The sequence below is a fragment of the Dyella sp. genome (genome assembly GCF_036568765.1).
Classification (GTDB): domain Bacteria; phylum Pseudomonadota; class Gammaproteobacteria; order Xanthomonadales; family Rhodanobacteraceae; genus GSA-30.
The window spans coordinates 1-54,092 of sequence record NZ_DATCRY010000119.1 but is presented as its reverse complement, the minus strand read 5'-3'; the positions used below and the strand labels follow the sequence as shown (position 1 = coordinate 54,092).

Genomic DNA, 54,092 nt, shown 5'->3' with positions numbered 1-54,092 from the left:
GCGCTGGACGGTGTGGGTGCATGCGATGCGCGCGACACCCTGCCGGGCGTCAACAACGGCACGCGTCATGCGCAAGGCCGCTGCGGTTACGGTCCGCGCCTGCCATTGCTCGTCGTCTCGCCCTGGGCCAGACAGAACTTCGTCGACCATAACGTCTCCGACCAGAGCTCGATCACGCGCTTCATCGAGGATAACTGGCTGGGCAGTAAGCGCCTTGGCGGTGGCTCGTTCGATGCGGTGGCGGGTAAGATCGACACCATGTTCGATTTCCATCAGCCGTTCATTTTCGAGCGCAAGCTGATCCTGGACGAGCAGACCGGTCAGCCGCAGCGTCCGTGGTGGTGGCCTTTCCCGTTCAATGCGCCCGAAGCGTGGAATCATCGGCTGCACCAGAACGTCAAGCTGGGCTAATGCATGACTGCAAGCTGTAAAGGAACACGTTCGACAAGGATATCCGCATCTTGGATTTGACGCGGCGTCGTGTGCTGAAGATGACCGCGCTCGGCCTTGCGGCCGGCGCGGTCCCCGCACGCCTGTTGGCGCACGACATGAAGATACCGGCCGGCGAGATGGTTGGCAGTTCGCTGTGCAAGCACGCCGCCACCGTGCCGGAGAAATTGCCGCCGCTGCTCGATCCGGCGCGGCTCACACCTTTTGTCGATCCCCTGCCGATACCGCCGGTACTACGCGCCGCGCACGGTGAGACCCTGCGGGTTGCCATGCGCGAGACCGAGCAACGGCTGCATCGGGAGCTCAAGCCGACACGCGTGTGGACGTATGGTGGCTGTATGCCTGGGCCTACGTTGGAGATGCAAAGCGGCCAACTGCTACGCGTGGCGTTTCCCAACGAGTTGCCGGCCAGGCATTTCCTGCCGATCGATCGCCATATCCATGGCGCGGAAGCGGATCGGCCGGAAGTGCGCGCTATCGTGCATCTGCATGGCGGCCGTACACCTACCGCGAGCGATGGTTACCCGGACGATTGGTATGTGCCGGGCAAGTCGCGGGTGCACGATTATCCGAACAAGCAGGATGCCGCCACGCTCTGGTATCACGACCATGCGATGGGTATCAATCGTCTGAATATCTACGCAGGCATGTTCGGCCTCGCCCTGGTTCGCGACAAGCACGAGTTCGCTTTGAACCTGCCGCGGGGGGAGCAAGAGATTCCGTTGGTGCTCTGCGATCGGTTGATCACCGAAGACGCCCAGCTGTACTACCCGGTGTCCGGCCAACCCGATACGCCCTGGGTGCCAGAGGTCTTCGGTAACGTCATGCTGGTCAATGGCGCCTTGATGCCCCATCTGAATGTGCAGCCACGGCGCTATCGATTCCGTGTGCTCAATGCGGCCAATGGGCGTTTTTTCCGTTTGAGCTTGCGTGGACACAAGCCGTTCGTGCAGATCGGTAGCGATCAAGGTTTGTTGGCGGCGCCCGTCATTCAGACCAGCCTGTCGCTGGCACCGGGGGAGCGTGCCGATTTGGTGATCGATTTTGCCGGCATGGCAGGGCAAAGCATCGAGCTGATGAACGACGCTTTGCCGATCATGCAGTTTCGGGCCGGCAGTGCTGCGGCGCGCGATACCAGCCAGGTGCCGACGAAGCTGCGCGATGTGCCGCGTACGCCTGAGTCAACGGCGGTAACGACGCGAGTACTGACTCTGGACGAATATTCCGACTGCACAGCCGAGCCGATGCTGATGTTGCTCGATGGCAAGCGTTGGCACGAACCAGTTACGGAACGTCCCAAGTTGGGGTCGACCGAGATCTGGAGCCTGGTCAATCTCACCGAAGATACGCATCCGATCCATCTGCATCTCGTGCGCTTTCAGGTGCTCGATCGCCGTCCGTTCGATATCGACACCTGGATGGATTCCAGGACGCTTCGCTACAAGGGAGCGGGGCAAGTGCCGCCGGCGCACGAACTGGGTTGGAAGGACGTGGTGCAAGCCTATCCCGGAATGGTCACGCGCATTATCGTGACATTCGACGGCTATGTGGGACGGTATGCGTGGCATTGCCATCTGCTCGAGCACGAGGCGAACGAGATGATGCGGCCGTTCGAGGTGGTGGCGTAGTGTCTTGTCCACCAAGAAACGAGTGGGGGGGAGCGAGGGGATAGAGAGCGGCCTGGACGTGCCGCGCCTTCCGCTCTTCCTGCTCCTCACGCCTGTTCACGCGCTTCCGGGGGACAGGTTCCACCGCTTCAACACACGACTCTCCCGTTCATATCCCAATACGCTGATCGTCGCCGTATCCAGCAGCAGATGGGCCCCCATGGAGGCTTGTCCGGTCATCCAGCACCCAGCGAGCACGCGTAAAAAATGCCCGTGCGAAAACAGCACAATGCGTCCTGCATTCAAGGCGAGCAGGCGATCGATCAATGCGTTGGCACGCCTCTGGATCTGCGCAAGGGTCTCGCCATTAGGCGTCGGTGCATTCCAAACCGTCCAATCGGGCACGCTCTGCCGGATATCCGCCGTAGTGCGGCCTTCGTAGTCGCCATAATTCCATTCGTGCAAGTCGGGCTCGATACTTGCGTCATCGCCAAGACCCGCTTCGCGACAGGTAGCGATGGCGCGTCCCATGGGGCTGGTGAAGACGCGATCGAAGGTCTGCGCGGCCAACGCGGATGCGAGCGAGCGTGCCTGTTGGATGCCATGCTCCGTCAGCGACACGTCGGTGCTGCCGGTATGCCGACCGGACCGACTCCATTCGGTTTCGCCGTGGCGGATCAGCCAGATTTCCAATGTGTTCACATGCATTCCTAATGCGACTCGCTCATCAATGTCTTGGTCTGGTCGGCATTCAGCCGCAGCACCGGATACGCGCCGACATCCTGCGCGGTGTACCAGGGGGACCGTTGGAAGAAATAGAACAGCCGCGCGTTACCGTCTTTGGCGAATGCCGGGTCTTCCTTGAGTTTTTGTTCGAACGCAGCCTTCAGTGCCGGATCTTTCGCCATCATGTCGCGGGCAAGCTTTTCCAGCACACGTGGTTCTCCGTATTCTTTCGGCTCGAAGATCGCGTCGAGATAACCCCAGTGCAGCAGCGAATCCGGAGCCTGCGGCTCGAGCAACTCGATCGCCACGTTGGCGGCGCGCTGGTTCAAGGGCACGATCGCCGACCCGGCAGGCAGCTCGACCTCCCGTGTTGCGGGCGTCAACGCAAAGTCACGTAGCATCAGGTGGCCTTCGAAAGGCTTGCTGGCCCACTGCGGGCGATCGAGCTGATAACTTGCGGCGGCGATCTTCTGCGCATGGTCGAGACGCCGATACGCAATGCCGTGCGCATCGAGCCTGGCGAGCACGTCGGTCCATTGGGCAGGTATTGCATAGGCCGCCGGTGGCGCCACGGAGATATCCGGTAGCAGACCGTTGCGGTTCTCGATGCTATAGGTCTTGGGTTTGCTCGGGTCGTATTGAATCCACTGCGTATCGGAAATGTCGCTATGGGTAAGCGAGAAAGCATAGCCCTTGAGCGCATAGGGCTCCGGCTTGGGATCGGCTTTGAAGGTCAACGGCACGCTCGCGCCGGCATCGTCCGCGCGGGCGACTACCGCGGCATCGGCCTTGCGATTGACGGCCAGCAGCGCGGCAGGGTCGCGGCCGATATTTTCCAGCAATAGTTCGACCAGGTCGTACGTGCCGCGCACGCGCACCTCGTACGGCTTGAGCATATGCGTTTCGATCAGCAATGCCGGGCGGTTCTGCAACGCGACGTAACCGGTCGAGAACCGCGGGCCGGAACCGAAATTCTCAATGCCCTTGCGCGGGTCGCGGCCGTCCACGAACTCCAGGTAAATCGAGGCCAGGTGACCGCGCTTCTCGTATGCGGGTAACGCCTGATCGACGATCAGGTGCTTTTGCCAGGCCGCCACACCAGGATCGAGCTTGTGCGGATCCTCGGTGTACCAGGTCAGGTCGTATTGATAGTCGGCGCCGTCGGTAGTGTGTACGTCGACGAAGAAGTCAGGTAGCCAATGCTGCCAGAGCTTGAGCCAAGCCTGGATCTCGGGCGCATCGGCCTTGATGTAATCGCGATTGAGATTGAGGTATTGCGCCTGACCGCGAAAGCCCATGCTGTCCGGACCGTTCTGGTTGATGCGGTGGTACGGGCTGGCATTTTCGTGCCCGTCCACACTGAATACCGGGATATATATCAGCACCGCATGGTCCAGCAGATGGGGCAGCTTGCCGGCCACGGCAAAGTCGCGCAGCAGCATCAGGCCGGCATCCTTGCCTTCGATTTCGCCGGGATGGATGCCCGCCTGCACCAGCACGACCGGTTTGTTCGACGCTCGCGCCGCCTCCGGCGAGAACGTACCGTCAGCGCTGGCGATGACCGCTACCATCGGACGGCCCTGCGGACTGGTTCCATATTGCTCAAGCTTGAGTTTGCCGGGCGCGGCGGCAACCAGGCGATCGAGATAGGCCAGCGTATCGGCATAACTCGGTGTGGTGCGAAAATGCGCCGCTTCGGCGGGTGTGGTCCAGTCGGTCGCCTGGATCGTTGGCGCCAGGCTAAGCAGGGCAAGCAAGGCAAGCGGACACAGCTTCATTCACGGTTCTCGGTAGCGGATAGGGAGGGCGAAGCGGGCAGGGTATCGGGTGCGACGGCTCCGCCAGAAATGATGAAAGCCATGGCCTGGTCCATAGTCCAGTCGGTCGGCGTCAGTTCGTCGACCGGTACAAGCTCCAGATAGCCGCCGGTGGGGTTCGGTGTGGTTGGGATATAGACCGCGGCGATTTCGCGCCCGGTACCCTCTTCGATCATGACGCGCGTGACAAAGCCAAGCACTTTCATGCCATTGCGCGGAAAATCGACCAGTACCACTCGCTGGAGGCCCGAAGGCTTCTGCTGCAGTACTGCCATCAGCTTTTTGGTGCCGCCATAGATGGTTTGGACGAGCGGAATGCGTGCCAGCAGACCGTCGAAGGCCTGCAGGAGGCGTTGGCCGACCACACGCGTTGCCAGCCAGCCGAGCAGGTACATGGCCACGACGGTGATCAGCAAGGCCAGTACCGGCGTGACCCAGCTATCGTGCAAGGCCGCCGTTACGTCCTGGGAATGCGTCGAAGCCGCCCTGAGCAGGGCGGAGACCAGCGGTGTGCCGATACCGGCGAGCAGCCCGAAGACGAACTTGAAGACCGCCCAGGTCACCCAGAGCGGAATGAAGGTCAGCAGGCCGGTAATCAGGTAGCGTTTGATGCGCAGGTGCGTCATGGGGAAGTTTGCCGTACCGGGGAAGCCGCCATTGTAGGGGCTTGGCTGCCTGCCGGCGTCCTGTGATTTTTTTCCGTGAGCTGCGAATTATCGATGGTAAGAGGCAAACGATGAGGGCTCATGGCCAGGCGGATCGACCAGCACGAATTTGCGACAAGGTTGCGGGAGCACCGTGGCCTGATCGTCAAGGTCGCGGGCATCTACGCCTCTACGCTCGAGGACCGGCTCGATCTGGAGCAGGAGATCAGCGTGCAGATGTGGCGGGCGTTCGGTAGCTACGACGAGAGCAAGGCTAAGTTTTCCACCTGGCTTTACCGTATCGCCCTTAACGTGGCGATCTCGCAACGGCGCCGCCGGCGCGACGATGCTCGCGTCGAACCGCTGGAAGCGCATCATCTCGCCGACCTTGCCCAGGACGCCGATGGCGAGCCCGACGAGCGCCTGACGGCTTTGTATCGCTTCATCGCCGCGCTCGATGCGCTCAATCGGGCGTTGATCCTGCTTTATCTCGAAGATCGCAGCTATGCGGAGATCGCCGAGATTCTAGGCATCAGCGAAACCAATGTTGCGACCAAGATCAATCGCATCAAGCAGAAGCTGCGCGGGCAAATGACCGCAGCGGACATGTTGACGAGGGCATGAACATGGAACTGGATGACTTCAAGCAGGCCTGGCAGATGTTGGACCGTCGCCTGGAACAGCAGCACGCTTTCAATGTGCAGATTTACCGCGATAGTCGGTCCGATAAGATGCGGCGGGGATTGCGGCCGCTGGTTTGGGGGCAGGCGATCCAGCTGATTGTCGGCCTGGCCGGTGCGCTGTTTTTCGCGCCGATCTGGATAACGCACTGGCGCGAGCCGGCGATGCTGATCGCCGGGCTGACGATGCATCTGTATTGCATCGGCATGATCGTGCTCGGTGCGATGACGCTGGCGCAGATCGCACGCCTGGACTATGCCGCACCGGTGTTGCTGATCCAGCGGCAGTTGTCCCAATTGCGCAAGACCTACGCGATAGCCGGCGCATGCGTGGTCGGCTTGCCATGGTGGTTTCTGACAGCGCCGCTGCTTGTCGTGCTCACCCGTGGAACCATCCTGGTCTTTGCGCCGTCGGTCGTCTGGATACAATTAGCGGTCGGCGTGCTGGGCTTGCTGGCGACGGTGTGGTTCTATCGCTGGTCGCGCGATCCGGACCGTGCCGTGCTGGCGCGCAAGATCGATGAGAGCACGGTGGGCGGCAGCTTGCGTCACGCACAGGCCGCGCTCGACGAGATTGCCCGCTTCGAGCACGAATGAAACTAGCGGGCGCGAGGTTTCAGTCGGACATAGAGTTGCTTGCGTACCTTGGCGACTAGTTCACCGGCGGCGGTGCGAATCTCGGTCTCGAACCATTCCAGCACTTTTTCGCCGCCGGCTGCTGCCGCTCGCAGACGCTCGATAGCCGCATCGTCCATGGAGAAGTCGGCATACACGTGGCTTCGTCCCGGCGCGATAAATTCAATCTCGCCGGCTTTGTCCCAGACGTAGTAATCCGGGCCCAGCCGGTGCATCGCCAGCAGCATGAACATGGGGTCGGCCATGGCGAACAGGTTGCCGCCGAATTGCGAGCGGACGTAGTTGCGATTCCACGGGCGCAGCTTCAGCACCACTCGCGCTTGTCGCCAGTCGTCGCTAAGAGCGAGTACGCGGATGCTGTTGAAGAAATAGGGCGGCCACAGGTTCATCAGGTGGCGGAGGGTGGAGGCGCGCATGGTCGGTCGGCTGGAGGGGCAGGACCGGAGACTACCATACGCATGAGTATGTTTCATGCCGACTGGCCCGGCCTGCGGCTGAAGCCGCTCCTGGATCGGGAGCGGCTCAAGGCGCTGTTATCTAGAAGACAAGCGAAGCCATTCGCCGCCGATACCGCCCCACCAGATCCGTATCGTCCAGGGTGCTGAAAGCCGCGAGCAAGCGCTTCTTGGCTTGCCCATCGCGCCAGTCGCGAGCCTTTCCAAGGATGGTCAGGAATTGCTCCAGGCCCTCGGCGGCTTCTCCTTCCAACAACAGTCGCACGCCGAGCAGGTCACGCGCCTCCCAGTCGCCAGCGTCGGCTTCGACGCGTTGGCGCAACGCCGCCAATGTTGGGGCGCCATCGAGCGAGCGGGCCAGCTCGAGTTGATTACGCAGGCGTACCGCTCGTGCGTCGGTAGCCAGATTCGCGGGCAGGGCAATCAGTTCGGCCTCGGCTGCATCGGCTTGGCCATCGCGCATCAGCGCCAGCGCCAAGTCGAGTTTCAATTCGGGGCGGTCCGGTGAGGCGATGACCTCCGCGCGCAGACGCGCGACCGTGTCGGCAGCGGTTTCCGCCGGCGCTTCCTCGACATCGTTGGCTGCGCCGTCCAGAGGCTGGACGTGCCGCGAGAGGAATTCGCGCAACTGCCCTTCCGGCAGCGCACCAGCGAAGCCATCGGCGATTTGCCCATCCTTCACGAGCATGACCGTAGGAATGGAGCGGATGCCGAACATCGCAGCCAACTGCTGGTGCTTGTCCACATCCACCTTGCCAAGGCGGAATGCGCCGTTGTACTCGGCGGCGAGCTTTTCCAGCATCGGCCCCAATGTCTTGCAAGGGCCGCACCACTCGGCCCAGAAATCGATCAAGACCGGGACTTCCAGCGAGGCTTGCAGCACCTCCGATTCGAAATTCTCCTGGCCGACGTCGAAGACATGGGTGGGGGCGGTGGCGCTGGTCACTTCTGAGGCTCCTGTTCGATGCCGTAGACAATCTGGGCGGTACACAGCATATCAAGAGCCGGTGACCGGCCCGTCATCGGTTTGCCCGCCGGTCATCAATATTTGCGAGAATCTTGCGCCATGAGCGCACCCGATCCGGCCCTGGACGGCAAGGACACCTACAATCTGATGATTTGCGAGCACTGCGATACCGTTCATCGCAGACGCGAGCTTGCACGCGGCGAAACTGCGCGCTGCCGGCGCTGCGACGCGATCCTGGAGCGCCATCAGGCGATCGGTACGCGCGGGATGCTGGCCCTGGTACTGACCGCCATGGTCATCTTCGTGCAGGCCAATATCTGGCCGATCGTGACCTTGGGCCTGAATGGACAGATGATCAGCACTACGCTGTGGGGCACGATCATCATGATGTGGAACGATCATTCCCAGGTAGTCGCGGTACTGGCTGCCGCCACGCTGTTCTTCTTTCCCCTGGTCAAGATGCTCACGCTCGGCTGGGTCTTGTTCTTTGCCTATCGCGGCAAGCGTGCGCCGGGTTTCGTAGCCGCGATGACCGCATTGCACTATGTCGGGCCCTGGACCATGAGCGAAGTGTTCGTGCTCGGCGCATTGGTGGCCATTGTCAAGGCGCATGCGTATTTTGAAGTGGTCCCCGATCCGGGTATTTTCGCTTATGCAGGGTTGATGGTGATGATCACCGTCTTCGCCGGTGTGGACATGCGTCGCCTGTGGGACCTGACCGAGGCGGAGCCCGCATGAGCACTCTGCCGCGAGCGCACGAATTGGGGCTGATTGGCTGCCATGTCTGCGGTCTGGTCTGCCGCGATCGGCCCGACCTGGACGATGCGGCTTGTCCACGCTGCGGTGCGCCGCTGCATCGGCGCAAGCATGCCAGTTACATGCGTACATGGGCGTTGCTGATCACCGCTTTCATTTTCTATATCCCCGCCAACGTGTTGCCGATCATGCGCACGGCCAGCCTCGGCGACATCGATGACAATACGATTCTGAGCGGTGTGATCGAACTGTGGGTCAAGGGCTCGCCGGATCTGGCGATCATCGTTTTTACCGCCTCGATCGTGGTGCCCATGCTCAAGTTCCTGGCGATGAGCGTGCTGCTGATCAGCTCGCAACGGCAAACGGCCTGGGCGCAGCGCCAGCGTGCCAAGCTGTATCGGCTGGTGGAATTCATCGGCTACTGGTCGATGCTGGATGTTTTCGTCGTAGCGTTGCTGACCGCCCTGGTGCAGTTCGGCATCTTCAGCCTCGTCGAGCCTTTGCCGGGCGTCGTGTACTTCGGCCTGACCGTGGTGCTCACGATGCTTGCCTCGATGAGTTTCGATCCTCGTTTGATTTGGGACAGTAAGGAAGCCAATGACTGACCACACGAAGTCGCAAGGCGAGGGTGGGCTGCCAGAGCCGACGGTGCGCAAGCGTCGTCGCCTGAGCGCCTCGGCGATCTGGTTGCTGCCGATCCTGGCGGCCCTGGTCGGCTTGTCGCTGGTCATCAATGCCTGGGTCAAGGCCGGTCCGACCATTTCAATCAGCTTCCAGACCGCTTCGGGCCTGGAGGCCGGCAAGACGCCAGTGAAATACAAGAACGTGGTGATCGGCAAGGTCAGCACGATTCGCCTGAGCCAGGACCGCAGCCACGTCATTGTCAAGGTAGAGCTGGAAAAGAGCGCCGAAAACTTCGCCACCAAAGACACACGTTTCTGGGTAGTGCGTCCGCGCATCGGCCTGGGTGGCGTTTCAGGCATCGACACCTTGCTGTCGGGTGCATTCATCGGCGCGGATGTGGGCGAGTCGAAAGACAGGCAGGACGAGTTCACCGGCCTGGAAAACCCTCCGGCGATCACCCACGGCGCACCTGGAAAGAGTTTCACCTTGCATGCGGACGACCTGGGTTCGCTGGATATCGGTTCGCCGATCTATTTCCGCCGTATCCAGGTCGGGCGCGTGGCGTCCTACCAGCTCGATCGCGATGGCAAGGGCGTATCGCTGCAGATTTTCATCGACAGTCCGAACGACAGCTTCGTGACCAAATCCAGTCGCTTCTGGAATGCCAGTGGCGTGGACGTACAGTTAGGTGCGAACGGGCTCAAGCTCAATACGCAATCGCTGGCGACGGTACTGGCCGGCGGCGTAGCCTTCCAGGATCCTTCGGGGCCGCACGATGCCACGCCGGCGGCGGAAGATGCCCAGTTCCAGTTGTTCAACGATCAGGTCACCGCCATGGCACCGCCGGATGGCGAGCCGCGCTATATCCGCATGCGATTCGATCATTCGTTGCGCGGGCTGGCGATCGATGCGCCGGTCGAATTCCAGGGCATCAATATCGGCCGCGTCGTTTCGATCAACCTCGATTACGACGAAAAGACTCAGCGTTTCCCATTGGTGGTCGGCGCCGTGGTCTATCCGCAGCGCCTCGGTCGCGTGCACGATAAGCTGGTGGCGATCGCGCAGGCGCGTGGCGAAGATGCCGACCTGGCGCAAATGATGGGTCAGCTGGTCGCGCACGGTCTGCGCGCGCAGGCTCGCTCGGGTAACCTGCTTACCGGCCAGCTCTATATTGCCCTGGATTTCGTGCCGAACGCGCCGAAGGTGGAATTCGATGCCAACGCCAAGCCCTTGCAGATTCCGACGGCGCCGGGCAGCTTCGACAAACTGCAGGAGCAACTGGGCGTGATCGTGGACAAGGTGCAGAAGATTCCGTTCGACAGCATCGGCAAGCACCTGGATCAGACGCTGGCCGAACTGGATAGCACCTTGAAGCAGGTCAACGGCAAGACACTGCCGGCCTTCAACGACACGCTCAAGGGGGCGCAGCAGACGTTGGGCACGGCCAACAACGCTTTGTCCTCCGATTCGCCGTTGCAGCAGAACCTGGGCGATACCTTGCAGGAACTGCAGCGTGCCGCTCGCTCGCTGCGTGTGCTCACCGATTATCTGGGCGGCCATCCGGAGGCCCTGATCCGCGGCCGCAAGGCCGACTCCGCGCCGCCGCCGGCTGCGCCAGCCAAAGGAAGCAAGCCATGATTCGCCTCGGATACCGCATCTTGGCATTGGGTTCGGCCGTCGCGCTCGGCGCTTGTGCTTCGGCGCCGCTGCATTACTACACTTTGGTGCCGCCTGCGGGCGGTTACGCGCCCACGGCCACCCAAGCGGCGATCGCCTCGCAGCCGGCAGCCTTCAAGTTCGAGCTTCTGCCGGTCGGCGTTCCTGCCCAGGTCGACCAGCCGCAGCTGGTCGTCCGCAGCGGCGACCAGGGCATGCAGGTGCTCGAGGGCGAACGCTGGATCGCACCGATGGCCGACGAGGTGCGCGGCGCACTGTCCGCCGACCTGGCGCGCACGCTACACACCCAGGACGTGACCGGGCTGCCGGCAGGGGATACCCCGGTATTGCGGATCAAAGTGGATGTGCGCCGTTTCGATTCGGCACCCGGCAATTATGCCCTGATCGATGCGGCCTGGAGCCTGCGTACGCTTAAAAGTGGCCAGACGCTGTCCTGCACTACTGAGGTCACCGCCCAGGTGGGGGGCGGTTACGCGGCCCTGGTGCAGGGACACCAGCAATTGCTGGCCCAATTGGCCGACCGTATCGCTACTGCGGCCGGCCCGTTCGCAGCAGGGCAGGTCGCGGCCTGCCCTTGAGGCGCCGCTCTCCGGTGCCTTCCCGCGAGGCAACCACACCCTGGCGATGCCGCGCCAGACTTGGCTGCGGACGCCTGCTCGGCTAGTCTGCTACGTTCCCCGCGGCGCGCCGGCAGACCGCCTGCCGAGCCAAGCCGCGCAAGCAACTTCGGCGCCCAAGACACATGCAGGACATCCAGGAACAGAGTCAGGAAACCACCGCCGGCTACGACCCGCAGACGGTCGAGGCGACGGCCCAGCGCTATTGGGCCGATACGCATGCATTCGAGGTGAACGAGGCTTCGGATAAGCCGAAGTATTACTGCCTCTCGATGCTGCCGTACCCCTCCGGCGCATTGCACATGGGCCATGTGCGCAACTACACCATCGGCGACGTGATCAGCCGCTTCCAGCGCATGAATGGCCGCAATGTGTTGCAGCCGATGGGTTGGGACGCATTTGGCTTGCCGGCGGAAAACGCCGCGATCAAGAACAACACTGCGCCGGCCAAATGGACTTACCAGAACATCGAGCACATGCGCGGGCAATTGCAGCGCATGGGCTTTGCTTATGACTGGTCGCGCGAAGTCACCACCTGCAGGCCCGAGTATTACCGCTGGGAACAGCTGATGTTCACGCGGTTGATGAAAAAGGGCATCGCCTATCGCAAGAACGCGGTGGTGAACTGGGATCCGGTCGACCAGACCGTCCTGGCCAACGAGCAGGTGATCGACGGCCGTGGCTGGCGCTCCGGTGCACTGGTGGAAAAGCGTGAGATTCCACAGTGGTTTCTGAAGATCACCGCGTATGCGCAGGAATTGCTCGACGGGCTGGACACGCTCGATGGCTGGCCCGATGCGGTCAAGACCATGCAGCGTAACTGGCTGGGCCGTTCCGAAGGCCTGGAAATCCATTTCGCCGTGCAAGGCGAGGCCGAGCCGCTGACGGTTTTCACGACACGCCCTGACACGCTGATGGGCGTGACGTTTGTCTCCATTGCCGGCGAGCATCCGTTGGCGCAGCAGGCCGCCGCGAACAATCCGGCGTTGGCCGCGTTTCTGGCGGAACTCAAGCATGGCGGTGTATCCGAGGCCGAGCTGGAAACCCAGGAAAAACGCGGCATGGCCACCGGCCTGTTCGCGAACCATCCGGTCAGCGGCGAGCCGGTGCCGATCTGGGTGGCCAACTTCGTCCTGATGGGCTACGGCACCGGTGCGGTGATGGCCGTCCCCGGCCATGACGAGCGCGATTTCGAGTTCGCCAGCAAGTACGGCTTGCCGATCAAACAGGTGATCGCCTGCGAGGGCGAGACCTTCGATGCGGGCCGTTGGCAGGATTGGTACACGGACAAGACCCGCGCCGACATGCGCGTGGTCAATTCCGGTGCGATGGATGGAAAGAACTACCGCGAAGCGTTCGAGTTCCTCGCCGATACGCTAGGTGCGTCCGGGAAGGGCGAGCGCCGGGTGAACTGGCGCCTGCGCGACTGGGGCGTCAGCCGCCAGCGCTATTGGGGTTGCCCGATTCCGGTGATTTATTGCCCGAGCTGCGGCGCAGTGCCGGTGCCGGAAGATCAACTTCCCGTGGTGCTGCCTGAGGACGTCGCTTTCTCCGGGGTGGTCTCGCCGATCAAGGCCGATCCGGCGTGGCGCCGGACGACGTGTCCCGCGTGCGGCGGTGCGGCCGAGCGTGAAACCGACACCTTCGATACCTTCATGGAATCGAGCTGGTACGTCGCGCGTTACACCAGCCCTGGCGCGAAGGCGATGGTCGATGAGCGCGCCAATTACTGGATGCCGGCCGACCAGTACATCGGCGGTATCGAGCACGCCATCTTGCACCTGCTGTATTTCCGTTTCTACCACAAGCTGATGCGCGACGAGGGCATGGTCTCGAGCGACGAGCCGGTGAAGAACCTGCTTACGCAAGGCATGGTGATCGCCGAGACCTTCTATCGCGAAGAGGCCAACGGTGCCAAGCACTGGTACAACCCGGCCGACATCGATGTGCAGCGCGACGATCGCGGTCGCGTCACCGGAGCGGTGCTGCGCGCCGACGGCAAGCCGGTGGCGATCGGCGGCATCGAGAAGATGTCCAAATCGAAGAACAACGGCGTCGATCCGCAAGCGATGGTCGACAAGTTCGGCGCCGATACCGTACGCCTGTTTGCCATGTTCGCCTCGCCGCCGGAGTTGTCGCTGGAATGGAGCGAGGCCGGCGTCGAAGGTATGGCGCGATTCCTGCGCCGCTTCTGGCGCGAAGTGACCGCACATGCATCGGGTCCGGATCATGCGGATGTCGATCCGGCCGCACTCGATGCCGGGCAGAAAGCGCTACGCCGTCAGGTGCACGAGACCATCCAGAAAGTCGGCGACGATTTCGGCCGCCGCCATGCCTTCAACACCGCCATCGCGTCCTTGATGGAGCTGCTCAACGCGCTGGGCAAGTTCAGCGACGACAGCGAGCAGGGCCGGGCAGTGCGTCATGAAGCCCTGGAAACCATGGTGCTGTTGCTCAACCCGGTCGTGCCTCATGTCAGCCATGCCTTGTGGCAGGTGCTGGGGCATCCGGAAAGCCTGCTGGAAGACCGGCCTTGGCCCAAGGTCGACGCATCCGCCCTCGTTCGCGATTCGTTGACGCTGGCGGTTCAGGTCAACGGCAAATTGCGCGGTACCATCGAGGTGTCCGCCCAGGCCTCGAAGGACGAGGCCGAGGCTTTGGCCCGCGCGCATCCGCAGGTGGCCGCCTTCCTCGAAGGCCAAACCGTGCGCAAGGTGATCGTGGTGCCGGGCAAGATCGTCAACATCGTTGCAGGATGAAATTCATGAGCCGCATGTCCAAAGCCTTGTTGCTGCTGTCCCTGCTTGCACTGACGGCATGCGGATTTCATCTGCGTCGCGGTGCGAGCCTGCCGCCGAGCATGCAGCGCGTACATATCGTCGGTACCGGCGATCTGCAGCGCAGTCTCAGCCGTTCGCTGGCCGCGTCCGGTGTCACGGTCGAGGATCAATCGGGGACGGGCATTGCCGAACTCAATATCCCGGTGGCGGCCTTCACCACCGATACGCTGACCGTCGGCGGCGATGCGCGCGTGACGGAATACGCCGTGCATTACAACGTGCAGTTCAGCGTCAATGACATGAACGCTTTGCCGCTGCTGCCGCCGCAGACCATCAACATGTCGCGCGAGTTCAGCTACGACGCCTTCAACACGATCGGTAACGCTTCGCAGATCGATCAGATCGAGCGCAGTCTGATCGACGACATGGTGCAGGCGATCCTTTTCCGTCTGCAGGCGGCTGGCAAGCATCAAGAAGCGCCTGTCACGCCGGCTAGCGAAACGCACTGAATCGCTAGTCATGCCGCTCAATCCCGCGCAATGGCAGAAGTCGCTGACCGGAGACAGTTTGCGGCCGGTGTACTTGCTGGCCGGCGAGGAACTACTGGTACTCGAGGCCGCCGATGCTCTGCGTGCGCAGGCGCGCAAGCTCGGCTATGCCGAGCGCGAGGTGCTGGAGGTCGGCAGTCATTTCGATTGGAACGATCTGGCTCGCGCTGCTGCGGGGATGTCGCTGTTCGCCACCCGCCGTCTGCTCGACCTGCGTTTACCGACCGGTCGCCCGGGCACGGAGGGCGCCAAGGCTATCGGCGAATTCTGTGCCGCGCCGCCGCCGGACGTAACCCTTCTGATCACGGCGATCGATTGGAGCAACAAGCACGAAGGGGTCTGGACCAAGCACGTCGATGCCGCCGGCGCGCTGGTGGTGTTCAACGCGCCGCGGCCGAACGAGTGGAATGCATGGATCGGTGGACGCCTGGCCTCGCGTGGCTTGCAGGCGACCGCCGATGCGGTAGCGCTGCTAGCCGAGCGCGTGGAAGGTAATCTGCTGGCCGCCGCCCAGGAAATCGACAAACTCGCAGTACTCCACACGCAAGGCGGTCGCATCGATGCGGACGAAATGGAGCACCTGGTCGCCGATAGCGCACGCTACGATGCCTTCAAGCTCACCGATGCCGCTTTTGCCGGCGAGGGCGGTCGCGCTCTGCGCATCCTGGCTGGCCTGCATGCCGAAGGCGATGAGCTGATCGCATTGATGGGGTGGCTGGTCAATCAGTTGCAGTTGGCGCTACGCCTGGCCAATGCGCACGATTTCGCCGCGCAGGCGCGTGCAGAGCGTTTGTGGCCGGCACGTGAACAGCTGTTTCGCAAGGCGCTGCGCCGTGCACCGCGCGAGCACTGGCTGCAATGTCTGGCGCGCGCCGCGCGCATCGACCGCATGGCCAAAGGGCGTGAAGGTGGCGATCCCTGGTTAGAGGCCGAGCGCCTGATTGCTTCGATTGCCGAACCGCGCGCGGCGCACGCGATGGGCTGAAGATGAAACCCTTGGCCTTGTTCGGCGGCACGTTCGACCCGGTCCACCTGGGTCACCTGAGTGTGTCCTGGGAGGCGGCTGAATTGCTCGACGCCGAGGTGCGCTTGATGCCGGCCCACGTGCCGCCGCATCGTCATGCACCGACCGCGTCGGCAGCACAACGTGTGGCGATGTTGCAAGCCGCCCTGCAAGGCCAGCGCCGACTGACGCTGGATACACGCGAGCTGCGGCGCGAAGGTCCTTCCTACACCATCGACACCTTACGCGAACTGCGTGCCGAGCAAGGCGAGCGGCCGCTGGTACTGCTGCTGGGTGCCGATGCGTTCGCTGGCCTGCCGAGCTGGCATGGTTGGCGTGAGCTTTTCGATTATGCGCATATCGGCGTGCTGAATCGGCCGGGGATCGACGTGGCCTGGTCGGTGGAACTGGCGTTCGAGATCGCGCCGCGCCGTGTGGAGGATGTCCAAGTGCTGCACGATCTACCGGCAGGCAAAGTCGTTGAGCTGGAAGTGACGCCCTTGGAGATTTCGGCCACGCGCATCCGGGAGTTGCTTGCCGATGGACGCGATCCGCGTTATTTGCTGCCGGCAGGATTGTTCGACGACCCGGCGCTGTTGGCACCGTATCGGCAGTGAGGGGTGAGCCGCCCCACCTCCCATTTCTTCCCAGGAGTGAATGCAGAGAAGCGAGGAGTAAGAGGGAGATGGCTCTGGAAAGCCTGGCTGGTTCGGCGCTCTCACTCACTGCTTACTCCTCCTCACACGCCCCATAAGACCCAGCGAGGCTCGGGGTGAGAGGACTATTCAACTCACCTTGCGTGGCACAAACCGCAACGCCACCGAATTCATGCAATAGCGCAATCCGGTTGGCCGTGGGCCGTCATCGAATACATGCCCCAGATGGCTATCGCATCCGGCACAACTGATCGCTGTCCGCTCCCAGCCGAAGCTGTTATCGCGCCGCTCGATCACATTCTCCTTGGCGATCGGCTGCCAGAAGCTAGGCCATCCCGTTCCCGAATCGAACTGTGTGGCTGCGTCGTACAGCGCTGTATCGCAGCCTGGGCAGCGATACAGCCCAGGCACGGCCGGCTTTTCATGCGGACCGCTGAAAGCACGCTCGGTACCCTCTCGCCGCATCACATAGTAAGCATCGTCAGAAAGACGCTCATGCCACTGAGCATCCGTCAGAACCAGCTTCTGCACATGGCATGGCCCTAAGCGTCGACCGTCGTCGTCTGCAAAACATTGCAACAGGACATCTTTGCCGGCGGCAGGTTGGGGTGGCAACGCGGCGACAGGCTTCTTGTCCTGTGCAAACAGCTGCAGCGAAGCCAGGCCGCCGGCCACCAACGCGCCGCCACCGACCAGTGTGCCGAGAATGAAGCGGCGGCGGTCCGCACGAAACGATGTGTCACTCATGATGTACCTCTTGTTTGCTCAGCCGAAGGTAAAGGCGTAGGCCTTCACACCCGGATCGAGGAACTCGATCTCGAACAAGCGCTCGCCACTGCCGTTGGCTTGTCGGATCAACTGATACAGGCGCTGTTTGGTGACGGTGCCGTTGCCTTCGGCATCGATATCCGAACCGTGGTCCTGCATCGGGGCCTTGCCGTCGATACGTATACGGAAACGCACCGGCTTGCCTTTGTCGCCAGGGCCAAGCACCAGATGCAGATCACGGCCACGGAACCGGTAGACGATGCGACCGCCCGCCTTGTCGAGCTGCGCGTCTTCTTCATGAACAGTCCAGCGACCGTCCAGCGTCCACTGCCCGCCTTCCAATATCGCCGGCGCCGTATAAGTCCAGCTATCGTCGTGAGCGATGCGACCCGCGAAATTGGCGGTGCGCGCGTAACCGACATAGGTCTCGGGCGAACGGCTGTAGTCGCCTGAGCCGGCTGCCTCCGCGCCCTTCGCATTGGGTTGCACATGACCACCAGGAAGATTGGTATAGCCAGCCTCGGTCAGCAGTTGACGGATAACGTCCTCGCTCTGTTCGTACTCGCCTTCGCCGAAATGGTGATGCCGTATCTGCCCTTTCGCGTCGATAAAGTAATGCGCCGGCCAGTATTCGTTGCTGAAGGCTTTCCAGATCGCGTAGTCGTTATCCAGGGCAACCGGATAGGAGATATCGAACTTCTTGACTGCGTCGCTCACGTTGCTCGGAATCTTTTCGAAGGCGAACTCCGGTGAATGCACGCCGATCACCACCAGGCCGTGATCCTTGTATTTCTCCGCCCAGGCACGCACGTAGGGCAGCGCGCGAATACAGTTGATGCACGAATAAGTCCAGAAATCGACCAGTACCACCTTGCCGCGCAGCGAGGCCGCTGTCAGCGGAGCGCTGTTGAGCCATTGCGTGGCGCCATCGAGCGAAGGCATCGTGCCTTCCACCGGCAAAGGCTCGCCTGCTTTCGGTGCGGGTTGCGGTGCGGGTGCGGGGCGTACCCATTCGACCAGCCGCTGCTCGAGGCCACCGGTGCTGGCCAACGAAACACGTGTGAGCACGCCGGTATCCAGTCCCAAGGCAATTGCCGCGACGCCCGCCAGTACCAGTACACCCAGCGCGCGCCGCACCCATTCGCCGGCACCGAGCGAACGCTTCATCAGCGCGAAAACCTTGCCGCCGATCGCCAAGGCCAACGCCAGCGATGTCGCGGCACCCGCCGCGTAGGTCAGCAACAGTAGCGTGGTCTGCACGCTCGCGCCGTTCAGTGCCGCGCCAGTCAATAGCAGGCCGAGGATCGGGCCGGCACAAGGCGCCCAGAGCAGGCCAGTGGCGATACCGAGGCCCGCCGCCGAAAATACCGAGTCATGCTCGTCTGAGCGCTGCGACAGGCGATTACCCAAGGCGACGAAGGGACGTGTCAGCCATTCGGCGATATGCGAGGAGATCAGAGTCAGGCCGAGCACGGCCAGGACGACCATGGCTATCACTCGGCCATATTGGTTGGCATGGATCGCCCAGCCGCCGCCGATCGCGGCAAGCGTGGCCACGAGAGCAAACGTCAGTGCCATACCTATAAGCATCGGCAGGCCGCTGCGCATGAAAGGCCGATCGGCACGTGCAAACACGAACGGAAGTACCGGCAGGATGCACGGGCTGAGGATGGTCAGCGCACCGCCCAGGTAGGCGAGAAACAGGATAAGCATGGAGCATGTCCTTCGAACGATTCGATGGGTATTTCGGTGGCCGGCGAACGGCGGTTACTTCGATGCACGGTGTAACCCTCGACAAGCATGCGTCGAATAAGCCTGCGGAACACGACAAAGGTTAGCGATGGCCAGCTTGACGACTGCCGGCACAATAGGTCTATATATCGACTTTGCCCCTCGGGCGAGTTCCAGGACCCGTGTGTCTGCCGACACCCCCACCACCCAAGAGCAGGCTTCGCAGCGGCGCTCTGCGTGGATGGCGGCTGCCCAGGATGGCGATCGCCGCGCATACGAGCGCGTGCTCGCCGATTCGGTCGGCTTGATCCGTGCGGTGGCGCGCCGCCAGGGTGTGGCTGTCGATGCACTGGACGATGTCGTCCAGGAGACCTTGCTGACAGTTCATCGTGTGCGCCATACCTACGACCCGGCGCGTCCTTACGATGCCTGGCTGGCGGCGATCGCCACGCGCCGCGCGATCGATTACCTGCGCAGCCACGGGCGGCATGACGCGCGCGAGATTCATGACCCGCTGGCGGTCGAGTTGCATCCGGATGCCGACGATGCTGCCGGTGAGACCGAACGCGCCCAAGAGGCGGCGCGCCTGCGCCGCGCGGTCGCCGAGCTGCCGCCGGGACAGCGCGAGGCAATCGAGCAGCTGGGCTTGCAAGAACATTCCCTGGCCGAAGCGGCCGAGCGGACCGGCCGCAACACCGGTGCGCTGAAGGTCAATCTGCATCGCGCGCTCAAGACGCTGCGTCAACGTTTGCACGGAGGTTCCTGAACGCTCATGTCCGACCCGGCTTCCATCGACAGCCTGATCAAGTCGCTCGGTGCCCAGGCGGCGCCGGTACGGCGCTTGCTGTCTCCCGGTCGGCGCGCCGCCGGCTGGGCCGTGGTGGTGGCGGCGATTGCCGCGTATCTGCTGTGGCGCTATGGCCTGGGCGGCATGATGGAGCGCTGGGAGCGGGCGCCGGATGTCGCCTGCTCGGCGCTCGCCGCTTTCGCGACCTGCATTGCTGCCGGCTGGGCGGCTTTCGCGCTCGCCGTGCCGGGTAGCAGCCGGGCCTGGATGCTGGTGCCTTTGCCGAGCCTCCTGGTCTGGCTGGGCTCCAGTGGCTGGGGGTGCATGCGCTATTGGTTGACACCGGACTCCGCGCCACTGAGCGTGCCATCGGCCGACTGCCTGGTATTTATCGTGGCCTTGTCTGTTCCGCTCTCGATACTGCTCATTGTGTTGCTGCGACGTGCTTTTCCCCTTCATCCGGTGCGCGCGGCGGCCATGATCGGCTTGGCCAGCGCGTCGGCCTCGGCGGGCCTGCTGGGTATTTTTCATCCGATCGATGCATCGGCATCCGATCTGGCCATGCATGTCGTCGCCGTGCTGCTGGTAATCGGAGTCAACGCCGCCATGGGCGGTCGCCTGCTCCAGCCTCGTTAGATCCATCCAAAGTTAAATCCTTGCAAAGCAAGAACTTGCGGTCGTATTTAGCCTGAACGGCTAATGCGCGGGTGGGTTGCCAAGCGGTGCGTGCGGTTTACCCTGTGCCTCACTTCGAGCAGGTCAGGACAGGGGCACGGCCTGGCATCGACGTGTGCGGACCTACGGAAGGGCCGTACGTCATGGGGGCGGGATCCGCCGCACGTACTACTCACCGTTTCAGGAGACAGTAACCATGAAAGTTTCTCGCTACGCCGTGCTCGCCGCTTCAACCGCGCTTCTCCTCGGCCTGGCCGTTTCGCCTGTCATGGCCCAGAGCGCTTCCAGCTCAAGCGCGACGCAGAGCAGCGATGCCATGAAGAGCTCGGGCACCACCAAGCCTGCCAAGCACAAGAAGCATCACAAGGCCGCGTCCTCGTCCACCGCACCTGCATCCAGCTCGACGGCCAAGTAATCCTTCGCAATACAAGCTTTCTCTTTCAGAACCCCCTTGCCGTGAGGCGAGGGGGTTTTTCGTGCACGCTGCTGGCGCATGGCGCGCTGCGGCATGATTTAATGCCGCTATCCCATCCCCAGGGAAAGGATCTCTCGTGCGTACTCCGTTCGCTCAACGGCTCGGCATCGATCACCCCCTCATTCAGGCGCCGATGTCCGGTTCGACGACGCCGGAACTTGTCGCCGCGGTCAGCAATGCCGGCGGCCTTGGCTCATTGGGCGCCGGTTACCTCAGCCCTCAGGCCATCCTCGAGCAGGCTGCGCGTACTCGTGCGCTGACCGCGCAGCCTTACGCCATCAATCTGTTCGTGACGGCCGATGAATTCACCGCCGATGCGGGGCAGGTCACTCGTATCCGCGAACGACTCGACGCGCTGATGGTCAAGGAGGGGTTGGATGTGCGCACCAGCTTGCCGGAGCGCTGGGCGTTTCCGTTCAGCGAGCAACTGGCGGCCCTGCGCGAGGCCCGGCCGCCGGTGGCGAGCTTTGCCTTCGATCTGTTGACGCCTAAGCAGTTGAGCGCTCTCAAGCGCCTGGACATCTATGTGATCGGCACGGCCACGACTGTCGCCGAGGCCAAGGCCTGGGCAGACCTGGGCGCGGACGCGGTCAGCTTGCAGGCCGCCGAGGCAGGCGGGCACCGCGGCACCTTCATGCACGCTGCCGAGGACGCTCTGATCGGCCTGTTCGCATTGCTGCCGTTGGCGGCCCGTGCCGTCGATATTCCCCTGATCGCAGCGGGCAGCATCATGGACGGGCGCGCCATGCTCGCTGCCGAAATCCTCGGCGCCGCCGCCAGCCAACTCGGCACCGCTTTTCTGGCATGCCCGGAAAGCTCGGCGGCTGCCGCCTGGAAGCGCGACCTGCAAACCGTGCGGGAGGATCAGGTCACGACCATCCGCAGCTTCTCGGGCAAGGCGGCGCGAGGCCTGCGTAACCGCTACGTCCAGGCCATGCCGAACCGTCCCGAAGACTTGCCGCCGTACCCGGTGCTGAATGCACTCACGTCCCCCTTGCGCCGGGCCGCGGCGGCGGCAGGGCGTGGCGACCTGCTCTCGGAATGGTGCGGGCAGGCCGCCAGTCTGGTTCGACCGATGCCGGCGGCCGAGCTGGTCGCCGTGCTGATGCGTGAATACAGCCAGGCGCGTGCCGGCCTAGATCGAATGGCTTGACGTGGCTGTCAAACAGGGGCGTTATACTGCACCCGCGCTCATCCGGCGCGAAGCAAGCCATGAGGCCCTCACTCTTGAGTCCGATCGCACAACGCAAAACGGCTAACGCCACTCCTCTTCGCCAGCATGTCATCGACGCGCTGGAAGAACTGAAAGCCAAGGACATTCGTGAAATCGACGTCCGCGGCAAAACCTCTATCGCCGACCTGCTCGTGATCGCTTCCGGCACCTCGGCTCGCCACGTCAAATCCATTGCCGACGAAGTCGTCAAGTTCGCCAAGAAGGCGGGCGTGATGCCGCTCGGCGTGGAAGGCGAGCGTGAAGCCGAATGGGTCCTGGTGGATCTGGGCGATATCATCGTGCACGTCATGCTGCCGCGTATCCGCGAGTTCTACGGCCTGGAGCGCCTGTGGACCGTGGGCGACCGCGATGCCGACAACGAAGCCCTGAGCGCGGTTTGATCGCGCAGAGCTTCGCTTGCGCGTCGTCGCGACGACGGCGCAGACCTCCTGTTTTCCTGGTATCCGGCAGATGGTCATGCGCGCCCGTCTGATCGCCGTCGGTGAACGCATGCCTGCGTGGGTGGCGGAAGGTTTCGCCGAGTATCGCAAGCGGCTCTCCCATGATTTGCCGCTGGAATTGATCGAGCTCAAGCCCGGTGTGCGCGGTAAAGGCCGTGACGATACGCGAGCGGTCCACGACGAAGGCGTGGCCATTCTTGCCGCCTTGCCGCGTGACATCCATGTCGTCGCTCTCGACGGCCGCGGCAAGACGTGGTCCAGCGAGGAATTGGCGGCGCAATTAGCGAAATGGCGCATGTCAGGCCGCGACCTGGCCTTCCTGATCGGCGGACCGGATGGTCATGCGCCCGACGTCCTGGCGCGTGCCGACCAAAGCTGGTCGCTTGGGCCGCTGACCTTGCCTCACATGCTGGTACGGCTGGTATTGGCCGAGCAGCTTTATCGCGCCACCACCTTGTTGGCAGGGCATCCCTACCATCGCGCCTGAGCGTCTTCCTTTCGCGCTCGCGAACTGTTGATATGCGAGTGCATCCGTACCGCTTCCAGGGTCGCTCCATGTCATTACATGTCCGTCAGGCCGGTCTCGAGGATCTCGAAAGCATCGTTCCTTTGTTCGATGCGTATCGGCAGTTCTACGGCCAGCCGGCGGATTTGCCACGCGCCCGCGCGTTCCTGGCCGATCGGTTCGCCGGTGGCGAATCGATCGTGCTGATCGCGCTGGGAGGCGAACAATGCCTCGGATTTACCCAGCTTTATCCGATGTTCTCTTCGGTACGCACGGTGCGCACGTTCATACTCAACGATTTGTTTGTCGACGCCTCGGCCCGGCGCGGTGGCGTAGCCGCGGCTCTGTTGCGTGCGGCAGCCGACAGTGCGCGCGCTGCTGGCGCGGCCAGCCTTTCGCTGTCGACGGCTCACGACAACCTTGCGGCGCAGGCGCTGTACGAATCGGCCGGTTGGCGGCGCGACGAGCACTTTCGCGAATACACTCTGCGCCTGGATTGACGTCACACCGGATCGTTACATGCTCTATCTCGCCTCGCAGTCGCCGCGTCGCCGTCAGTTGCTGGAGCAGCTCGGCTTGCCCTTTCTCGTCGTTGACGTCGAGGTGCCCGAACAGCGTGAAGCCGGCGAGGATCCACGCGATTATGTCAGCCGTGTCGCAAACGCCAAGGCGCGCGCCGGTCACAAGGTGCTGAACATCGACGGGGCGATCGTGCTGGGTGCCGATACGGAAGTGGTCTTGGACGATGCCGTGTTCGGCAAACCTGCCGATGCCGACGATGCCAAGGCCATGCTGCGCCGGCTCTCCGGTCGCACGCACCAGGTCATTTCGGTGCTGTGGGCAGTGAGCGGGCAAGGAGAGTACTGCGAAACCTGCGTGTCACGCGTACGCTTCGGCGACTTATCCGTCGCGCAGATCGATGCGTATGTGGCTACCGGTGAGCCGTTCGGCAAGGCCGGCGCCTATGCGATCCAGGGACGCGGCGGGAGCCTGATCGAGCACCTTGAAGGCAGCTACTCCGGCGTGATGGGCTTGCCGTTGTTCGAGACCGCGCGCTTGTTGCGACGTTTCGCGTTGCCTGCCTGAATGTCATACGCCGTGCGCGGCGAAGAACACTCCCAACAGGGATACCAGGTTGTTCATACCGTGCGCGACCACGGCAGGCCATAGCGAGCCCGATCTCAAACGCAACCAGGCGAACGCCGCACCGAGCATGGCCAGGTTGGGCAGGCCATACCAGAGGTATTTCAGGTCGGGCAGATGGACCAGGGCGAACAGCGTGGCTGTGGCCGCGACTGCCCAGGCGACCGGCAGGCGTCGCAGCCACGCCGAGAGCAGCACGCCACGGAAAAGCACTTCCTCGACGAGCGGCGCGACGATAATGGCGAGCATAGCCAGTAGCGCTTTATAGGCCTGCGGCGCGCGAGCGCTCAGTAGTTTGATGTCCTGGGGCACCGGGTGGCCCTGGGCGAGAAAGTGGGTCAGATACCCGCCAAGTACCGGCAACACGACGCCAGCCGCTATGGCGTAGACATAAAATACGCCGCTCGACGGCGCGGACCAGCCGAAACCCGGCGGCTGCGCCAAAGGCCACAACGTCGGCCACCGCAAGCGGACCAACCACAACATCGTTGCCGCGGCGCCGCAAAGTGCGACCGCGACCAGGAGCGCGCCGATGTCCGGTCTGCCCAGCAGAATCTTGATAGCCGGCCCCAGGTTTGCGCGATCCGTACTGCCGCCTAGCAGGACAGCCAAACTGGCGGCCGAGGCAAAAAGCGTCGCGAACAATGCCTGCAGAAGGAAATACAGCACGATCATCCCCACGGCCGGCCAACCCCCAGGGGCAGTCGTTTCGCGTACTGGCCGTTGACCCTGCGTGCGGGTATCGAGCGCGATGTCCGTATCCATGGGCGGGTTCTGTACCTTCAAAATAGCGGGACGTGTTCGATCCTGCCTGCTGTCTGCCGCTTTGTCAGCAGTACCGGCGACAGGGTTCATCGTATAGTGTCCGCCGTCGATGCCGGACCCACCTTACGGAGGACCCAGGGCGCGCTGCGCCGGCTCATGTTTACTTTCGATTGGTTGGCCGACCCCACGGCCTGGGCAGGACTTCTCACCCTGGTGGTGCTGGAGATCGTGCTCGGCATCGACAATCTGGTCTTTATTGCGATTCTTGCCGACAAGCTGCATGCCTCGCAGCGCGATCGTGCTCGCGTGCTCGGTCTGTCCATGGCCTTGTTCATGCGCCTGGCGTTGCTGGGGGCGATGTCCTGGCTAGTCAGGCTGACGACCCCGATTTTTACGTGGAATGCGTTCTCGCTGTCCTGGCGTGACATCATTCTATTGCTCGGCGGCATTTTCCTGTTGTTCAAGGCCACGCTCGAGTTGCATGAGCGTCTGGAGGCATCCGACGAGCACGGCGAAAGCCAGCGTGCGCATGCGAAGTTCTGGCTGGTGGTCGTTCAGATCGTCGTGCTCGATGCGGTATTTTCGCTCGACTCGGTCATTACTGCGGTTGGCATGGTCGATCATCTGTCGGTCATGATGATCGCGGTAGTGATAGCGATGATCCTGATGCTCAGCGCGAGCAAGCCGTTGACCGCATTCGTCAACGCGCGGCCGACCGTGGTGATCCTGTGTCTTTCGTTCTTGTTGATGATCGGCTTCAGCCTGGTAGCGGAAGGCCTGGGATTCCATATCCCGAAGGGCTACCTGTACGCCGCGATCGGTTTCTCGATCATGATCGAGGCGTTCAACCAGACGATGCGACGCAATCGGCGGCGCAGCTTGTTCAGCAGTGCACGCAATTTGCGCGAGCGGACGTCGCAGGCGGTGCTTCGGCTGCTCGGGGGGCGCAGCGAGGACGATCACGAATCGCCCAAGGATCATGCAGCGTCACCGGAAACGCCCGCGCCGGTATTTGGCAAGGACGAGTTGGCGATGGTGCAGGGCGTGCTGGATCTGGCTCACCGTCCGGTGCGCTCGATCATGACGCCGCGCCCGGAGATTCGCTGGATCGATCCGCGCGAAAGCGCCGAGTCCTTGCGTGCCCAAGTGCTTGCCAGTAGCCATGACTGGTTGCCGATCGCCCATGACGACCTGGACGAACTCATTGGCGTAGCGTCCTCGCGCGACCTGCTTACCAGTCTGTTCGAGCGCGATAGCCTGGATACCGGCATTGTGCGCAAGCCGCTGACCGTGCTCGATTCGTTGAGCGTCCTGCGCTTGATCGACGCATTCCGTCGCTCGCCCCTGCAAGTCGCTCTGGTGGTGGACGAGTACGGCAGTGTGCTCGGACTGGTGACGCCGACCGACGTGCTGGAGGCGATAGCGGGTGAATTTCACGATGGCGACAGCGGCGATTCGGTAGCGGTCCAGGACGCGGAAGGTGCATGGCTGGTCGATGCCAGCCTGGAGCTGCGTCGTGTCGAGCACTTGCTTGGCGTGCGGCTAGCCAGTGACGACAGTTTCTCGACCCTGGCCGGCTATGTCTTGCGCCAGCTTGGCCGTTTACCGGCGACAGGCGACCGCTTTGAGAACGACGGCCTGCGTTTTGAAGTCATTGCGATGGACGGTGCGCGCATCGAGCGCTTGCGCCTGCATAAGGAGGGATGAGGAGAGAGGTGGTCGGAGAGGACCGAGGAAATCCAGATCCCCGCTTTCTCTTACCTCTCACTTCTCTCCACTATCTCCTTGCTTCGTCGTTTATCCGATCAGCATCGCTCGCACGATCCCGTAGCCTGACAGCACGACCAGCGCCGCCCAACCTATGAGTGCCAGCCCGAAGGAAGGCCCGCGCGCGGAGGGATCTTTCATGTAGGTCACGATGTACCACACCCGACCGAGCAGCCAGACCAGGCCGGCGATGCCAGCCCATATCGGAAAGCCGTAGTACGTCGCCAGCCAGAGCACCGGCAGGAACATCACGCTGGCTTCGAGTGTGTTCATCTGCACGCGCCAGGCGCGTTCGAAACCGGGATGTCCGCTGATCGCCGGTGCATGAACGCCGTAACGTGTGCGCGCCTTGCCGACTATCCAGAGGGTAGCGAACTGCAGCAGGACATTTAACAGAGTAACCAGGGCGGGAAGGTGCTGGAGCATGGAAGTCTCTTGGTTGGCTTTGCAGATCGGATGGAAAGGCTTGTAACGATTTTCGATGAATATCCCGTTCGATCTTTTCGACGCGCGAGCAGGCGCATGAAGGCACCACGGGAGTCCCCGTGCCTAATGGTAGCGTGACAGAGTGGACAAAGAGGCTGGGCCGAGGATGACTCCCGGCCCGGGTTCGAGGGGCACGTCCGGCTCAAGCCGCGCGGAACGCGAATCCAAAGTATCGATCCAGCGATAGCTCCGGATGGAACGGCACGGTGCAATGCCGTTGCGGATTTTCCCAGCGATCCTGAAGTACGTAGCCCAGGTCAATCAAGGCATCCAGGAAATGGCGCTCGGATGTCACTCGATAAGGGCAGCACGTCACGCCCATGTTCTGCACAGTGAAATATGACATCCGTGGATGTACCGGGACCGAGTTGAGCAATAAGTATCGCGGTCGCCGCTGCAGCGATTGGAGTGCTTCGGCCAGCGTATAGCTCAGATATTGAAGCGAACCGGCAGCGAAGAGGACCTCGCTTCCCGATGCCTGGCTGACATCCGGCGCAAAAGAGAGACGCCGTTGCTTATCGTGTTCGTGCGCCCACTGCTCCCCTGCGGCATTCACGGCCGGCACGTCCTGCACTGTCCAGCGCAGGCCATCGGGATAATGAAGGTGACGCTGGTAAGCGTAATAGGCGATGCCGATGTGGCCGCCGATATCGAAGACGGCACGCGCACCTTCGCTGAAAATCCGCCCCAGCCAATAGATCATCGGATAGTCGTTGATGAATATGCGGCGCGTGCGTTCCCGGTACAGTTCTGCAGAGACATTGTTGTCGTAACCACTGGTGCGTTCGACGGGAATGCTGGCTTGCGCCTCGTCGAACGTCGGGTAGACGCCGCGATAGATGTGGTGAGTCAGGGCGGTGTGTTCGAAGAAGCGCCGGGCATAGCGCGCCTCCTGCCAGGCGCGAATCCAGGGGATACGGCTCGGTGTGCCTTGCCAGACAGGCGTCGATCGTTCTTTTCCCATCGCAGTGTCCTCCGGTGGCGGCTTCGCTCGAGATGCGGAAAGCGGGCGAAGGCGAACAGGCCACCGCGGATGTCCCTCGCTGCACGTGCCAGCCCTGGAACTGCCGATGTCATGTCGATTCCCCCTATGACTCATACGTGGCCCGAAGGGGGCTTCCCTCGAGGGATGCACTGGCCATGCGCCGTAGTAAAGTCATAGTCCGAAGGAGATAAGCCATGAACGATGTCGACGTGTGGCTTGCGCGAGCAAGCCGGGTCACTCAGCGGGCGGCTGAAGATTCTCATCGCGCCCTCGCGAACCGGTTGGCAGGGGAGCGCTCGCCGGCCTCCCATCGAGCCCGGCGGGAGGCACGGCGCACGGTGGCCTGTGTGGCCATGGTTACCCTGGTGAGCTTTGTAGTGAGCGGCTGGATCGCCAGATCCATGTGGGGCGACGAACCCTTATCGCCGGCCTGGGTGGCGGCGCCATCGTCCAGTTCGCCCTATGTACTGCTGGTGGGTCAATGATCGGCCGTACCGCGCAGTGGGGAGTGTCCGTACTGGTCGGATGCCTGGTCGGCGCCTTGCTTGCCGGCGGCGCAATGTGGGTCTGGCATCGTCCTGGGCATCATCCATCGGATCTGCACACCATGCTTCACGATGCGGTACCGCTGGACTCCCAGGAGCAGCAGCGGCTGGATGCCGACGAGACTGCTTTCCTTGCCCAGCGTGCGGCGATAGAGGACCGCCTTCGGGCTGCCAACGGCAAGCTGGCCGATGCCATCGTCAAGGATCCGAGCTGGTCGCCAGAGGTGGAGGCCGCTACGCGGGAAGTCGAGCGAGCCGCCGCCGATTTGCAGCGGGCGACCCTGGTGCATCTGTTTGAGATGCGCGCCGGCCTGAAGCCGGAGCATCGGGCCGCCTACGATCATGAGCTGGTGGAGGCGCTTCGACGGAGTTCTCGGTGAGGGCTCCGGCTGACGATGCCGCCCTTGCTCGCCTGGCGATACAAGGCGACACGCGAGCCTTTGGCGAATTGGTCCGCCGCCATGAAGCCGGGCTGGCCCAAGCCGCCCGCAGTTTCGGTATTCCGGAAACCGATGTCGACGATGTCGTGCAGGAGACTTGCCTGACCGCGTGGCGGCATCTGGCCGATTACGATCCGACGCGTCCCTTTCGTGCCTGGTTGTTTCGCATTGCACTCAACAAAATGCGGGATCTGTATCGATTCCGGAAAGTAAGAGACTTCCTTTTCGGCGCCTTCGGTCTCGATAAGGCGGAAGCCGCTTCGCTGCGCGATCGCGCACCCTCACCGGAGCAACGGGCAGAAACCCTCGCTGAGCTTGCAGAGGTCAGGGTAGTACTGCAGCGCCTGGATCGGGACATGCGTGAGGCTCTGGTGCTGACTGCCATAGTCGGTCTGTCTCAGGCGGAGGCGGCCGAAGCGTTGCAAACGACACCCAAGGGGGTCGAGGGGCGTGTCACGCGAGCCCGCGCCAAACTCGCGGCCCTGCTCAAGGAACGCGGGTCGGAGCCTCCCTAAGCAAACCGGGGAGCCTATGCGATGCAAGATTCCGCTTGGCGCGCCTCCGTGCTGGCGCTATCGTCAGCACCGCACATGGGGGCGCATACCAGCAGAGGTGTGTATGGATTGGCAGAAGGGTGAGCGCAGCCAGAATGTCGAGGTCGACAGCGGCGGCGGTGGCGGTCCGCGTTTCGGCGGCGGGCGTGGTTTGGGCCTAGGCGGTATCGTGATCCTGGCGATACTGGGCTTGGTGTTTTTCAAGGATCCGACTGCGCTGCTGAGCCAATCCGGCGGCGGCATGCCCGCCAGTGCGCCCCATAGCGGCCAATCGTTCGCGCCGGATCCCCAGGAGAAGGAGTTCGTCAGCAAGATTCTCGGCTCGACCGAGAAGACTTGGGGCGACATGTTCGCCGAGCATGGCCAGACGTATACCGATCCCAAGCTGGACCTGTTTCAAGGTTCGGTGAATACCGCCTGCGGCACGGCTTCCAGCGCGGTGGGGCCGTTCTATTGCCCAGGCGACCGCAAGGTTTACCTGGACTTGTCGTTTTTCCAGGAACTGGAAACCCGTTTCCATACGGTCGGCGATTTCGCGCGCGCGTATGTCATCGCTCATGAGGTGGGACACCACGTGCAAAACCTGATCGGGGTGTTCGATCAGGTCGATCAGGCACGCCGTCGTGGCATGCGCATGGAAGGCGCCGATGGCCTGTCGGTGCGGCAGGAATTGCAGGCCGATTGTTTTGCCGGCGTCTGGGCCAATCGTACGCAACAGCGTCTGCAATGGCTGCAAGAGGGCGATGTGGAGTCCGCGCTCAACGCGGCCAGCCAGATCGGCGACGACAACCTGCAACGCCAGGCGCAGGGTCGTGTGGTGCCCGATTCGTTTACTCATGGCACCTCGGCCCAGCGCGTGAAATGGTTTACCGCCGGCTTCAAAAGCGGTGACGTGCGCGCTTGCAATACGTTCAGTGGGCCGGTCTGACGCGCACATCCTATGGAACATCCGTGTCTGCGCTGTGGCGCGTGCTGCGCGTTTTTCCGTGTGGCTTTTCACTGGTCCGAAGCGGAGCCGTCGCTCGGCGGCGTCGTGCCCCCCGAATTGACCGAAAAACTCGACCCGCATCGCTTGGCGATGCGCGGCACCAGCGCATCGCAGCCGCACTGCACGGCGCTGCGTGGCGAAGTGGGCGTGGCCGCGCTATGCGGTATCTATCCGCAACGGCCGTCGGTATGTCGCGAGGTGGCGCCGTCGTGGGAGTTCGGCGAGGTTAGCCGTCAGTGCGACAAGGCGCGCGAGGCCCATGGGTTGCCATTACTGCAACCCGAGGACTGGATCTAACGCAGATTCTCGCTGTTCTGGAACGCCAGCACGAACTGCCTGAGTTCGCCGCCGTTGACGTCCGATACCGCCAGGAAACGCATGCCGCCGTTGTTCCAATCGATCACGGTATAGCCGTTGCGTTCGGTCACATGCGGGGTTGTGTCGATGGCGGTGGTCGGCCACTGGTACAGGTTGATGACATGCAAGCGTCGCCGGTAGATCAGCGCGGCCACGCTATGGCCGTCGATGGCATCGAGCCGCCCGCCCGCCAGCGGGAACCCTTCGCCGGCCAGTTCCTTCACCCGCGGTGAAAAATCGAGTTTGCCTTCGAACCACGGCTTGACGGTGTGCTGGTCGGTCGAGACCACATCCATCAGATGCGTCAGTTGCAGCGAGCGCAGGTGCGCCGAGATTGCCTCGTTGGCCAGGCTCCCCGCATCCTGTCGTCCGGATCCCAGCCAGAGTGCGCCGCCCAGCAGGCCGGCGATGACGAACCCAGCCGCCGCCGGCCAAGCGCGTGCAAAAGAGCGCGTACGGGCAGGCGCGACCTTGTCGGAGGTCCATGGCTGGCGCAACGAAGCCGGAGCGGTGCGATACAGGCCCGGCTGGGCCAGCGCCTTGCGTAGCCGCTGGTAATCGCCGTAGCTCGCGGCGCAGGGACTGCAGGTTTGCAGGTGGCGCTGCATGGCGGCGCTCTGGGCCGCGTCCAGTTCGTCGTCCAGATAGGCATGCAGAAGCAGGCGGGCATCGTCACAGATCATGCTGGCGTGCCTCCCGTGGGCGATGCCCCTGCGGATGGTGGATGAGTTCGGCTTTCAGTCGTTCGCGGGCGCGTGCAAGACGCGACATGACGGTACCGATTTTCTGTCCGGTCACGGCGGCGATTTCCTTGTACGAGCATTCTTCGAGTTCGCGCAGCACCAGCACTTCGCGCAAGGCATGCGGCAAACGATGCAAGGCGTTTTGCAGCGAACCGACATCTACGGCCAGCAAGGCCAGTGTTTCCGGCGATGGACGCTCATCCGTCAGCGCAAGGCTGTCTTCGTCGACGCTATCGTGCAGCGGATCGCTGGCTTGTCGCGCGTGCTGGCTGAAGAACGTGTTGCGCACGATGGCCAGCAACCAGACGCGTGCATCGCCACCGCGGAAACTGCCGAAGTAGCGCAGAGCACGCAGCATGGCCTCCTGTACCAGGTCCTGTGCGTCCGTATCGTCCCGCGTAAGCCAACGGGCGAGGTTATAGGCCGCGTCCAGCCATGGCAGCATCGCGGCTTCGAAACGTGCGCGGGTAGCGGCGTCCGAAGCGTCGATGGCACTGGCGAGGTCGGTGGTCATAAGTGGCTGTACCGGTAGCGCGACGACTTTATTCCCTCGGTGCGCAGACGGGAATACATCGGCTGGCCGGTCGGTAAAGGCGACTGGAGGTCCGGCAAGGGGCGTCCCGCGCTGGCCGTTCGGCAGCGTGTTCCCACGGAGTGTCACGATGAACGACAACCACGACGACACCGCCAGCCGGCGGCATTTCCTCAAATGCATGGCCTGGGCCGGAGCAGGCACCGTATGGCTGATGAAAGGCGGCGTGCTGCAGGCACGTCCGCTGGGCGAAGCCGATGGTGCCGATGCCAGCTTCAGCTTCGTGCAGATCAGCGATTCGCATATCGGCTTCCACAAGGAGCCCAATATGGACGTGGCAGGAACGCTGCGTGCCTGTCTGCATCAGATTCGTGCGCAGAAACAGCGTCCGGATTTTCTGCTGCACACCGGCGACCTCACGCATCTGTCGCGGCCGGACGAGTTCGACACACTGGCCGGTTTGATGCAGGAGGGAGGCGTCGGCAAGACCTTCTACGTGCCCGGCGAGCATGACGTGATCGGCGACGACGGCGCCGAATTTTTCCGTCGTTTCGGCGAACGACAGCAAGCCGGCGGCTGGTACAGCTTCGACCATCGCGGCGTGCATTTTGTCGGTCTGATCAATGTGCTCAATCTGAGGGCCGGCGGCCTCGGTGCGCTGGGCGCTGAGCAGTTGGCCTGGCTCAAGCGCGATCTGGCCTCGCTGTCGGCCGAGACGCCTCTCGTGGTCTTCGCGCACATGCCGCTATGGTCGTTATATCCGTCATGGGGCTGGGGCACGGACGATGCGGCTGAAGCGGTGTCCTACCTGAAGCGCTTCGGCTCCGTCAGCGTGCTCAACGGCCACATCCATCAGATCCAGCAAAAGGTGGAAGGCACGGTCACGTTCTACACCGCTCGCTCGACGGCGTATCCGCAGCCGGCACCGGGTGTGGGCGACGGGCCCGGGCCGATGAAGAACGTACCGCCCGGCAAGCTTCACGATTATCTCGGTGTACGCGATGTGCGGCACGTTCGCGGCAAAGGCGCGCTGGCAGTCACCGAGGAGGTGCTCACATGAAGCGCTTGCTACTAGTGGCTGCGCTTGCTGCGGGTGCCTTGGTGTCGTGGATGTCCGTGGCGGCGGAGAAACCGCACGCGGATAAGCCAGCCGGCGCGACCGTGGCGATCAGCCAGTTCGCGTTCTCGCCGAAGGAGTTGACCGTTCCCGTGGGTACGCGCGTGGTCTGGACCAATCGGGATGAAGAGCCGCACGTCGTCACCAGTGCCGGCAATCAGTTCACCTCATCGCAGGCGCTGGACACCGACGATAGCTACGCGGTGACGTTCACCAAGCCGGGTATCTATGCGTATTACTGTTCCATCCATCCGCATATGGTCGGCACGATCGTCGTGCATTAGACCAGGCGGTCGGTTCGGGCCATCAGTTCGGGCGGTCGAAGCGGTAGATATCCATGGCCAGGAAACCCAGGTCGACGCCGGCATCGATACGCTGCGAGAGCGGCTCGGTGCCGGCGGCGCCCAACGCGAAGAACAGCGGCAACAGATGTTCGTCGGTCGGATGTGCACGCTCGGCGTGAGGCGCCTGGCGACGGTAGTCGAGCAGGGCGTCGATATCGTGGGCAGCCAGCCGTTGTTCGATCCATTGGATAAAGGGGCGCACATAAGGCGCCTCGCGCTCCTGGCTATAGCCGGCGCGGAAATCATGCAGGTTGTGCGTGATGCTGCCCGATCCGATCAACAACACGCCTTGCTCGCCGAGGCCAGCGAGGGCCTGGCCTACCGCATACTGGTGCGCCGGCCCCAGCTCGGGCTGGATCGATAGCGGCACCACCGGAATATCCGCCTTTGGGTAAAGCAGGCTCAATGGCGACCAGACACCGTGATCGAGGCCGTGCTCGGGATCGATCAGTGCGGGCAGGCCGGCGTCGCCAAGTAACTGCGCTATCCGTTCGGCGTAGGCCGGCGCGCCCGGAGCGGGATAGCGTAAGGCGTAAAGTTCAGGCGGAAAGCCACCGAAATCGTGCACCGTCGCGGGCATAGCGGCACCGCCGACGATCGGTCGACGTGCGAGGAAATGCGCGCTGGCCACAACGATCGCTTGCGGCCGCGGCAGCTGGCCCGCCAAAGCGGCCAATCGCTCGCCGCTGCGCCCGGGGTGCAGAGCGGTCATCGGTGAGCCGTGCGAAATGTAGAGGCTGGGCAGAAGCGTCATGGGAGCAAGCATAGGGTCTTGCCCCCGAGTTTCCAGACATCGGAGCGGGAACGGATCGTCCCCGCACCGGAACGATCGTTATTTCGGGCGGCGCGGCGGCTTATGGCCGGTCCCGCCTTGCGGGCGCGGTTTGCCCTTGAAACCGCCGCCAGGGCGGAATCCGCCCTTGCGTGGCGCCGGGGCCTCGCTGCCGCTGCTGTCGTCCTGTCCGTCCCACTCGCGGATGCGCAACTGCTGCTGGCTGACCCACACCTTCTTCAGGTGCTGGAAGACCTCCGCCGGCATGCCGTCGGGCAGATCGACCAGACTGAATTCGCCACGAATACTCAGGCGACCGATGAACTTGCTCTCCAGGCCAGCCTCGTTGGCAATGGCGCCAATGATGTTGCCTGGCTTGACGCCGTGTTCGTGGCCGACTTCGACGCGGTAGGTCTTCATGCCCTGCTCGGTCACGTGCGCGCGGAGCGGTCGGGTGCCGAACTCGCGTGTCGGCTCGCGGCGTGGCCGTTCCTGATTTTCTTGCCGCGGGCGGCGTTCGCTACGTTCCCCACGTTCGGCGTAGTCGCGTACCGGGGCCTCGCGCTTGGGCGGGGGTGTCAGCAGCAGCGGCTGATCGCCCTGGGCGATACGCGCCAACGCGGCGGCGATCTCGACCGCCGGAACGTTGTGCTCCTGCTCGTACTGCTCGATCAACTGCTGGAACAACCCCAGCTCGCCAATGGCCAGCGTATCGGTGATGCGCTGCTTGAAACGGCTGATGCGCTGGTCGTTGACCGCCTCGACGGTCGGCAGCTTCATTTCTTCGATCGGTTGGCGCGTGGCGCGCTCGATCGCCCGCAGCATGCCTTTTTCGCGCGGGGTGACGAACAGGATCGCCTCACCGCTGCGGCCCGCACGACCGGTGCGGCCGATGCGATGCACATAGCTTTCGGTGTCGTAGGGAATGTCGTAGTTCATGACATGGCTGATGCGCTCCACGTCCAGGCCGCGTGCGGCCACGTCGGTCGCTACGAGAATATCCAGCTTGCCGTCCTTCAATTGCTGGATCACCCGTTCGCGCTGCGGTTGGGCAATGTCGCCATTGATCGCCGCGGCAGCCAGGCCGCGCGCCTGCAGCTTTTCGGCGAGTTCCTCGGTGGCCTGTTTGGTGCGCGCGAAGATAATCATCGCATCGAACGGCTCGGCTTCCAGGATGCGCGTCATCGCATCGAGCTTGTGCACGCCGCTGACGAACCAGTAACGCTGGCGGATGTTGGCGGCGGTGGTGGTCGCAGCCTTGATGGTGACCTCGACCGGGTCCTTCAGGTGCTGTTGCGCGATCTTGCGGATCGGTGCGGGCATCGTGGCCGAGAACAGTGCGACCTGGCGTGCGGGCGGCGTGGCCTGCATGACTTTCTCGACATCGTCGATAAAGCCCATGCGCAGCATTTCGTCGGCCTCGTCGAGTACGACGAAACGCAACTCGGAGAGATCCAGCGAGCCGCGCTCGAGATGATCGATCACACGGCCAGGGGTGCCGACCACGATATGCACGCCGCGCTTGAGCGCGTGCAACTGCGGGCCATAGCTCTGGCCGCCGTAGATCGGCAACACCTGGAAACCGGGGATATGGGCCGCGTAACGCTGAAAGGCTTCGGCCACCTGGATGGCCAATTCACGCGTTGGCGCCAGCACGAGCGCCTGCGGCTTGCCCGGCTTCATATCGATGCGCGAGAGGATCGGCAACGCGAAGGCGGCGGTCTTGCCGGTGCCGGTCTGGGCCTGGCCGAGCACGTCGCGCCCCTCCAGCAGCGGCGGGATAGTGGCGGCCTGAATCGGCGAGGGCGATTCATAACCGACGTCGGCCAGGGCGCGCAAAAGCTCAGGGTGCAACCCAAGCGCGGCAAATCCGGCGGCAGCCGGTGCGGAATCGGAAGACGGGGAGGACATGGGAACCTCAAAAATGGCACGCGCGGGGGCGTGCGAGAGCGTATCGGCTATTGTAGCAGCCTGGCCTGCCGCCTGCCTGAAGCAGAGCAAATCGCCGTAGCCAGCATCGATTTATGCAAACCGTCGACATGTTTGCCGGCATCGCGGCGCTATGATTTGCGCTCTTGGCGACCGGGGCCCGAATCATGACCGTATCCATCGAAACGATCTCCGAGCAACGCAGCTTCGGCGGTACGCAGGGGTTCTATCGGCACATGTCGGCCGCTTGCGGTGGGCCCATGCGCTTTGCGGTCTATCGGCCGCCGCAAGCCAGCGAGGGGAAGTGCCCGGTGCTGTATTACCTGGCCGGGCTGACTTGCACGGAAGAGACCGCAACGATCAAGGCGGGCGCCCAACGCCTTGCCGCGGAACTGGGCCTGATCCTGGTCATGCCCGACACCAGTCCGCGCGACACCGGCTTCGACGGCGCCACCGGCGACTGGGAGTTCGGCGAAGGCGCCGGTTTCTACCTGGATGCTACCGAAGCCCCATGGTCGTCGCGCTTTCGGATGTACAGCTATATCGTCGAGGAGTTGCCCGCCCTGATCGCCGAACGCTTCCCGGTGGATGCCCAGCGCACGGGCATTTTCGGTCATTCGATGGGCGGTCACGGCGCCCTGGCCATCGCCTTGAAGAACCCTGGACGCTACCGCTCGGTGTCGGCTTTTTCGCCCATCGTGGCGCCGACCCAGGTACCTTGGGGGCAGAAGGCTTTTGCCAATTATCTCGGTAAGGACACGACGAGCTGGCGCGACTACGATGCTTGCGAACTGGTTCGGCGCAACCCGTTTCCCGGCACGATCCTGATCGACCAGGGCGAAGCGGACAAATTCCTCGAAGGCCAGCTGCGTCCTGAACTGTTCGAACGCGCTTGCGTAGAGTCGGGTCAACAGCTCACCTTGCGGCGCCACCCTGGCTACGACCACAGCTACTACTTCATAGCCACGTTCATCGAGGACCACCTGCGGCACCACGCGCACGTGCTGGCCGGTCGATGAGCGTACTGGTCGCGCTGGAGAGCGCGCGTACGGTCATGCGCATTCCCACGGCATCGGATGCGCCGGCCTTGTTGCGTTATCGCATCGACAATCGCGCGCACCTTTCGCCCTGGGAGCCGTTGCGTGAGGAAAGTTATTACGCGATCGAGCACTGCGCTCAGGCGATTGCTGATGCGCGCGAGACAGCGCGGCTGGACCGCGGCTATCCGTTCGCGGTGTACGACCGGCAGACGCAGGAAATGATCGCCACCTTCAACTTCGCCAATATCGTGCGCGGCGCGTTCCAGGCCTGCCATCTCGGTTACGGCGTAGCGGCGTCCTGGCAGGGCCGAGGCTTGATGGCCGAAGTATTGCAGGCAGGGCTGGCGTTTGCGTTCGGCGATTTGAAACTGCATCGCGTGATGGCCAACTACATGCCGCGCAATGAGCGCAGCGCGCGATTACTGGAACGACTGGGGTTCGAGCGGGAAGGGTATGCGAAGCGTTATCTGCGCATCGACGGGCACTGGGAGGATCACGTGCTGACGTCCTTGGTGCGCGATGACGATGCGCATTGAGAGACGGCTCGCTTGCGCATGGCCAATTGTCCCCCTCACTTCAACGCTATCCCCGGTAAAGCGGGGATAGCGAGTTGACTGAGGAGAAGCTTTTCAGGCCTTGGCCGCCGGCCTCCGAGGCCGGCGCCGCTTGCGATTGCCTGCTGCATGCCCTTCGCCGCTGTTGCTTTGCGTATGCCCATGCGGACGGTGCGACGGCGCTTTGTTTTGGCGCGGTGGCCGCGGCTGGCGCTGCCCCTGCACGGGACGCGGTGCGCCCGCATCGACGCGCAGCGGTTGCGAAGGCTCGAAACCTGCAAGATTGCTGACTTCGATTTCTGCATTGAGCAGCTTGCGGATATCGCGCAGGAGCCCGGCCTCCTCGTGACTCACCAGCGAAACGGCCATGCCGTCGGCGCCGGCGCGCCCGGTGCGGCCGATGCGATGTACATAGTCTTCGGCCACCATCGGCAGGTCGAAGTTGATCACGATCGGTAGCTGATCGATATCGATGCCGCGCGCCGCAATATCGGTCGCCACCAGCACGGTGATGCGGCCGCTCTTGAAGTCGCCGAGCGCGCGCGTACGCGCGTTCTGGCTCTTGTTGCCATGGATCGCAGCGGCACGCATGCCGGCGGCTTCCAGATAGCGCACCAGCTTGTCGGCACCATGCTTGGTACGGCTGAATACAAGGGTCTGGCGGCGGCTATCCTGCGCCAGCACATGCAGCAAGAGGTCACGCTTGCGTGCGGCATCGACCGGATGCACGCGATGCGTCACGGTGCTGGCAACCGTGTTGGGCGGAGTCACCGAGACTTCGCGCGGATCGCGCAGGAATTGCATCGCCAGCGCCTTGATCGGCGGCGCGAAGGTGGCCGAGAACAGCAGCGTCTGACGCTGCTTCGGCAACACCGCGAGGATACGCTTCAGGGCAGGCAGGAAGCCCATGTCGAGCATGCGGTCGGCCTCGTCGAGCACCAGCATCTCGATACCGGCCAGGTCGATCGTGCGCTGTTGCAGGTGATCGATCAGGCGGCCGGGAGTGGCGATAACTATGTCCACGCCGCGCCGCAGGGTCTGGATCTGCGGTCCCATGCTTACGCCACCGAAGATCGTGGCACTGCTGGTGCGCAAGTATTTGCCGTATTCGCGGAGGTTGTCGTTGACCTGGGCGGCCAGTTCACGCGTCGGTGTCAGCACAAGCACGCGCGGACGCTTGCCGTTCATCGGCGCGCCAGCGGAAAGGCGCTGCAGCACAGGAAGGGCGAATGCAGCGGTCTTGCCGGTGCCGGTCTGTGCGGCGGCCAGCAGGTCGACGCCTTCCAGCACGGCCGGGATGGCAGCGGCCTGGATCGGTGTAGGTTGGGCGTAGCCTTGATCGGCAAGCGCGCGCAGCAACGCGGGCACAAGGCCCAGCGATTCGAATGACATGAGAGCTCCAGAGCAACTCGGAGCGTCATCGAACCGCGTTGCATGAATCAAAAGGGGAGGGGATCGGCTCGGACCGATCGGTCGGAGTATAGCAGCTTCATGCTGCGTCTGCACAAACGCGGTGCCGCGGGGGCTCAGCGGCTGGCGACGATCAGGTAGCTGTTATATGGGGTGCGCCCGTGCAGCGCCCGGACGGCAACCCTGAGCCCGTGACGCTCCAGGGGTTCGCGGATTTCCTCAAGACTGGGATAGTGCTGCGCGCCGACCGGGATCCAACCGGAGTACTTGAGGAAGAACTCCTCGATCCGGGTGGCATGGAAACGCCAGTTCGGTTCGCGTAGAACGTTGCGGATGATCAGCGTGCCGTGCTCGGCCAGGTGCAGCATGGCCGTCGCAAGCAAGTCGCGCTGTCGCTCGCGCGGCAGGTAATGGAGGATATCCAATAGCACCACGTTGCCGTCGTGCGGTGGCAGGGCGGCTGCATCGGCATGGTGCAATTGAACCCACCCGTCCATGCCGGCGCGGTCGGCTGCCTGTCTGCCTGCCTCGATCTTGCGTGCGTCATGATCGACGCCGATATAACTGGGCCGGTGGCCGGTGGCGTGCAGGAAGTGCGCAAGCAGGCCCAGCCCGCAGCCGATATCGAGCACCGGGAGGTGCGAGTTGGCGAGCACGCCTCGGGTCGCGGCATAGGCTGGATCGAAAGCGAGCTTCCAGCGCGCATGAGCGCGCTGGCCAAGCGAAGGGAAACGCTCGGCGATCGATCGCCGTGTCGGTGCATCCATCATGGGCACGATCCTGCACGTGCTTGCGTAAGCACGGCGTCTTTTTTTTACTTGGCCTTGCACGGTCTGCATAAAGTGCTAGCCTCCGGCGGTCGCCACCGCTCGAAGGGTTATTGATGTCGTTTCTGGCCCCCCTGCGCGAACTCAATCGCGAACAGCGCCATACGGTATTGGCGAGTTTCCTGGGCTGGACGCTCGATGCTTTCGATTATTTCCTGCTTACCTTCGTGATTGTCGGCATTGCCGACGAGTTCAAGGTCAAGCCGGCAGAAGTGACTTTCGGCTTGTTTCTTACCCTGGCGGCCCGACCGCTGGGTGCGCTGCTATTCGGGCGCCTGGCGGACCGTTTCGGCCGCCGGCCGATCTTGATGCTCGATGTGATCCTGTTTTCCGTCTTCGAGCTGGCAACGGCATTCGCGCCATCGCTGACCGTCCTGCTGGTCTTGCGTTTCCTGTTTGGCGTAGCGATGGGCGGCGAATGGGGACTGGGCGCGTCGCTGGCAATGGAGTCGATTCCCCCCAAAGCGCGGGGGCTGGTCTCCGGTCTGCTGCAAAGCGGCTATCCCTGCGGCTTTTTTCTCGGTGCGCTGGCCAACTGGCTGCTGATCGACGCGATCGGCTGGCGCGGTCTGTTCGTGATCGGCGCGGCGCCCGCCCTGCTAGTGCTGTATATCCGGCGTACGGTGCCGGAGTCGCCGGTATGGCAGGCCCATCAGGCGGCGCACGGCAAACGGAGCCTGGTCGAATCCATGCGAGGGCATTGGCGCCTGGCCATCTATATGACCTTGCTCATGGCTGCGTTCAATATGTTTAGTCATGGCTCGCAGGATCTGTACCACACCTTCGAAGAAAAGAGCCTGCACTTGCCGACCGGTTCCGGCGCGGCCTTCATGCTCGTGGCGATGCTCAATCTTGGCGCGATGGTCGGCGGACTGTTATTTGGGGCCTGGTCCGAGCGCATCGGTCGTCGGCGCGCCATGGTGATCGCCGCGCTGCTGGCCATTCCGGTGATACCGCTGTGGGTGCATGGCAGCTCCTTGCTTTGGTTGGCGGTCGGGGCCTTTCTGATCCAAGTCATGGTGCAGGGGGCCTGGGGTGTGGTGCCTACCCACCTGAACGAGCTGTCGCCGGACGCTGTACGTGGCACCCTGCCGGGCTTCGCCTACCAGATCGGCAACCTGCTGGCCGCCTATACGGGCAATGCCCAGTTCCAGATCGCCGATTGGCATGGCGGCGACCTGGCCTTCGCCATGGGTATCTGGATCGCCGTGGTGGCGGTCACCCTGGCCTTGCTGGCCGGGTTAGGACCCGAAGCCCGTGGCGTGGGGTTCGGCGGCGGCAAGCTTTGACGGTGCTAGAATCCTCCGTTTGATCCATCACGAGATTCAAGCAATGAAGGCTGGCAAGGATAAAGTCGTCTCCCTGCACTACACCCTGACGGTGGGCGGCGAGAAGGTGGAAAGTTCGCTCGACCGCAATGAGCCGCTGTGGATCCTGCTTGGCCATGGCCAGCTGATACCGGGCCTGGAAAAGGCACTGGATGAGAAGGAAGCGGGCGAATCCCTCCAGGTCGAAGTGCCGCCGGCGGAAGGCTATGGCGAGCGCCAGGATGGGCAGATTCAGCGCGTACCGAAGAAGTATTTCCAGAACGGCGCCAAGCTGAAGGCCGGCGACACCACCGTGCTGGCACTCAAGCAGGGCGGCCACCGGGTGGTCACCGTGCACAAGGTCGGCATGACCGCCGTCGACGTGGACCTGAACCACCCTATGGCCGGCAAGACGCTGAATTTCGATGTCACCATCAATGAAGTGCGCGATGGTACCGAAGAGGAAATCCAGCACGGCCATGCGCATCCGCCGGGTGCAGAAGCACATTAAGCGTGGCCGGCTGCCTGCGGTAGCCTGCAAATTGCAAACATAAAGCCCGCGCCAGTCGCGGGCTTTATGTTTGCTCGGGTTGCCTATCGACCGAAGTTGCCGCTCAGGCAACCGTCATTCGGCGGGGAAGCATTTGGTCGTGGGCGATGCTGCCGAAAGCCGAAGGGCACCGCTTCCATCGATAACGGCTTCCGCTTCATAGGTAATGACTGTCGGATTGCTTGCTGCGGCGCGTTTGTATTGCGCTGGTGCCTGCTGCTCCTGTATTGCGTAAGCCTTATTGCAATCGGGGGCCGCGGCTTGGCCCAGGTTCAATACGCGGCGTATCGTGCCCCAGCACGCCGACAGATTCGAACGCAAGGAGCATGGCGCCAGATAATGACTGCGATATCGCATCAGCAGAGCGGGGGGCGGTAGCGCAATACGCGGATCGGTACCGCGCGTACTGGCGGGAGCCAGCAACTGCAGTGTGCGCAGTGAATGGTCGGACATGATGCCTGTGTGGAGTTTCCGGTAGCTCGCGGCGCTGAAGACGGCAAACCCCATGCCGCCGTTCACGCTATCGTCGGCGTGGAATAAGACATAGTCTCCTTTGACACCCCAGAAATAACCGCTCCAGTCCTGGATGACGTGTTCGTTGCTATCGGTGCCGTCGCGGCACACCGGTTCTGGCCGGCCCGATCCGAAAGGCACGATCGCTAATTCACTGGCGCCTTTTTCTCCCGCATCGAGTTGCTTGATCATGAAGCGCGAGTAATACCAGCACGTCAGCATCGGTTTGGCGTCCGGTACGTCAGGGGGCGGCGGCAAGGGCAGCTGGATTTCTCGAACCGGCTTGTCGAGCAGCGGGGAGGAGGCGGCCCACGCTGCGGTAGAACATATCGGCAAGCCGCAGAACAGCAGCGATAGCAAAGTCGTCTTGACTGTCATGGTGAATTCCTTCTCGATGGGGTAAGAGCGCTGGAGGTCGTGCCTGACCGGGTAGCGCTATGAAGCTGTCAATCCAACAAGCGTTTTCCATAAGCAAAGTGATCTCGCCAATACGGCCCATCGATGTCATCCAGCCGCACGGTGCCGCCGCTGTTGGGCGCATGCACGAATCGCCCTTTGCCGACGTAGACGCCGACGTGGCTGATGCCGGCCGTTCCGCCGAAGAACACCAGGTCACCGCTGGCCAGGTCGGTCATGCTCCTGACTTTCAAGCCGTTCATGGCGGCCATCTCATGCGAAGTGCGCGGCAACATCAGGCCGGCGGCGTTGCGGTAGATGTAGTCGACCAGGCCCGAGCAATCGAAACCGCCTTCGGGCGTGTTGCCGCCCCAGCGATACGGAGTGCCGACGAGGGCGATGGCACGGAAGAGTACATCGTTGGCCGTGCCGACCTCATTGGGTGCGCGTGCCGGTGCGTCGGCGAGGGCCGAGTGCGATTCCTTGAATGTCGGCTGGCGTTTGCGGGGAGCGGGACTGGAGCAAGCGGCGAGCAGGACAATGGCCATACAGAACAAGCCGCGCAGCAGGCAAGCAGGTAAGTCCGCGCAGGGGGCGACGGCTGGTTCCTGGTGGCGCATAGGACAACCTCGGCAGTAGGCATGCCGAGGTTATCAAATCAATAAGTTATGTGGAAGTCTTTAGGAATTGGACGAGGACGGGGTGTCCGGCGTTTCGCTCAGATCGAACTGCACCGGCACCCTGGTCGCACTCTCGATGGCCTGACCATTGCGCATGGCCGGGAAGAACCGCCATTGGGCCGCGGCATCGCTGGCCGCCTTGATCAAGTCCGTGGACGTGGTCGTGCTGTGCGTGGCGTCGTAATGGATGGTCTTGGGATGCCCCTGGGTGTCGACGACAACATCGAGCATGACGATGCCTTGTTCCTTGTTGGCAATGGCCTCCTGGGGATAAGCCGGTGCGTGCTTGATGTTGAACTGCGCATCCGCCGTCGCGCCTTGCGGCGCGTGTTGCGCGGCCGCTTGCGCGATCATGGCGCTGCCGCTCATGACGAGGCCGATAACCAGATAACCGAGACGACGACGTGAAACACCGAATGCGACTTGCTGGATCATACGGAGACGCTCCTTCAATTGGGGGTGGGTGAGCCACGGGGTGATAGCCGGCGCAAACGACACACCGGCGCTGTGCAACAAGGCATGGGCGTAATGAGCGCGTTGCTCGGGCGCATCGCGCAGGCTGCGTTCGTCGCAGGCCAACTCCTGGTCCAGCCGGAAGCGCGGTAGCGCGATCCAGGCCAGCGGATGGAACCAAAGCAAGGAAAACACCAGCTCGGCGAACAAGCTCCACCAGGCATCGCCGCGGCGCAGATGTGTCAGTTCATGGCGGAGTACGCAGGCGCGTTCGTTGGCATCGAAACGCGTTAAAAAGTCTTCCGGCAGGAGCAGTAGTGGACGTGGTGCCCACAGCACGGCCGGGCCGATGTCCGCAATACGTACGCGTGCAGGCGCGAAATTGCCCAAATCCGGCAGCGGTTGCGCCAAATGCTTCGAGGTCATGCGGATATGCACGTAATGCGTGCTGAGGCGCAGCAGACATGCGGCGACGCCCGCCAGCCATAGCGATCCAAGACCAAGGCCTAGCAATGGCATAGGCATGCGCGCTGCCAACAGCGAGGCGCCATCGGGTACGACGCGCAACGGTGGCAAGACCGCGACGAGCCGCTCGCTCGGCAGCCAGGGTAGCGCGCAGAACGCAATTGGCAGCAGCCACAGGAGAAACGCCGGAGATGCGCCGAACAGCCGGCACGCCGGACGACGCAGCAATAACACCAGGATCAAACCGAGGCTGCTCCACGGCAGGAGTCGCCAGAAGATATCGTCCATCTCAGTGCCCCTTCTTCTCGATGTCGTCGACCAGCTTGCGCAATTCGGCGATGTCCTTGGCCGAAAGTTTTTCGGTGCGGGTAAAGTGCGCCAGCAATGGCGCAACCTTGCCGCCGAAGACGCGGTCGAGCAGGCTGCGGCTTTCCTCCTGCTGCCATGCTTCGCGAGTCAGCAGTGGGGTATACAGATAACGCCGACCATCGCGTTCGGCGCTTACTGCGCCCTTGCCGAGCAAGCGGTTGAGCAGGGTGCGAATGGTTTTTTCATGCCAGCCGGTGGGGGCGCGCAACGCTTCGACGATCTCTTCGGAAGTGCGTGGCGCGGTTTGCCATAGCACTTCCATGACGCGGGCTTCGGCTTCGCTGATCGGTGTCATGGGGAATCCTTTTCAATATGCAGATCGCGCTTGCTCAACGTGCGTCCTTCGACATCGGAGGCGGTCATGCGATAGTCGCCGGGCGCGAGGTAGAGCGTGTTGACGCTGTCGGGCACGACCAGGGCGATGCGGTCGGCGGCGGTGGCGTCGTCGCTTTCGTTGGCGTAATGGGCTTCGATCAGGCAAGGCACCTTGCGGTCGCACATGACGGTGTTCACTAACCGTGGCTGGCGCATACCGCCGAGGGCCAGCCAGCCGGGCCGCCGCCGATGGTCCATGGGGGGCAACAGCACGCTCACGTCATGGCGCAAAGGGTCGCTGCTCCACACGCTGCCGTCATGACGACTGACCAGAACGCTCGGGCCTTCCGGATGGAAATCGGTCGTCAGCTGCCGGTAGGCGCTGTTATTGCCGCCACCGCCGATATCGCGAAACTGCGATTGGTCGATCGATAACGGCTCGATCCCGGTCAAACGGTGCAGATGCACGGCCATCGGTACGACATCGCCACCGAGGTTGCCCGCGGCCTTGTCGATATGCGCGTAGCCGGCGTGCACGAACAATCGAGCATGCGGATCGACGGCAAACACGCGCCGGTAGAGATTGCGCGCCTGACCTTCCTCGCGTTCGGCAGTGGATGAGCCGGTCGCTTCGTAGGGCACGATCACGAAGCCCAGTCGGATCGCGGCACGGATGATTTCGCCATACAACGGTTCGTGCAGGTAAGGGCTGCCGGTGACGACCGGGTAGCCACGATGCATCAGGTCGCCGTCCTTATCGTCCAGCGCCTCGGCGGCGAAATGTGTAAAACCAAGTTTGCGCAGGCGCGGTAGCAGCGCAAGTGTCAGCTGGCGTGTGTGTGCGTCGTGGTGTACTTCGTTGATCAGCACCAGCCTGCGACCGGCGGCCAGCCTGGCGATGACGTCGGCGGCATCCTCGGTCTTCCAGGAAGCAGGGCCGGGCAGCTTGTCCGGCGCGATCTCTACTTTCACGCGGTTATCGAAGGGGAAGTGCCGCACGGCTTCGTCATACATGCCCAACTGGTTCTCCAGCGTGGCAACCAACTGCTGGCCGACGACCCAATCGCGATCTTTCAAGGTCGGTAACTGATCGGCCAGAAACTGGTACCGGGCCAGGTCGTTCTTCATCGGTTCCATGTCGCGCAACAGGTCGCGCGCCGAGCCGACTTGCTGGGCAAGCGAAGCTTGCACCGGCATGGCGGCCGCGGCGGGTGCGAAAGAGCTGGTGGCGAAAGCGGTCATGATCAGGATTACATTTGTAGTCCTGGATAAAATTACATCTGTAATTCTCATTGTGCAAGCCCCCTGGGGAAAGCGCCCGCTACAATGGGCGCATGGATGCTTCGCGAAGTGACGTGCTGGTTCTGGGCGGTGGTGTGATTGGCCTCGCTTGTGCGCTTTACCTGTTGAAGGCGGGGGTATCGGTCCGCCTGCTGGAGCAAGGTACGCCAGGTAGCGGGAGTTCGCATGGGAATTGCGGCACCATTACCCCCAGTCATGCGCCCCCCTTGGCCATGCCTGGCACGCTGGGAGTGGCCATGCGCTCGATGCTGCGTGCGGATGCGCCGCTCTACCTTAATCCCCGGTTCGACCTGGACCGCCTGCGCTGGATGCTGGGTTTTGCCCGGCGTTGCAACTGGCGGGATTTCCACCGTGCTGCGGTAGCGCGCTCGGCTATCCTGCAGCGTTCGCGTCGCCTGCTCGCCCCGTTGATGCAGGAAGAGGGGCTGCACTGCGAATTCGTCGAACGTGGCGAGCTGTATGTCTATCGCACCCAGCGGCTGATGCATGCCGACGAACGCCATCATGCCGCCGTGCTTGACCGGCTTGGTATCGAGGTCAAGCGGTTGCACGGCGACCAGATTGCCGGGATGGAACCGGCGCTGAAGCCCGGCATCGTCGGTGGCCTGTATCACCCCGACGATGCGCAACTGCGGCCCGATCGCTATGTCGCCGAGTTGGCCAGGCGAGTGCGTGAGCGCGGTGGCACGATCGAGAGTGGCGCGCGCATCGATCAGTTCGGCATGCAGGACGGCCGTATCAGCCACGTGCGCACGACGCGCGGTGTGTTTTACGGCGACCGCGTGATCATGGCGCTCGGGGCCTGGTCGCCACTGCTTGGCAAGATGCTCGGCCTGCGCCTGCCGATGCAGCCGGGTAAAGGGTACTCGCTGACCTACAGCCGTCCGGCGCGCGTGCCGCGGCATGCGATGGTGCTGCGCGAGGCCTCGGTTTGCGTCACCACCTGGGGCAGCGGTTTCCGCCTGGGCAGCACGATGGAATTTTCAGGCTACGACGAAGGCCTCAATCAAGTGCGGCTGCAGGCCTTGCGCCGTGCCGCAGCCGAGCATCTGCATGAGCCGGAAGGCGCCGACCTGCAAGAAGAATGGTGGGGGTGGCGGCCCATGAGCATGGACGAGATCCCGATCATCGGTCCGAGCACACGCTGGTCGAACCTGCACTTGGCGACTGCGCACGGCATGCTGGGTGTGAGCATGTCGGCGGCAACCGGTGAACTGGTTGCCGCGCAGTTGCTGGGCAAGCCCGCCGAGATCGATCCGATGCCGTACGCTCCGGCGCGTTTTGGGCTATGAAACATGCGGTGTCTACAGGCGTTGACGCTCATTTAAAGCCGTCGTCGCTAACGTTCTTTATTGATGACAAGGGAATCGGCAATGGCTGAGCGTTTCGATCTGATCGTGCTGGGAGCGGGGTCCGGCGGCCTGGCCACCGCGATACGCGCCGCACGACATGGCGCCCGTGTCGCCATGCTCGATCCTGGCGCGCTCGGCGGCACCTGCGTCAATGTCGGTTGCGTGCCGAAGAAGGCGCTCTGGTTTGCCGCGCAGTTGGCACATGCGCAGGCACTGGCGACGGAATATGGCTTCTCCGGTACGCCTGGCGCGTTCGATTGGGAGCACTTTCGCCATTTGCGTGCGGAGTACATCGACGGCATCAAGGGGCGCTATCTGCATCGCCTGAGCGAGGTTGGCGTGCAATGGCTTCCCGAGGCAGGGCGCTTCGTCGCTGCCGACACTATCGCCACCAGCGATGGCGATGAATTGAGCGCAAACCATATCGTCATCGCTACCGGTGCGCGGCCGCATCGCCTGAGTGTGCCCGGCTTCGAACTGGGCATGGTGTCCGACGACATGTTTGCCTTGCCCAGCCGGCCGGATCGCATCGCGATCGTCGGCGGCGGTTATATCGGCCTCGAGTTTGCCGGTCTGCTTAATGCCCTGGGCAGCAAGGTGACGGTCTATGCGCGAGGCCGCCTGCTCGGCGGTTTCGATACGGAAATGGTCGATGCCCTGGAGCGGCGCATGACCGAGCAGGGCGTGACGTTCTCGCCCAATGTACTCGTCAAGGGATTGCGCTCGGCCAATGGCGAGCTCTATCTCGACGATGCCGTTTCCGGCGAGGGCGGTCCCTACGATGCCTTGCTCTGGGCTGTCGGTCGTGTACCCAATACCGAGTCGCTGGATCTCGATGCGGTCGGCGTCGGACTGGGCAAGCAGGGGCGCATTCTGGTCGATGCCTGGCAGAACACCAACGTAGCTGGCATCTATGCGGTCGGCGATGTTTGCGAGAACCGTGAATTGACGCCGGTCGCGGTAGCGGCTGGGCGACGCCTGGCCGACCGTTTGTTCGGCGGACAACCGGATTCGCGCCTGGAGCACAAGGATGTCGCTAGTGTGGTATTTGCCGAGCCGCCGCTCGCCATGGTCGGCATGACCGAAGAGCAGGCGCGCGCCATGCATGGCCCTGAGGTGCGGGTCTATCGCTCGACGTTCTCGCCACTGCAATGGGCGGTGGTCAAGCATCCAGGCAAGACGCTGATGAAAGTGATTTGTGTCGGCGCGGAAGAGCGTGTGGCTGGTATCCACGTGCTCGGCCTCGGCGCGGAAGAAATGATGCAGGGCTTCGCCGTAGCGTTGAAGCTCGGAGTACGCAAGCGCGATCTCGACAACACCGTAGCAATTCATCCCAGCTCGGCCGAAGAGTTGGTGTTAATGACGTAAACTGCCGTCATGACGACTCACACCTTGCATCGCGGCACGGTGCCGCTATTGATCAGTCTGCCGCACGACGGCAGCTATATCCCGCCGGAGATCGCCGCGCGCATGACGCCGCGCGCGCAGCGTTCGATCGATACCGACTGGCACGTCGCCAAGCTCTACGAGCCGCTGGCCGAACAGTTGGGTGCCAGTCTGATCAAGCCGGTCGCGTCGCGTTACGTGGTCGATCTCAACCGTCCCGCCGACGGTCATGCGCTTTACCCGGGTCGCAAGGAAACCGGCCTGGTCTCGACTATTGGCTTCGATGGCGAGCCGCTGTACCTGGAGGGAGCCGAGCCGGACGAGAAGGAAATTCAACGGCGGGTAAATGATTTCTGGCAGCCCTACCATCATGCATTGGCGCAAGAAATTGCGCGCCTGCGCCATGAGCACGGCCGGGTGGTGCTTTGGGAAGGGCATTCGATCCGTAGCCGGGTGCCGATGCTGTTCGAAGGCCAATTGCCGGATTTCAATCTGGGTACGGCCGATGGGGCCAGTTGCGGTGTGGATTTGCAGCAACGCCTCGAACGCAGTCTCCAAGGGCAGTCGCGCTACAGCTTCGTGGTCAACGGCCGCTTCAAGGGCGGCTTTATCACCCGTCAGTTCGGCCGGCCGGACGAAGGCGTGGAGACGGTGCAACTGGAACTGGCGCAGCTCAATTACATGAATGAAGATAGCCTGGCCTATGAGCCTGCGAAGGCCGAGCCGACCCAACGCTTGATCCTGCAATTGCTGCGTTGCTGCCTGGACGGATCGCAAGAAAATACGTCCCGGGAAGGCTTGGTCGAAAAGTCAATGACTCCCTTGCAGTGACGTTCGCCGCGATCGGAAAAATACCCGTTAACGCCTGAAAATGCCGGTGCTATGTTGAGGCCGTCGCGCCGCTCGCGCATGCCGGGTTCCGGCCGGGTCCGCGACAATTCAAACACGTTCGAGGCATACCACCATGCGTAAACTTGCGATCGCTCTCATGCTCGTCGCCGGCGTTGTGCTGTCCGGTTCTGTGATCGCCGCCACCGCGCCTGCGTCGGCTACCGGGCATCACGCTGTCGTGGCCAAGAAGTCCGCCACCAAGCACCATCAAAAGAAGACGCATCACAAGGCGGCTAAGCCTGCGAAGGGCTAAACGGTTGTTTGGGTCGTTTTTGGTGCCGTTACAGCGTTGCGTAGATGATGCATGCGGCGTTACCTCCTCACCCCGACCCTCTGCGCGCAAGTGCGGGGCACTGAGAATTACTCCGTCGGCCTCCCTCTCCCCTGGCTTTGCCGAGGTGAGGGTTGGGTGAGGGGGCAACGCCGCAAAGTCCGTCATGGGATCCTGTTGCGAGGCGACGTCAATCGCGACCTACGGAACAGCCGCAACACACTTCAATTCGATCGCGATCGGTGTCGGCAAGGCGCTGATGCCTAATGTCGTGCGCGCCGCATCCACGCCCGCGAAGTACTCGGCATAAAGCCGATTGTAGACAGGAAAATCGCGTGCCATGTCGGTCAGGAACACCGTGACGTCGACCAGGTCGCTCCAGCGTGCCCCGGAGGCCTCAAGCACCGCACGCACATTGGCGAATACCTGCCGGCATTGTGCTTCGATGTCATACGACACCAGCTTGCCATCGGCATCGTAGACATTGCCAGGAATGCTGTTATCGCCCGGTAGGCGTGGCCCGACACCCGAAAGGAACAACAGGTTGCCGACGCGGCGCGCATGCGGATATGCACCGACCGGGCGAGGAGCCGCATCGGTGCGAACCACATCGCTCATTGTGCCGCTCCCGGCACGGCGAGCAGGCGCGCGAGGCTTTCTTCGTAGGCTGAACGGGTACCTTCACGTGAGGTGACATGCAGGCCCAGATCCTTGATGCGGCCATCGAACAGGCTATAACACCAAGCATGCACGGAAAGTTTCTGGCCGCGCTCCCAGGCGTCCATGACGGTGGTGGTCTGGCACACGTTTACCGCCTGCTCCATGGCATTCAATTCGCACAGACGAGTATTGCGCAACTGCATCGGATCGATCGCGGCCAGCAGTTCGCCGTGCTTGATCGCCACATCGCCGACGTGCCGCAACCAGTTATCGACCAGGCCGAGCCGGCGATCGTCCAGCACCGCTTGCACACCGCCGCAGCCATAGTGGCCCACGACCAGGATGTGCTCGACCTTGAGCACATCGACCGCGAACTGGATCGCGCTCAGGCAATTGAGATCGGAGTGCGAGACCACGTTGGCGACATTGCGCTGCACGAAGATTTCGCCTGGCGGCAGGTCGACGATCTGGGTAGCTGGCACACGCGAATCGGAGCAGCCGATCCACAGATACTTGGGGGCCTGCTGTTGAGCGAGGCGTTCGAAGAAATGCGGATCCTGTTCGCGTACGGCGGTAGACCACGCGCGATTGCTTTCGAGCAGGGCTTGCAAGGGACTGGTCACGATAGATATCTCAATAGCGAATGCAGATGTTTTTCGGCTCGGTGAAGAAGTGCAGCGCTTCCTCGCCGCCCTCGCGTCCGAGACCCGATTGTTTGGTGCCGCCAAATGGCGTGCGCAGGTCGCGCAACAGCCAGCAGTTGATCCATACGATGCCGAAATCGAGCGCTGCGCCCACGCGATGCGCACGCGACAGATCGCTGGTCCAAAGCGAAGCGGCCAGTCCATAGCCGGTGCCATTGGCAATGGCAATGGCTTGTGCATCGTCGTCGAATGGAATCAGGCTGACCACCGGACCGAAGATCTCCTGCTGATTGGTCGATGCTTCGGGGGCGAGGCCTTCGACTACGGTCGGTGCGACATACCAGCCGTTTGCACAACGTCCGTCCAGTTGCACCGCGCCGCCGCCACACAGAACGTGGCCACCTTCGGCGCGCGCCTGGCCGATGCAGTCGATGACCTTGTCGAAGTGGGCCTGCGATACCAGTGCACCCAGGTCAGTATCGGCTGTCTTGGGGTCGCCGACGCGCAGGGCGGTTACACGTGCCAGGTAACGCTCGCGGAAGGTGTCGTAGATCGAACGCTGCACCAGCAGCCGCGAGCCGCACAGGCAGATTTCTCCCTGGTTGGCGAAACCCGAGCGCACAATGGTATCCAGGTTGGCATCGGTGAGGTCGGCATCGGCAAAGACGATCGCCGGGTTCTTGCCGCCCATTTCCAACGAGACCTTCTTGAACTGGCCGGCCGTCGCCGCCGCGATCGTTTCGCCGGTGCGTGTGCTGCCGGTAAAGGACACGGCCTTGACGTCGGGGTGTGCAACCAACGGCAGGCCCACCGCAGGCCCGCGGCCCTGCACAATGTTGAGCACGCCAGGCGGAAATCCTGCTTCGATACTCAGCTCGCCAAGCAAGGCAGCGGTGCAGGGCGTGATTTCCGAGGGTTTGGCGACGACAGCGTTACCTGCAGCCAGGGCCGGCGCAATCTTCCAGGTAAACAGGTAGAGCGGCAGGTTCCATGGGCTGATACAGGCCACGACACCCAGCGGATGGCGCAAAGTGTAGTTGATCGCGCCCAGTTCCATCGCGTGCGACTGGCTGCTCCATGGCACGACGGCCGCGGCGAAGTAACGCAGATTGCTGACTGCACGCGGAATATCCAGGCTGCGCGCCAGTGCGACGGGTTTGCCACTGTCGCACGATTCGAGTGCGGCAAAGTCGTCCAGTCGCGCTTCGACCAGATCGGCCAGGCGATGCAGCAGCCGGCTTCGCATGTCGGCTGGCGTGGCGGCCCAGCCGGGTGCGGCGCGCCGCGCCGCCGCTATGGCGGCGGCAACATCGTCCGCCGTGGAATCGGGGCACTGTGCAAAGACCGCACCGGTAGCCGGTTCGTAGACATCCAGCCAATGCCCGTCGCGCGGCGGCTCGAGGCGACCGTCGATCAGATTGGCCAGGCGCGTCAATGACATCGCACAAGCTTAAAGGGAGCCGGCGCCGATTGCACCGGACGCATGCGTATGCGTGCCGATCAACTCAACGATCGCGTGCGGCCGCCATCGACCGCAATGCTGACGCCATTGACATAGGCAGCTGCCGGTGTGCAGAGGAAGGCGATCACCGAAGCCACTTCGCCCGGTTCGCCGAACCGACGCGCGGGGACCGCAGCAAGCATGCCCATGGCAATTTCCTCGGCGCCGCGCCCGCTGCTCGAGGCTTGCCCCTGCAGCAGGCTGTTCAGCCGGTCGGTGCGGGTATAGCCGGGCAGCACATTGTTGACCGTGATGCCGTCGGGCCCCAGTTCGCCAGCCAGGGTCTTGGACCAGCCAGCCATCGCTGCCCGGATCGTATTGGAAACGCCGAGATTGGCGATGGGTTCTTTCACCGAAGTGGAGATCACATTGACGATGCGTCCATAACGGCTATCGCGCATGCCCGGCAGGAAAACCTGCACCAGGCACTGTGCCGAAAGCAGATGCTGGCGGAACGCGGCTTCGAAGGCTTCAGTGGCGG

General features: G+C 62.9%; 61 protein-coding genes. 36 read left to right on the top strand and 25 right to left on the bottom strand.

What is annotated here, in order from left to right; genetic code table 11:
• Together VIM98_RS08605 and VIM98_RS08600 are read left to right on the top strand one after the other, a co-directional pair.
• Positions 1-411, top strand: a 411-nt coding sequence (locus VIM98_RS08605; RefSeq protein ID WP_331992682.1) for an alkaline phosphatase family protein, incomplete at its 5' end; no start/stop codon positions are given.
• A 50-nt stretch (positions 412-461) separates the two neighbouring features.
• Positions 462-2,078 carry a multicopper oxidase gene (locus VIM98_RS08600; protein ID WP_331992681.1) on the top strand — a complete coding sequence of 539 codons (1,617 nt, stop codon included), beginning with the start codon at positions 462-464 and terminating at the stop codon, positions 2,076-2,078.
• Between the two features lie 96 nt (positions 2,079-2,174).
• On the opposite strand, the gene VIM98_RS08595 is transcribed toward VIM98_RS08600, so the two are convergent.
• The 3 genes from VIM98_RS08595 to VIM98_RS08585 are packed head-to-tail and all read right to left on the bottom strand — an operon-like array spanning position 2,175 to position 5,226.
• Positions 2,175-2,759 carry a histidine phosphatase family protein gene (locus VIM98_RS08595; RefSeq protein ID WP_331992680.1) on the bottom strand — a complete coding sequence of 195 codons (585 nt, stop codon included), beginning with the start codon at positions 2,757-2,759 and terminating at the stop codon, positions 2,175-2,177.
• Between the two features lie 8 nt (positions 2,760-2,767).
• Positions 2,768-4,561, bottom strand: coding sequence for a M14 family metallopeptidase (locus tag VIM98_RS08590; RefSeq protein ID WP_331992679.1), 1,794 nt, complete (start codon positions 4,559-4,561; stop codon positions 2,768-2,770).
• Complete coding sequence (locus VIM98_RS08585; protein ID WP_331992678.1) at positions 4,558-5,226, bottom strand: DUF502 domain-containing protein; 669 nt, start codon at positions 5,224-5,226, stop codon at positions 4,558-4,560. Before VIM98_RS08585 ends, VIM98_RS08590 begins: the two co-directional genes overlap by 4 nt.
• Positions 5,227-5,346: 120 nt before the next feature.
• On the opposite strand from VIM98_RS08585, the gene VIM98_RS08580 reads away from it, so the two are divergent.
• On the top strand, positions 5,347-5,868 hold the full coding sequence (locus tag VIM98_RS08580; RefSeq protein WP_331992677.1) for an RNA polymerase sigma factor: 522 nt from the start codon (positions 5,347-5,349) through the stop codon (positions 5,866-5,868).
• 2 nt (positions 5,869-5,870) lie between these two features.
• Complete coding sequence (locus tag VIM98_RS08575; RefSeq protein WP_331992676.1) at positions 5,871-6,521, top strand: serine/threonine protein kinase; 651 nt, start codon at positions 5,871-5,873, stop codon at positions 6,519-6,521.
• Positions 6,522-6,523: 2 nt separating this feature from the next.
• Here VIM98_RS08575 and VIM98_RS08570 read toward each other — a convergent pair whose 3' ends face one another.
• Both VIM98_RS08570 and trxA read right to left on the bottom strand, forming a co-directional pair.
• Positions 6,524-6,976, bottom strand: coding sequence for a DUF4442 domain-containing protein (locus VIM98_RS08570; protein WP_331992675.1), 453 nt, complete (start codon positions 6,974-6,976; stop codon positions 6,524-6,526).
• 121 nt (positions 6,977-7,097) lie between these two features.
• Positions 7,098-7,961 carry a thioredoxin gene (gene trxA / locus VIM98_RS08565; RefSeq protein WP_331992674.1) on the bottom strand — a complete coding sequence of 288 codons (864 nt, stop codon included), beginning with the start codon at positions 7,959-7,961 and terminating at the stop codon, positions 7,098-7,100.
• A gap of 120 nt (positions 7,962-8,081) precedes the next feature.
• Between trxA and VIM98_RS08560 the strand changes: the two genes are divergently transcribed.
• From VIM98_RS08560 to nadD, 8 genes are all read left to right on the top strand, one after another.
• Positions 8,082-8,720, top strand: coding sequence for a paraquat-inducible protein A (locus tag VIM98_RS08560; protein ID WP_331992673.1), 639 nt, complete (start codon positions 8,082-8,084; stop codon positions 8,718-8,720).
• Complete coding sequence (locus tag VIM98_RS08555) at positions 8,717-9,343, top strand: paraquat-inducible protein A (RefSeq protein WP_331992672.1); 627 nt, start codon at positions 8,717-8,719, stop codon at positions 9,341-9,343. The genes VIM98_RS08560 and VIM98_RS08555 overlap by 4 nt, the downstream gene beginning before the upstream one ends.
• Positions 9,336-11,000 carry an intermembrane transport protein PqiB gene (locus VIM98_RS08550; RefSeq protein WP_331992671.1) on the top strand — a complete coding sequence of 555 codons (1,665 nt, stop codon included), beginning with the start codon at positions 9,336-9,338 and terminating at the stop codon, positions 10,998-11,000. The genes VIM98_RS08555 and VIM98_RS08550 overlap by 8 nt, the downstream gene beginning before the upstream one ends.
• Positions 10,997-11,617: a PqiC family protein gene (locus VIM98_RS08545; protein ID WP_331992670.1), complete on the top strand. Its 621-nt coding sequence runs from the start codon at positions 10,997-10,999 to the stop codon at positions 11,615-11,617. The genes VIM98_RS08550 and VIM98_RS08545 overlap by 4 nt, the downstream gene beginning before the upstream one ends.
• Positions 11,618-11,781: 164 nt before the next feature.
• Positions 11,782-14,415, top strand: coding sequence for a leucine--tRNA ligase (gene leuS / locus VIM98_RS08540; protein ID WP_331992669.1), 2,634 nt, complete (start codon positions 11,782-11,784; stop codon positions 14,413-14,415).
• Positions 14,416-14,420: 5 nt separating this feature from the next.
• Complete coding sequence (gene lptE / locus VIM98_RS08535; RefSeq protein ID WP_331992668.1) at positions 14,421-14,945, top strand: LPS assembly lipoprotein LptE; 525 nt, start codon at positions 14,421-14,423, stop codon at positions 14,943-14,945.
• Between the two features lie 10 nt (positions 14,946-14,955).
• Positions 14,956-15,969, top strand: coding sequence for a DNA polymerase III subunit delta (gene holA / locus VIM98_RS08530; protein WP_331992667.1), 1,014 nt, complete (start codon positions 14,956-14,958; stop codon positions 15,967-15,969).
• Positions 15,970-15,971: 2 nt separating this feature from the next.
• Positions 15,972-16,604 (top strand): nicotinate-nucleotide adenylyltransferase, encoded by a 633-nt coding sequence (nadD, locus tag VIM98_RS08525; RefSeq protein WP_331992666.1) that lies wholly within the window; start codon positions 15,972-15,974, stop codon positions 16,602-16,604.
• 168 nt (positions 16,605-16,772) lie between these two features.
• On the opposite strand, the gene msrB is transcribed toward nadD, so the two are convergent.
• Together msrB and VIM98_RS08515 are read right to left on the bottom strand one after the other, a co-directional pair.
• Positions 16,773-17,390: a peptide-methionine (R)-S-oxide reductase MsrB gene (gene msrB, locus VIM98_RS08520; RefSeq protein WP_331992665.1), complete on the bottom strand. Its 618-nt coding sequence runs from the start codon at positions 17,388-17,390 to the stop codon at positions 16,773-16,775.
• An 18-nt stretch (positions 17,391-17,408) separates the two neighbouring features.
• Positions 17,409-19,124 (bottom strand): cytochrome c biogenesis protein DipZ, encoded by a 1,716-nt coding sequence (locus tag VIM98_RS08515; protein WP_331992664.1) that lies wholly within the window; start codon positions 19,122-19,124, stop codon positions 17,409-17,411.
• A 202-nt stretch (positions 19,125-19,326) separates the two neighbouring features.
• On the opposite strand from VIM98_RS08515, the gene VIM98_RS08510 reads away from it, so the two are divergent.
• The 8 genes from VIM98_RS08510 to VIM98_RS08475 all read left to right on the top strand — a co-directional run bounded on the left by VIM98_RS08510 (position 19,327) and on the right by VIM98_RS08475 (position 24,344).
• Complete coding sequence (locus VIM98_RS08510; RefSeq protein WP_414650203.1) at positions 19,327-19,908, top strand: RNA polymerase sigma factor; 582 nt, start codon at positions 19,327-19,329, stop codon at positions 19,906-19,908.
• A 6-nt stretch (positions 19,909-19,914) separates the two neighbouring features.
• Positions 19,915-20,565, top strand: a complete 651-nt coding sequence (locus VIM98_RS08505) for an NrsF family protein (protein WP_331992663.1) — start codon at positions 19,915-19,917, stop codon at positions 20,563-20,565.
• A gap of 235 nt (positions 20,566-20,800) precedes the next feature.
• Complete coding sequence (locus VIM98_RS08500) at positions 20,801-21,019, top strand: hypothetical protein (protein WP_331992662.1); 219 nt, start codon at positions 20,801-20,803, stop codon at positions 21,017-21,019.
• A gap of 136 nt (positions 21,020-21,155) precedes the next feature.
• A complete protein-coding gene (locus VIM98_RS08495) occupies positions 21,156-22,232 on the top strand; it encodes a nitronate monooxygenase family protein (protein ID WP_331992661.1) in 1,077 nt (358 codons plus the stop codon).
• Positions 22,233-22,291: 59 nt separating this feature from the next.
• Positions 22,292-22,693 carry a ribosome silencing factor gene (gene rsfS, locus VIM98_RS08490; protein ID WP_331992660.1) on the top strand — a complete coding sequence of 134 codons (402 nt, stop codon included), beginning with the start codon at positions 22,292-22,294 and terminating at the stop codon, positions 22,691-22,693.
• Between the two features lie 76 nt (positions 22,694-22,769).
• Complete coding sequence (rlmH, locus tag VIM98_RS08485) at positions 22,770-23,240, top strand: 23S rRNA (pseudouridine(1915)-N(3))-methyltransferase RlmH (RefSeq protein ID WP_331992659.1); 471 nt, start codon at positions 22,770-22,772, stop codon at positions 23,238-23,240.
• 68 nt (positions 23,241-23,308) lie between these two features.
• Positions 23,309-23,758: a GNAT family N-acetyltransferase gene (locus VIM98_RS08480; protein WP_331992658.1), complete on the top strand. Its 450-nt coding sequence runs from the start codon at positions 23,309-23,311 to the stop codon at positions 23,756-23,758.
• Between the two features lie 19 nt (positions 23,759-23,777).
• Complete coding sequence (locus VIM98_RS08475) at positions 23,778-24,344, top strand: Maf family protein (protein ID WP_331992657.1); 567 nt, start codon at positions 23,778-23,780, stop codon at positions 24,342-24,344.
• Positions 24,345-24,347: 3 nt separating this feature from the next.
• Here the strand turns inward: VIM98_RS08475 and VIM98_RS08470 are convergent, their stop codons facing one another.
• Positions 24,348-25,166, bottom strand: a complete 819-nt coding sequence (locus VIM98_RS08470) for a type II CAAX endopeptidase family protein (protein ID WP_331992656.1) — start codon at positions 25,164-25,166, stop codon at positions 24,348-24,350.
• Between the two features lie 156 nt (positions 25,167-25,322).
• On the opposite strand from VIM98_RS08470, the gene VIM98_RS08465 reads away from it, so the two are divergent.
• Positions 25,323-26,873: a TerC family protein gene (locus VIM98_RS08465; RefSeq protein WP_331992655.1), complete on the top strand. Its 1,551-nt coding sequence runs from the start codon at positions 25,323-25,325 to the stop codon at positions 26,871-26,873.
• Between the two features lie 90 nt (positions 26,874-26,963).
• Here VIM98_RS08465 and VIM98_RS08460 read toward each other — a convergent pair whose 3' ends face one another.
• Positions 26,964-27,359, bottom strand: a complete 396-nt coding sequence (locus VIM98_RS08460) for an MAPEG family protein (RefSeq protein WP_331992654.1) — start codon at positions 27,357-27,359, stop codon at positions 26,964-26,966.
• Positions 27,360-27,561: 202 nt separating this feature from the next.
• A complete protein-coding gene (locus VIM98_RS08455; protein ID WP_331992653.1) occupies positions 27,562-28,383 on the bottom strand; it encodes a TIGR04325 family methyltransferase in 822 nt (273 codons plus the stop codon).
• A 215-nt stretch (positions 28,384-28,598) separates the two neighbouring features.
• Here VIM98_RS08455 and VIM98_RS08450 point away from each other — a divergent pair, with 215 nt between their 5' ends.
• The 5 genes from VIM98_RS08450 (at position 28,599) to VIM98_RS08430 (ending at position 31,228) form a co-directional block, all read left to right on the top strand.
• Positions 28,599-28,889, top strand: a complete 291-nt coding sequence (locus tag VIM98_RS08450) for a CnrY/NccY family anti-sigma factor (protein ID WP_331992652.1) — start codon at positions 28,599-28,601, stop codon at positions 28,887-28,889.
• A complete protein-coding gene (locus VIM98_RS08445; protein ID WP_331992651.1) occupies positions 28,886-29,329 on the top strand; it encodes a periplasmic heavy metal sensor in 444 nt (147 codons plus the stop codon). The genes VIM98_RS08450 and VIM98_RS08445 overlap by 4 nt, the downstream gene beginning before the upstream one ends.
• Entirely contained in the window at positions 29,326-29,904 is a 579-nt protein-coding gene (locus VIM98_RS08440) for a sigma-70 family RNA polymerase sigma factor (RefSeq protein WP_331992650.1), read from the top strand. The genes VIM98_RS08445 and VIM98_RS08440 overlap by 4 nt, the downstream gene beginning before the upstream one ends.
• A gap of 103 nt (positions 29,905-30,007) precedes the next feature.
• Positions 30,008-30,871: a KPN_02809 family neutral zinc metallopeptidase gene (gene ypfJ / locus VIM98_RS08435; RefSeq protein ID WP_331992649.1), complete on the top strand. Its 864-nt coding sequence runs from the start codon at positions 30,008-30,010 to the stop codon at positions 30,869-30,871.
• Positions 30,872-30,883: 12 nt separating this feature from the next.
• Complete coding sequence (locus VIM98_RS08430) at positions 30,884-31,228, top strand: YkgJ family cysteine cluster protein (RefSeq protein ID WP_331992648.1); 345 nt, start codon at positions 30,884-30,886, stop codon at positions 31,226-31,228.
• Here the strand turns inward: VIM98_RS08430 and VIM98_RS08425 are convergent.
• Positions 31,225-31,971 (bottom strand): anti-sigma factor, encoded by a 747-nt coding sequence (locus VIM98_RS08425; protein WP_331992647.1) that lies wholly within the window; start codon positions 31,969-31,971, stop codon positions 31,225-31,227. The two genes, VIM98_RS08430 and VIM98_RS08425, sit on opposite strands and share 4 nt — an antisense overlap.
• Complete coding sequence (locus VIM98_RS08420; protein WP_331992646.1) at positions 31,961-32,545, bottom strand: sigma-70 family RNA polymerase sigma factor; 585 nt, start codon at positions 32,543-32,545, stop codon at positions 31,961-31,963. Before VIM98_RS08420 ends, VIM98_RS08425 begins: the two co-directional genes overlap by 11 nt.
• A 148-nt stretch (positions 32,546-32,693) precedes the next feature.
• Here VIM98_RS08420 and VIM98_RS08415 point away from each other — a divergent pair, with 148 nt between their 5' ends.
• Positions 32,694-33,623: a metallophosphoesterase family protein gene (locus tag VIM98_RS08415; protein ID WP_331992645.1), complete on the top strand. Its 930-nt coding sequence runs from the start codon at positions 32,694-32,696 to the stop codon at positions 33,621-33,623.
• Positions 33,620-33,964 (top strand): cupredoxin family copper-binding protein, encoded by a 345-nt coding sequence (locus tag VIM98_RS08410; protein ID WP_331992644.1) that lies wholly within the window; start codon positions 33,620-33,622, stop codon positions 33,962-33,964. The genes VIM98_RS08415 and VIM98_RS08410 overlap by 4 nt, the downstream gene beginning before the upstream one ends.
• A gap of 22 nt (positions 33,965-33,986) precedes the next feature.
• Here VIM98_RS08410 and VIM98_RS08405 read toward each other — a convergent pair whose 3' ends face one another.
• Positions 33,987-34,778: a class III extradiol ring-cleavage dioxygenase gene (locus VIM98_RS08405; protein WP_331992643.1), complete on the bottom strand. Its 792-nt coding sequence runs from the start codon at positions 34,776-34,778 to the stop codon at positions 33,987-33,989.
• Positions 34,779-34,856: 78 nt separating this feature from the next.
• A complete protein-coding gene (locus VIM98_RS08400) occupies positions 34,857-36,707 on the bottom strand; it encodes a DEAD/DEAH box helicase (RefSeq protein WP_331992642.1) in 1,851 nt (616 codons plus the stop codon).
• A gap of 185 nt (positions 36,708-36,892) precedes the next feature.
• Between VIM98_RS08400 and fghA the strand changes: the two genes are divergently transcribed.
• Positions 36,893-37,744, top strand: a complete 852-nt coding sequence (fghA, locus tag VIM98_RS08395) for an S-formylglutathione hydrolase (RefSeq protein ID WP_331992641.1) — start codon at positions 36,893-36,895, stop codon at positions 37,742-37,744.
• A complete protein-coding gene (rimJ, locus tag VIM98_RS08390; RefSeq protein ID WP_331992640.1) occupies positions 37,741-38,301 on the top strand; it encodes a ribosomal protein S5-alanine N-acetyltransferase in 561 nt (186 codons plus the stop codon). Before fghA ends, rimJ begins: the two co-directional genes overlap by 4 nt.
• Before the next feature lie 93 nt (positions 38,302-38,394).
• Here the strand turns inward: rimJ and VIM98_RS08385 are convergent, their stop codons facing one another.
• Positions 38,395-39,711 (bottom strand): DEAD/DEAH box helicase, encoded by a 1,317-nt coding sequence (locus VIM98_RS08385; RefSeq protein ID WP_331992639.1) that lies wholly within the window; start codon positions 39,709-39,711, stop codon positions 38,395-38,397.
• A 134-nt stretch (positions 39,712-39,845) separates the two neighbouring features.
• Positions 39,846-40,499: a class I SAM-dependent methyltransferase gene (locus tag VIM98_RS08380; protein WP_331992638.1), complete on the bottom strand. Its 654-nt coding sequence runs from the start codon at positions 40,497-40,499 to the stop codon at positions 39,846-39,848.
• A 113-nt stretch (positions 40,500-40,612) separates the two neighbouring features.
• Here VIM98_RS08380 and VIM98_RS08375 point away from each other — a divergent pair, with 113 nt between their 5' ends.
• Both VIM98_RS08375 and VIM98_RS08370 read left to right on the top strand, forming a co-directional pair.
• On the top strand, positions 40,613-41,845 hold the full coding sequence (locus tag VIM98_RS08375; protein WP_331992637.1) for an MFS transporter: 1,233 nt from the start codon (positions 40,613-40,615) through the stop codon (positions 41,843-41,845).
• Between the two features lie 43 nt (positions 41,846-41,888).
• Positions 41,889-42,374 carry a peptidylprolyl isomerase gene (locus VIM98_RS08370; RefSeq protein WP_331992636.1) on the top strand — a complete coding sequence of 162 codons (486 nt, stop codon included), beginning with the start codon at positions 41,889-41,891 and terminating at the stop codon, positions 42,372-42,374.
• A 114-nt stretch (positions 42,375-42,488) separates the two neighbouring features.
• On the opposite strand, the gene VIM98_RS08365 is transcribed toward VIM98_RS08370, so the two are convergent.
• The 5 genes from VIM98_RS08365 to VIM98_RS08345 form a co-directional block, all read right to left on the bottom strand.
• Complete coding sequence (locus tag VIM98_RS08365) at positions 42,489-43,304, bottom strand: hypothetical protein (RefSeq protein ID WP_331992635.1); 816 nt, start codon at positions 43,302-43,304, stop codon at positions 42,489-42,491.
• Between the two features lie 68 nt (positions 43,305-43,372).
• Entirely contained in the window at positions 43,373-43,942 is a 570-nt protein-coding gene (locus tag VIM98_RS08360) for a C40 family peptidase (RefSeq protein WP_414650202.1), read from the bottom strand.
• Between the two features lie 60 nt (positions 43,943-44,002).
• Positions 44,003-45,208, bottom strand: coding sequence for a M56 family metallopeptidase (locus VIM98_RS08355; protein ID WP_331992634.1), 1,206 nt, complete (start codon positions 45,206-45,208; stop codon positions 44,003-44,005).
• A gap of 1 nt (position 45,209) precedes the next feature.
• Positions 45,210-45,584 (bottom strand): BlaI/MecI/CopY family transcriptional regulator, encoded by a 375-nt coding sequence (locus VIM98_RS08350; RefSeq protein WP_331992633.1) that lies wholly within the window; start codon positions 45,582-45,584, stop codon positions 45,210-45,212.
• The gene (locus tag VIM98_RS08345) at positions 45,581-46,846 is read right to left on the bottom strand and encodes a hypothetical protein (protein ID WP_331992632.1); all 1,266 of its coding nucleotides are present in this window, start codon (positions 46,844-46,846) and stop codon (positions 45,581-45,583) included. The genes VIM98_RS08350 and VIM98_RS08345 overlap by 4 nt, the downstream gene beginning before the upstream one ends.
• A gap of 92 nt (positions 46,847-46,938) precedes the next feature.
• Here VIM98_RS08345 and VIM98_RS08340 point away from each other — a divergent pair, with 92 nt between their 5' ends.
• The 4 genes from VIM98_RS08340 (at position 46,939) to VIM98_RS08325 (ending at position 50,788) form a co-directional block, all read left to right on the top strand.
• Complete coding sequence (locus VIM98_RS08340) at positions 46,939-48,198, top strand: NAD(P)/FAD-dependent oxidoreductase (RefSeq protein WP_331992631.1); 1,260 nt, start codon at positions 46,939-46,941, stop codon at positions 48,196-48,198.
• A gap of 81 nt (positions 48,199-48,279) precedes the next feature.
• Positions 48,280-49,626 carry a glutathione-disulfide reductase gene (gorA, locus tag VIM98_RS08335; protein ID WP_331992630.1) on the top strand — a complete coding sequence of 449 codons (1,347 nt, stop codon included), beginning with the start codon at positions 48,280-48,282 and terminating at the stop codon, positions 49,624-49,626.
• A gap of 9 nt (positions 49,627-49,635) precedes the next feature.
• On the top strand, positions 49,636-50,475 hold the full coding sequence (gene hutG, locus VIM98_RS08330; protein WP_331992629.1) for an N-formylglutamate deformylase: 840 nt from the start codon (positions 49,636-49,638) through the stop codon (positions 50,473-50,475).
• A 133-nt stretch (positions 50,476-50,608) separates the two neighbouring features.
• Positions 50,609-50,788: a hypothetical protein gene (locus tag VIM98_RS08325; RefSeq protein ID WP_331992628.1), complete on the top strand. Its 180-nt coding sequence runs from the start codon at positions 50,609-50,611 to the stop codon at positions 50,786-50,788.
• 219 nt (positions 50,789-51,007) lie between these two features.
• Here the strand turns inward: VIM98_RS08325 and VIM98_RS08320 are convergent, their stop codons facing one another.
• The 4 genes from VIM98_RS08320 to VIM98_RS08305 form a co-directional block, all read right to left on the bottom strand.
• Positions 51,008-51,424, bottom strand: coding sequence for a RidA family protein (locus VIM98_RS08320; protein WP_331992627.1), 417 nt, complete (start codon positions 51,422-51,424; stop codon positions 51,008-51,010).
• Positions 51,421-52,089, bottom strand: coding sequence for a carbonate dehydratase (can, locus tag VIM98_RS08315; RefSeq protein WP_331992626.1), 669 nt, complete (start codon positions 52,087-52,089; stop codon positions 51,421-51,423). Before can ends, VIM98_RS08320 begins: the two co-directional genes overlap by 4 nt.
• Positions 52,090-52,099: 10 nt before the next feature.
• Positions 52,100-53,551, bottom strand: coding sequence for an aldehyde dehydrogenase (locus VIM98_RS08310; RefSeq protein WP_331992625.1), 1,452 nt, complete (start codon positions 53,549-53,551; stop codon positions 52,100-52,102).
• A 59-nt stretch (positions 53,552-53,610) separates the two neighbouring features.
• Positions 53,611-54,092: SDR family oxidoreductase (locus VIM98_RS08305; RefSeq protein ID WP_331992624.1), on the bottom strand; the 482-nt coding region annotated here is incomplete at its 5' end.

Bases quoted from the DNA above. Each gene is read 5' to 3' on its own strand.
- VIM98_RS08590 (WP_331992679.1), bottom strand. From the start codon at position 4,561: ATGAAGCTGTGTCCGCTTGCCTTGCTTGCCCTGCTTAGCCTGGCGCCA.
- VIM98_RS08585 (WP_331992678.1), bottom strand. From the start codon at position 5,226: ATGACGCACCTGCGCATCAAACGCTACCTGATTACCGGCCTGCTGACC.
- VIM98_RS08580 (WP_331992677.1), top strand. From the start codon at position 5,347: ATGGCCAGGCGGATCGACCAGCACGAATTTGCGACAAGGTTGCGGGAG.
- VIM98_RS08575 (WP_331992676.1), top strand. From the start codon at position 5,871: ATGGAACTGGATGACTTCAAGCAGGCCTGGCAGATGTTGGACCGTCGC.
- VIM98_RS08570 (WP_331992675.1), bottom strand. From the start codon at position 6,976: ATGCGCGCCTCCACCCTCCGCCACCTGATGAACCTGTGGCCGCCCTAT.
- VIM98_RS08560 (WP_331992673.1), top strand. From the start codon at position 8,082: ATGAGCGCACCCGATCCGGCCCTGGACGGCAAGGACACCTACAATCTG.
- VIM98_RS08555 (WP_331992672.1), top strand. From the start codon at position 8,717: ATGAGCACTCTGCCGCGAGCGCACGAATTGGGGCTGATTGGCTGCCAT.
- VIM98_RS08550 (WP_331992671.1), top strand. From the start codon at position 9,336: ATGACTGACCACACGAAGTCGCAAGGCGAGGGTGGGCTGCCAGAGCCG.
- VIM98_RS08545 (WP_331992670.1), top strand. From the start codon at position 10,997: ATGATTCGCCTCGGATACCGCATCTTGGCATTGGGTTCGGCCGTCGCG.
- leuS (WP_331992669.1), top strand. From the start codon at position 11,782: ATGCAGGACATCCAGGAACAGAGTCAGGAAACCACCGCCGGCTACGAC.
- lptE (WP_331992668.1), top strand. From the start codon at position 14,421: ATGAGCCGCATGTCCAAAGCCTTGTTGCTGCTGTCCCTGCTTGCACTG.
- holA (WP_331992667.1), top strand. From the start codon at position 14,956: ATGCCGCTCAATCCCGCGCAATGGCAGAAGTCGCTGACCGGAGACAGT.
- nadD (WP_331992666.1), top strand. From the start codon at position 15,972: ATGAAACCCTTGGCCTTGTTCGGCGGCACGTTCGACCCGGTCCACCTG.
- msrB (WP_331992665.1), bottom strand. From the start codon at position 17,390: ATGAGTGACACATCGTTTCGTGCGGACCGCCGCCGCTTCATTCTCGGC.
- VIM98_RS08515 (WP_331992664.1), bottom strand. From the start codon at position 19,124: ATGCTTATCCTGTTTCTCGCCTACCTGGGCGGTGCGCTGACCATCCTC.
- VIM98_RS08505 (WP_331992663.1), top strand. From the start codon at position 19,915: ATGTCCGACCCGGCTTCCATCGACAGCCTGATCAAGTCGCTCGGTGCC.
- VIM98_RS08500 (WP_331992662.1), top strand. From the start codon at position 20,801: ATGAAAGTTTCTCGCTACGCCGTGCTCGCCGCTTCAACCGCGCTTCTC.
- rsfS (WP_331992660.1), top strand. From the start codon at position 22,292: ATGAGGCCCTCACTCTTGAGTCCGATCGCACAACGCAAAACGGCTAAC.
- rlmH (WP_331992659.1), top strand. From the start codon at position 22,770: ATGCGCGCCCGTCTGATCGCCGTCGGTGAACGCATGCCTGCGTGGGTG.
- VIM98_RS08480 (WP_331992658.1), top strand. From the start codon at position 23,309: ATGTCATTACATGTCCGTCAGGCCGGTCTCGAGGATCTCGAAAGCATC.
- VIM98_RS08475 (WP_331992657.1), top strand. From the start codon at position 23,778: ATGCTCTATCTCGCCTCGCAGTCGCCGCGTCGCCGTCAGTTGCTGGAG.
- VIM98_RS08470 (WP_331992656.1), bottom strand. From the start codon at position 25,166: ATGGATACGGACATCGCGCTCGATACCCGCACGCAGGGTCAACGGCCA.
- VIM98_RS08465 (WP_331992655.1), top strand. From the start codon at position 25,323: ATGTTTACTTTCGATTGGTTGGCCGACCCCACGGCCTGGGCAGGACTT.
- VIM98_RS08460 (WP_331992654.1), bottom strand. From the start codon at position 27,359: ATGCTCCAGCACCTTCCCGCCCTGGTTACTCTGTTAAATGTCCTGCTG.
- VIM98_RS08455 (WP_331992653.1), bottom strand. From the start codon at position 28,383: ATGGGAAAAGAACGATCGACGCCTGTCTGGCAAGGCACACCGAGCCGT.
- VIM98_RS08450 (WP_331992652.1), top strand. From the start codon at position 28,599: ATGAACGATGTCGACGTGTGGCTTGCGCGAGCAAGCCGGGTCACTCAG.
- VIM98_RS08445 (WP_331992651.1), top strand. From the start codon at position 28,886: ATGATCGGCCGTACCGCGCAGTGGGGAGTGTCCGTACTGGTCGGATGC.
- ypfJ (WP_331992649.1), top strand. From the start codon at position 30,008: ATGGATTGGCAGAAGGGTGAGCGCAGCCAGAATGTCGAGGTCGACAGC.
- VIM98_RS08430 (WP_331992648.1), top strand. From the start codon at position 30,884: ATGGAACATCCGTGTCTGCGCTGTGGCGCGTGCTGCGCGTTTTTCCGT.
- VIM98_RS08425 (WP_331992647.1), bottom strand. From the start codon at position 31,971: ATGATCTGTGACGATGCCCGCCTGCTTCTGCATGCCTATCTGGACGAC.
- VIM98_RS08420 (WP_331992646.1), bottom strand. From the start codon at position 32,545: ATGACCACCGACCTCGCCAGTGCCATCGACGCTTCGGACGCCGCTACC.
- VIM98_RS08415 (WP_331992645.1), top strand. From the start codon at position 32,694: ATGAACGACAACCACGACGACACCGCCAGCCGGCGGCATTTCCTCAAA.
- VIM98_RS08410 (WP_331992644.1), top strand. From the start codon at position 33,620: ATGAAGCGCTTGCTACTAGTGGCTGCGCTTGCTGCGGGTGCCTTGGTG.
- VIM98_RS08405 (WP_331992643.1), bottom strand. From the start codon at position 34,778: ATGACGCTTCTGCCCAGCCTCTACATTTCGCACGGCTCACCGATGACC.
- VIM98_RS08400 (WP_331992642.1), bottom strand. From the start codon at position 36,707: ATGTCCTCCCCGTCTTCCGATTCCGCACCGGCTGCCGCCGGATTTGCC.
- fghA (WP_331992641.1), top strand. From the start codon at position 36,893: ATGACCGTATCCATCGAAACGATCTCCGAGCAACGCAGCTTCGGCGGT.
- rimJ (WP_331992640.1), top strand. From the start codon at position 37,741: ATGAGCGTACTGGTCGCGCTGGAGAGCGCGCGTACGGTCATGCGCATT.
- VIM98_RS08385 (WP_331992639.1), bottom strand. From the start codon at position 39,711: ATGTCATTCGAATCGCTGGGCCTTGTGCCCGCGTTGCTGCGCGCGCTT.
- VIM98_RS08380 (WP_331992638.1), bottom strand. From the start codon at position 40,499: ATGATGGATGCACCGACACGGCGATCGATCGCCGAGCGTTTCCCTTCG.
- VIM98_RS08375 (WP_331992637.1), top strand. From the start codon at position 40,613: ATGTCGTTTCTGGCCCCCCTGCGCGAACTCAATCGCGAACAGCGCCAT.
- VIM98_RS08370 (WP_331992636.1), top strand. From the start codon at position 41,889: ATGAAGGCTGGCAAGGATAAAGTCGTCTCCCTGCACTACACCCTGACG.
- VIM98_RS08365 (WP_331992635.1), bottom strand. From the start codon at position 43,304: ATGACAGTCAAGACGACTTTGCTATCGCTGCTGTTCTGCGGCTTGCCG.
- VIM98_RS08360 (WP_414650202.1), bottom strand. From the start codon at position 43,942: ATGCGCCACCAGGAACCAGCCGTCGCCCCCTGCGCGGACTTACCTGCT.
- VIM98_RS08355 (WP_331992634.1), bottom strand. From the start codon at position 45,208: ATGGACGATATCTTCTGGCGACTCCTGCCGTGGAGCAGCCTCGGTTTG.
- VIM98_RS08350 (WP_331992633.1), bottom strand. From the start codon at position 45,584: ATGACACCGATCAGCGAAGCCGAAGCCCGCGTCATGGAAGTGCTATGG.
- VIM98_RS08345 (WP_331992632.1), bottom strand. From the start codon at position 46,846: ATGACCGCTTTCGCCACCAGCTCTTTCGCACCCGCCGCGGCCGCCATG.
- VIM98_RS08340 (WP_331992631.1), top strand. From the start codon at position 46,939: ATGGATGCTTCGCGAAGTGACGTGCTGGTTCTGGGCGGTGGTGTGATT.
- gorA (WP_331992630.1), top strand. From the start codon at position 48,280: ATGGCTGAGCGTTTCGATCTGATCGTGCTGGGAGCGGGGTCCGGCGGC.
- hutG (WP_331992629.1), top strand. From the start codon at position 49,636: ATGACGACTCACACCTTGCATCGCGGCACGGTGCCGCTATTGATCAGT.
- VIM98_RS08325 (WP_331992628.1), top strand. From the start codon at position 50,609: ATGCGTAAACTTGCGATCGCTCTCATGCTCGTCGCCGGCGTTGTGCTG.
- VIM98_RS08320 (WP_331992627.1), bottom strand. From the start codon at position 51,424: ATGAGCGATGTGGTTCGCACCGATGCGGCTCCTCGCCCGGTCGGTGCA.
- VIM98_RS08310 (WP_331992625.1), bottom strand. From the start codon at position 53,551: ATGTCATTGACGCGCCTGGCCAATCTGATCGACGGTCGCCTCGAGCCG.